51 protein-coding genes (1 of these 51 running past the window's edge) are annotated in these 57,296 nt (G+C 71.7%); 35 read left to right on the top strand and 16 right to left on the bottom strand.

The window, feature by feature from the left end; genetic code table 11:
• On the bottom strand, positions 1–831 hold the 5' portion of the coding sequence (locus tag IRY44_RS21445) for a hypothetical protein (protein ID WP_194802048.1). The gene continues 105 nt to the left of window position 1, outside the view; the window shows 831 of its 936 coding nt (coding positions 1–831); it begins with the start codon at positions 829–831; its stop codon lies off the left edge, out of view.
• Positions 831–1,811, bottom strand: coding sequence for a hypothetical protein (locus IRY44_RS21440; RefSeq protein ID WP_194802047.1), 981 nt, complete (start codon positions 1,809–1,811; stop codon positions 831–833). Before IRY44_RS21440 ends, IRY44_RS21445 begins: the two co-directional genes overlap by 1 nt.
• A gap of 358 nt (positions 1,812–2,169) precedes the next feature.
• On the opposite strand from IRY44_RS21440, the gene paaA reads away from it, so the two are divergent.
• From paaA to paaE, 5 genes are read left to right on the top strand one after another with little or no spacing between them, the layout of a single operon-like run.
• Positions 2,170–3,234: a 1,2-phenylacetyl-CoA epoxidase subunit PaaA gene (gene paaA, locus IRY44_RS21435; protein ID WP_194802046.1), complete on the top strand. Its 1,065-nt coding sequence runs from the start codon at positions 2,170–2,172 to the stop codon at positions 3,232–3,234.
• A complete protein-coding gene (gene paaB, locus IRY44_RS21430) occupies positions 3,231–3,518 on the top strand; it encodes a 1,2-phenylacetyl-CoA epoxidase subunit PaaB (RefSeq protein ID WP_135244135.1) in 288 nt (95 codons plus the stop codon). Before paaA ends, paaB begins: the two co-directional genes overlap by 4 nt.
• Complete coding sequence (paaC, locus tag IRY44_RS21425; protein ID WP_228532549.1) at positions 3,515–4,297, top strand: 1,2-phenylacetyl-CoA epoxidase subunit PaaC; 783 nt, start codon at positions 3,515–3,517, stop codon at positions 4,295–4,297. Before paaB ends, paaC begins: the two co-directional genes overlap by 4 nt.
• Positions 4,294–4,770: a 1,2-phenylacetyl-CoA epoxidase subunit PaaD gene (gene paaD / locus IRY44_RS21420; protein WP_194802044.1), complete on the top strand. Its 477-nt coding sequence runs from the start codon at positions 4,294–4,296 to the stop codon at positions 4,768–4,770. The genes paaC and paaD overlap by 4 nt, the downstream gene beginning before the upstream one ends.
• Entirely contained in the window at positions 4,767–5,879 is a 1,113-nt protein-coding gene (gene paaE / locus IRY44_RS21415) for a 1,2-phenylacetyl-CoA epoxidase subunit PaaE (protein WP_194802043.1), read from the top strand. The genes paaD and paaE overlap by 4 nt, the downstream gene beginning before the upstream one ends.
• Before the next feature lie 13 nt (positions 5,880–5,892).
• Here the strand turns inward: paaE and IRY44_RS21410 are convergent, their stop codons facing one another.
• On the bottom strand, positions 5,893–6,543 hold the full coding sequence (locus IRY44_RS21410) for a hypothetical protein (RefSeq protein WP_269698019.1): 651 nt from the start codon (positions 6,541–6,543) through the stop codon (positions 5,893–5,895).
• A 104-nt stretch (positions 6,544–6,647) separates the two neighbouring features.
• Here IRY44_RS21410 and IRY44_RS21405 point away from each other — a divergent pair, with 104 nt between their 5' ends.
• From IRY44_RS21405 to IRY44_RS21300, 22 genes are all read left to right on the top strand, one after another.
• Entirely contained in the window at positions 6,648–6,926 is a 279-nt protein-coding gene (locus tag IRY44_RS21405; protein WP_145755709.1) for a type II toxin-antitoxin system Phd/YefM family antitoxin, read from the top strand.
• Positions 6,923–7,333, top strand: coding sequence for a type II toxin-antitoxin system VapC family toxin (locus tag IRY44_RS21400; RefSeq protein ID WP_194802042.1), 411 nt, complete (start codon positions 6,923–6,925; stop codon positions 7,331–7,333). Before IRY44_RS21405 ends, IRY44_RS21400 begins: the two co-directional genes overlap by 4 nt.
• 73 nt (positions 7,334–7,406) lie before the next feature.
• Entirely contained in the window at positions 7,407–8,597 is a 1,191-nt protein-coding gene (gene mqnC, locus IRY44_RS21395) for a cyclic dehypoxanthinyl futalosine synthase (protein ID WP_194802041.1), read from the top strand.
• A 425-nt stretch (positions 8,598–9,022) separates the two neighbouring features.
• Positions 9,023–10,282 (top strand): cell wall anchor protein, encoded by a 1,260-nt coding sequence (locus tag IRY44_RS21390; protein WP_194802040.1) that lies wholly within the window; start codon positions 9,023–9,025, stop codon positions 10,280–10,282.
• A gap of 99 nt (positions 10,283–10,381) precedes the next feature.
• Positions 10,382–11,092, top strand: coding sequence for a demethylmenaquinone methyltransferase (locus tag IRY44_RS21385; protein WP_194802039.1), 711 nt, complete (start codon positions 10,382–10,384; stop codon positions 11,090–11,092).
• Between the two features lie 74 nt (positions 11,093–11,166).
• Positions 11,167–11,385: a hypothetical protein gene (locus tag IRY44_RS21380; RefSeq protein ID WP_030273586.1), complete on the top strand. Its 219-nt coding sequence runs from the start codon at positions 11,167–11,169 to the stop codon at positions 11,383–11,385.
• Between the two features lie 134 nt (positions 11,386–11,519).
• A complete protein-coding gene (locus IRY44_RS21375; protein ID WP_030273587.1) occupies positions 11,520–12,794 on the top strand; it encodes a geranylgeranyl reductase family protein in 1,275 nt (424 codons plus the stop codon).
• Between the two features lie 133 nt (positions 12,795–12,927).
• Positions 12,928–13,293 carry an NADH-quinone oxidoreductase subunit A gene (locus IRY44_RS21370; protein ID WP_013283601.1) on the top strand — a complete coding sequence of 122 codons (366 nt, stop codon included), beginning with the start codon at positions 12,928–12,930 and terminating at the stop codon, positions 13,291–13,293.
• A gap of 11 nt (positions 13,294–13,304) precedes the next feature.
• Positions 13,305–13,985, top strand: coding sequence for an NADH-quinone oxidoreductase subunit B family protein (locus IRY44_RS21365; protein ID WP_013283602.1), 681 nt, complete (start codon positions 13,305–13,307; stop codon positions 13,983–13,985).
• Complete coding sequence (locus IRY44_RS21360; RefSeq protein ID WP_194802038.1) at positions 13,982–14,713, top strand: NADH-quinone oxidoreductase subunit C; 732 nt, start codon at positions 13,982–13,984, stop codon at positions 14,711–14,713. The genes IRY44_RS21365 and IRY44_RS21360 overlap by 4 nt, the downstream gene beginning before the upstream one ends.
• On the top strand, positions 14,710–16,035 hold the full coding sequence (locus tag IRY44_RS21355) for an NADH-quinone oxidoreductase subunit D (protein WP_013283604.1): 1,326 nt from the start codon (positions 14,710–14,712) through the stop codon (positions 16,033–16,035). Before IRY44_RS21360 ends, IRY44_RS21355 begins: the two co-directional genes overlap by 4 nt.
• Entirely contained in the window at positions 16,032–17,126 is a 1,095-nt protein-coding gene (gene nuoE / locus IRY44_RS21350) for an NADH-quinone oxidoreductase subunit NuoE (protein WP_194802037.1), read from the top strand. The genes IRY44_RS21355 and nuoE overlap by 4 nt, the downstream gene beginning before the upstream one ends.
• Positions 17,123–18,439 carry an NADH-quinone oxidoreductase subunit NuoF gene (gene nuoF, locus IRY44_RS21345; protein ID WP_194802036.1) on the top strand — a complete coding sequence of 439 codons (1,317 nt, stop codon included), beginning with the start codon at positions 17,123–17,125 and terminating at the stop codon, positions 18,437–18,439. The genes nuoE and nuoF overlap by 4 nt, the downstream gene beginning before the upstream one ends.
• Entirely contained in the window at positions 18,439–20,880 is a 2,442-nt protein-coding gene (locus IRY44_RS21340) for an NADH-quinone oxidoreductase subunit G (RefSeq protein ID WP_194802035.1), read from the top strand. The genes nuoF and IRY44_RS21340 overlap by 1 nt, the downstream gene beginning before the upstream one ends.
• Positions 20,877–22,232, top strand: a complete 1,356-nt coding sequence (nuoH, locus tag IRY44_RS21335; RefSeq protein WP_194802034.1) for an NADH-quinone oxidoreductase subunit NuoH — start codon at positions 20,877–20,879, stop codon at positions 22,230–22,232. Before IRY44_RS21340 ends, nuoH begins: the two co-directional genes overlap by 4 nt.
• Before the next feature lies 1 nt (position 22,233).
• Complete coding sequence (gene nuoI, locus IRY44_RS21330) at positions 22,234–22,881, top strand: NADH-quinone oxidoreductase subunit NuoI (RefSeq protein WP_013283609.1); 648 nt, start codon at positions 22,234–22,236, stop codon at positions 22,879–22,881.
• A complete protein-coding gene (locus IRY44_RS21325) occupies positions 22,878–23,648 on the top strand; it encodes an NADH-quinone oxidoreductase subunit J (RefSeq protein WP_194802033.1) in 771 nt (256 codons plus the stop codon). The genes nuoI and IRY44_RS21325 overlap by 4 nt, the downstream gene beginning before the upstream one ends.
• Positions 23,649–23,703: 55 nt before the next feature.
• Positions 23,704–24,003 (top strand): NADH-quinone oxidoreductase subunit NuoK, encoded by a 300-nt coding sequence (gene nuoK / locus IRY44_RS21320; RefSeq protein ID WP_013283611.1) that lies wholly within the window; start codon positions 23,704–23,706, stop codon positions 24,001–24,003.
• A gap of 7 nt (positions 24,004–24,010) precedes the next feature.
• Positions 24,011–25,972: an NADH-quinone oxidoreductase subunit L gene (gene nuoL, locus IRY44_RS21315; protein WP_194802032.1), complete on the top strand. Its 1,962-nt coding sequence runs from the start codon at positions 24,011–24,013 to the stop codon at positions 25,970–25,972.
• Between the two features lie 64 nt (positions 25,973–26,036).
• Positions 26,037–27,569, top strand: a complete 1,533-nt coding sequence (locus tag IRY44_RS21310; RefSeq protein WP_013473559.1) for an NADH-quinone oxidoreductase subunit M — start codon at positions 26,037–26,039, stop codon at positions 27,567–27,569.
• Positions 27,566–29,119, top strand: a complete 1,554-nt coding sequence (gene nuoN, locus IRY44_RS21305) for an NADH-quinone oxidoreductase subunit NuoN (protein ID WP_194802031.1) — start codon at positions 27,566–27,568, stop codon at positions 29,117–29,119. The genes IRY44_RS21310 and nuoN overlap by 4 nt, the downstream gene beginning before the upstream one ends.
• Positions 29,120–29,208: 89 nt before the next feature.
• Positions 29,209–30,249 carry a polyprenyl synthetase family protein gene (locus IRY44_RS21300; protein ID WP_194802030.1) on the top strand — a complete coding sequence of 347 codons (1,041 nt, stop codon included), beginning with the start codon at positions 29,209–29,211 and terminating at the stop codon, positions 30,247–30,249.
• A 171-nt stretch (positions 30,250–30,420) separates the two neighbouring features.
• Here the strand turns inward: IRY44_RS21300 and IRY44_RS21295 are convergent, their stop codons facing one another.
• Positions 30,421–31,611, bottom strand: coding sequence for an MFS transporter (locus tag IRY44_RS21295; RefSeq protein ID WP_194802029.1), 1,191 nt, complete (start codon positions 31,609–31,611; stop codon positions 30,421–30,423).
• 153 nt (positions 31,612–31,764) lie between these two features.
• On the opposite strand from IRY44_RS21295, the gene IRY44_RS21290 reads away from it, so the two are divergent.
• Positions 31,765–32,547: a helix-turn-helix domain-containing protein gene (locus IRY44_RS21290; RefSeq protein ID WP_194802028.1), complete on the top strand. Its 783-nt coding sequence runs from the start codon at positions 31,765–31,767 to the stop codon at positions 32,545–32,547.
• Between the two features lie 118 nt (positions 32,548–32,665).
• On the opposite strand, the gene IRY44_RS21285 is transcribed toward IRY44_RS21290, so the two are convergent.
• On the bottom strand, positions 32,666–34,783 hold the full coding sequence (locus tag IRY44_RS21285; protein WP_194802027.1) for a PhoX family phosphatase: 2,118 nt from the start codon (positions 34,781–34,783) through the stop codon (positions 32,666–32,668).
• A 169-nt stretch (positions 34,784–34,952) separates the two neighbouring features.
• Between IRY44_RS21285 and IRY44_RS21280 the strand changes: the two genes are divergently transcribed.
• Together IRY44_RS21280 and IRY44_RS21275 are read left to right on the top strand one after the other, a co-directional pair.
• A complete protein-coding gene (locus IRY44_RS21280; protein ID WP_013283619.1) occupies positions 34,953–35,522 on the top strand; it encodes a sigma-70 family RNA polymerase sigma factor in 570 nt (189 codons plus the stop codon).
• A complete protein-coding gene (locus tag IRY44_RS21275) occupies positions 35,519–36,208 on the top strand; it encodes a zf-HC2 domain-containing protein (RefSeq protein ID WP_194802026.1) in 690 nt (229 codons plus the stop codon). The genes IRY44_RS21280 and IRY44_RS21275 overlap by 4 nt, the downstream gene beginning before the upstream one ends.
• 82 nt (positions 36,209–36,290) lie before the next feature.
• On the opposite strand, the gene rarD is transcribed toward IRY44_RS21275, so the two are convergent.
• From rarD to eccE, 4 genes are all read right to left on the bottom strand, one after another.
• Positions 36,291–37,217 (bottom strand): EamA family transporter RarD, encoded by a 927-nt coding sequence (rarD, locus tag IRY44_RS21270; RefSeq protein ID WP_194802025.1) that lies wholly within the window; start codon positions 37,215–37,217, stop codon positions 36,291–36,293.
• Complete coding sequence (locus IRY44_RS21265; protein WP_194802024.1) at positions 37,214–37,702, bottom strand: GNAT family N-acetyltransferase; 489 nt, start codon at positions 37,700–37,702, stop codon at positions 37,214–37,216. Before IRY44_RS21265 ends, rarD begins: the two co-directional genes overlap by 4 nt.
• A 104-nt stretch (positions 37,703–37,806) precedes the next feature.
• Complete coding sequence (locus IRY44_RS21260; RefSeq protein WP_013283623.1) at positions 37,807–38,193, bottom strand: phage holin family protein; 387 nt, start codon at positions 38,191–38,193, stop codon at positions 37,807–37,809.
• A 67-nt stretch (positions 38,194–38,260) separates the two neighbouring features.
• Positions 38,261–40,063, bottom strand: a complete 1,803-nt coding sequence (gene eccE, locus IRY44_RS21255; RefSeq protein WP_194802023.1) for a type VII secretion protein EccE — start codon at positions 40,061–40,063, stop codon at positions 38,261–38,263.
• Positions 40,064–40,307: 244 nt separating this feature from the next.
• On the opposite strand from eccE, the gene IRY44_RS21250 reads away from it, so the two are divergent.
• Both IRY44_RS21250 and IRY44_RS21245 read left to right on the top strand, forming a co-directional pair.
• On the top strand, positions 40,308–40,625 hold the full coding sequence (locus IRY44_RS21250) for a WXG100 family type VII secretion target (protein ID WP_018787788.1): 318 nt from the start codon (positions 40,308–40,310) through the stop codon (positions 40,623–40,625).
• Positions 40,626–40,645: 20 nt separating this feature from the next.
• The gene (locus IRY44_RS21245; RefSeq protein WP_135242906.1) at positions 40,646–40,939 is read left to right on the top strand and encodes a WXG100 family type VII secretion target; all 294 of its coding nucleotides are present in this window, start codon (positions 40,646–40,648) and stop codon (positions 40,937–40,939) included.
• A 61-nt stretch (positions 40,940–41,000) separates the two neighbouring features.
• On the opposite strand, the gene mycP is transcribed toward IRY44_RS21245, so the two are convergent.
• Positions 41,001–42,224 carry a type VII secretion-associated serine protease mycosin gene (gene mycP, locus IRY44_RS21240; protein ID WP_194802022.1) on the bottom strand — a complete coding sequence of 408 codons (1,224 nt, stop codon included), beginning with the start codon at positions 42,222–42,224 and terminating at the stop codon, positions 41,001–41,003.
• 152 nt (positions 42,225–42,376) lie between these two features.
• Between mycP and IRY44_RS21235 the strand changes: the two genes are divergently transcribed.
• Together IRY44_RS21235 and IRY44_RS21230 are read left to right on the top strand one after the other, a co-directional pair.
• Complete coding sequence (locus tag IRY44_RS21235) at positions 42,377–45,523, top strand: SseB family protein (protein WP_194802021.1); 3,147 nt, start codon at positions 42,377–42,379, stop codon at positions 45,521–45,523.
• Complete coding sequence (locus tag IRY44_RS21230) at positions 45,520–45,885, top strand: hypothetical protein (protein WP_013283629.1); 366 nt, start codon at positions 45,520–45,522, stop codon at positions 45,883–45,885. The genes IRY44_RS21235 and IRY44_RS21230 overlap by 4 nt, the downstream gene beginning before the upstream one ends.
• A gap of 1 nt (position 45,886) precedes the next feature.
• On the opposite strand, the gene IRY44_RS21225 is transcribed toward IRY44_RS21230, so the two are convergent.
• The 5 genes from IRY44_RS21225 to acs form a co-directional block, all read right to left on the bottom strand.
• Positions 45,887–46,819, bottom strand: a complete 933-nt coding sequence (locus tag IRY44_RS21225) for an alpha/beta fold hydrolase (protein ID WP_194802020.1) — start codon at positions 46,817–46,819, stop codon at positions 45,887–45,889.
• A 132-nt stretch (positions 46,820–46,951) separates the two neighbouring features.
• Positions 46,952–47,290 carry a hypothetical protein gene (locus tag IRY44_RS21220; RefSeq protein ID WP_194802019.1) on the bottom strand — a complete coding sequence of 113 codons (339 nt, stop codon included), beginning with the start codon at positions 47,288–47,290 and terminating at the stop codon, positions 46,952–46,954.
• A gap of 168 nt (positions 47,291–47,458) precedes the next feature.
• Positions 47,459–49,861, bottom strand: coding sequence for an immune inhibitor A domain-containing protein (locus tag IRY44_RS21215; protein WP_194802201.1), 2,403 nt, complete (start codon positions 49,859–49,861; stop codon positions 47,459–47,461).
• A 356-nt stretch (positions 49,862–50,217) separates the two neighbouring features.
• Entirely contained in the window at positions 50,218–53,001 is a 2,784-nt protein-coding gene (locus IRY44_RS21210; protein ID WP_228532548.1) for an immune inhibitor A domain-containing protein, read from the bottom strand.
• Between the two features lie 233 nt (positions 53,002–53,234).
• Positions 53,235–55,223, bottom strand: a complete 1,989-nt coding sequence (gene acs, locus IRY44_RS21205) for an acetate--CoA ligase (protein ID WP_194802017.1) — start codon at positions 55,221–55,223, stop codon at positions 53,235–53,237.
• A gap of 222 nt (positions 55,224–55,445) precedes the next feature.
• Here acs and IRY44_RS21200 point away from each other — a divergent pair, with 222 nt between their 5' ends.
• Positions 55,446–56,192, top strand: a complete 747-nt coding sequence (locus IRY44_RS21200; RefSeq protein WP_194802016.1) for an oxidoreductase — start codon at positions 55,446–55,448, stop codon at positions 56,190–56,192.
• A 13-nt stretch (positions 56,193–56,205) separates the two neighbouring features.
• On the opposite strand, the gene IRY44_RS21195 is transcribed toward IRY44_RS21200, so the two are convergent.
• The gene (locus IRY44_RS21195) at positions 56,206–57,012 is read right to left on the bottom strand and encodes an HAD family phosphatase (RefSeq protein WP_194802015.1); all 807 of its coding nucleotides are present in this window, start codon (positions 57,010–57,012) and stop codon (positions 56,206–56,208) included.
• Between the last annotated feature and the right edge of the window lie 284 nt (positions 57,013–57,296).

The following is a 57,296-nucleotide window of genomic DNA, read 5'->3' as shown; positions in this document are numbered from 1 at the left end:
CGTCCAGGTGTCGCCGATGGCCAGGCAGTTGACGTGGTACTCCTCTTCCTTGTCCCGGTCGATCCACCCGTTCTTGATGGCGATCTTCTTCTGCTGGGCCGCCGGGAACGCCTTGCGGATGCCGAAGTCGCCGGGAGCGCGGACCTGGCGCATCTCGTTGAGCAGCCACTTGGTCCACTTCGGCCCGGCCGCGCGGCCGTCGTCGATGCAGAGACCGAGCCGGGCGGTGTCCCGAGGGGACAGTTCGGTGCGGCTCCAGCCGCCGTCGGAGGCGACCTCGCTGTCGGTCAGCTTGCAGATCGAGATCAGCCGCTCGATCGAGTCCGAGCCGCCGACGTTCTCGTAGAACTCCTGGGCGCGGGTGTTGTCGCTGTCCCGGATGATCTTCGTGGCATCGGCGAGCTTTGCATCGCTCGGCGTCTTGCCGTCCTCGGCGCTCAGGCGCAGGTAGTCGGCCACCACCCAGGACTTGATCAGCGACGCGGTCGTGCTGGTCTCGCCCATGTTCGCCGAGCCGATGATCTTCCCGGTGCGCTTGTCCAGCACGGACCAGGCGTACCAGCCCTTGATCTTGAGGCTGTCCAGGTTCTTCGCCTGGAACGGCAGCGGGGCGATCGACGGTGAGGGGGCGACGCGTGGCGCGTTGCGGTCGACGGACTGCTGAGTGGACCGCTCGTTCGTCGGTTCGGGACGTGAGTTCGCGGTCGCCTCCAGCGGCGAGCCGGGGATCACGCGCAGGGAGAGGCCGAGCAGGCCGACGAGGACCGCAGCCAGGGCGCTGAAGGCGAGTGGACGCCGATAGCTGCCGGGCCGACGCCGGGCACCGGCCATCAGAGCTTCCCGACCGGCTGCTGCGGCACCTTGAGTGCGGCGCCGGGCTGCGGCGTCACGAGCTGGGTGGCGACGGCGGCGCACATCTTCGCACCGTACGGCAGGCCGGCGCGGCCCGGGTACCGCATCATCACGGAGAGACTCCACTTGTCGGTGAACGCCAGGCAGCTGACGTGCCAGTTGCCGTCGTAGGCGAGCTGGGTCCAGCCGTTCTTCATGTGCACCGGGCCCTGCGCCTTGATCGTCGCGGGCAGGCCGTCGATGATGCCCCACCGGCCGCCGCCGGAGCGTTCCCCCTGCTTGTTGACGCTGCCGGCCACCTTGGTCATCTCGGTGAGCAGCCACTTGGTCCACTTGGGCCCGGCGGCGCGGCCGTCGGCGATGCAGTCGCCGAGGCGGACCGCGTCACGCGGGGACATCTCGGTGAAGCTCCACCAGCCCTTGTACTGGGGTACGTCGCCGGGCTTGGTGTCGGTCAGACCGCAGATCCGGATCGCGCGCGCGATGACCGGGTCCGGTTTGCCGCCCGGCTGGGGCCTGTAGGAGCCGCCGGCCGCCCGGTAGACCCGGTTGGCGCCGTCGTCGTCGCTGTTCCGGATCGCCAGGATCGCCGCCTTCTCGAGGTCGGCGGCCGGCTTCTTGTCGCCGAGCTGACGAAGGTAGTCCGCGACGATCCAGGCCTTGAGCATCGACTCGGTGGAGCTGGTCTGGTTCATGTTCTTCGCGCCGGTGACGGTGCCGGTCTCGCGGTCCATCAGGGCCCAGGAGAAGAACTCGCCCTTGAAGTTCACCGACACCGGGGCGTCGGCGAGCGTCGGGGGCGCGGGCGCGGTCGGCGTCGGCGCCGGGACCTGCGCACCGCCGCCGAGGCCGCCCGCGTCGTCGCCGCCGGCGAGCTTCGCGTACGCGGCCGGCACCAGCATGACGCCACCGATGATGATCGCCACGATGGCGACCGCCATGGTCACGCGAGGTCGCATGAGTGGTGAGCTCCAGATGTCTGGCCGGGGGGACCGGCACTTCCGCATGGGTCCGGCCCGGTCGCCGGCAGGCCGGGGGACGATGGCCTGAACGGTGACGATCATGAAGCCGAACGGTTTGCCGGGGGGAAGTCTACTTCCGGACAGCCCTGATGCCAGGTCTCGACACCCGTGACTTTGCCGGTTGGGCGGGATATTGAGGCACTTTGCCGCCCTTGGGGGATTTCTTCCATTCAGAGTGATCGACATCACAGCTACCAGCGCCGATGGCGGCGCGCGCACGGCCGGTGACGCCAGGTGGTCCGGAAACCTGTTACACCCTCTGGTGTCATTCGTGCCGAGCTGTAACACTGGCTGCATGTATGGCAATGACTTCGCCCCGCCGGAGGACGCTCCGGGCGGCGGCCTGCTCGGCGAGGTGGAGGCGGCGGAGGCGGCGCTGCGCGAGGCGGCGGCACGCGCCCGGCGCGGTGGCGCGGCCCCGGACGAGGACGTCGAGGCGTACTTCGCCGACGTCATCGGCGCCGACCAGAAGATCGAGCCCCGCGACTGGATGCCCGAGGCGTACCGCCGGACGCTGATCCGGCAGATCGCCCAGCACGCGCACTCCGAGATCATCGGCATGCAGCCGGAGGGCAACTGGATCAGCCGGGCGCCGTCGCTCAAGCGCAAGGCGATCCTGCTCGCGAAGGTGCAGGACGAGGCCGGTCACGGCCTCTACCTCTACGCGGCCGCCGAGACGCTCGGCATCAGCCGCGACGAGCTGGTGGAGCTGCTGCTCGAGGGGCGGCAGAAGTACAGCTCGATCTTCAACTACCCGACGCTGACCTGGGCCGACGTGGGCGCGATCGGCTGGCTCGTGGACGGCGCGGCGATCGTCAACCAGGTGCCCCTGTGCCGCTGCTCCTACGGCCCGTACGCCCGGGCGATGATCCGGGTCTGCAAGGAGGAGTCGTTCCACCAGCGGCAGGGCTACGAGATCCTGCACACGCTGGCGCACGGCACCCCGGCGCAGAAGGCGATGGCGCAGGACGCGGTGGACCGCTGGTGGTACCCGTCACTTGCCATGTTCGGCCCGCCGGACGGCGACTCGACGCACAGCGCCCAGTCCATGGCCTGGAAGATCAAGCGCTTCTCCAACGACGAGCTGCGCCAGCGCTTCGTCGACATGTGCGTCGGCCAGGCCGAGGTGCTCGGCCTCACCCTCCCCGACCCGGACCTGCGCTGGAACGACGAGCGGCAGGCGTACGACTACACCCAGCCCGACTACGACGAGCTGATGCGGGTGATCAAGGGCGACGGCCCGTGCAACAGGGAGCGCATGGCGCACCGGCGCAAGGCGCACGCCGACGGCGCGTGGGTACGGGAGGCCGCCGCGGCGTACGCCGCGAAGCGGGCGGAGCGAAAGGCAGTAGCGGCATGAGCGGCCCATCCTCTCCCCTATGGGAGGTCTTCGTGCGGGCCCGTCGTGGCCTGTCGCACACCCACGTCGGCAGCCTGCACGCGCCCGACGCCGAGATGGCCCTGCGCAACGCCCGGGACCTCTACACCCGCCGCCAGGAGGGCGTCTCCATCTGGGTGGTGCCGGCGAGCGCGATCACCGCGTCCAGCCCGGACGAGAAGGACGCGTTCTTCGACCCGGCCGCCGACAAGGTCTACCGGCACCCCACCTTCTACGAGGTCCCCGAAGGGGCTGCGCACCTATGAGCGCGAGGAGTGAGCCGATTTTGCGAGCCCCGCAGTCGCGAACGGAAGGTGGCTCTGTGCCGTTGTTCGACTTCACGCTCGCCGTCGGCGACGACGCGCTGATCGCCGCGCAGCGCCTCGGTGAGTGGACCTCCCGCGCGCCCGAGATGGAGGAGGACATCGCGCTCGCCAACATCGCCCTGGACCAGCTCGGCGCGGCGCGGCTGCTGCTCACGTACGCGGGCGAGCTGGAGGGCGCGGGCCGCGACGAGGACGACCTGGCCTACCTGCGCGACGACCGCGAGTTCCGCAACTGCCTGCTGGTCGAGCTGCCCAACGGCGACTTCGGCGTGACCATGACGAAGCTGTTCTTCCTGGCCGCGTACCAGTCGCCGCTCTACACGGCGCTGGCCGGCTGTGCCGACGAACGGCTCGCGGCGGTCGGGGCGAAGGCGCGCAAGGAGTCGGCGTACCACCTGGACCACGCCGCGCTGTGGGTGAAGCGGCTCGGCGACGGCACCGAGGAGTCGCACCGGCGGATGCAGGACGCGGTCGACCAGGTGTGGCCGTACGTCCACGAGCTGTTCGCCCCGGACCCGGCGGCGCCGGTCGACCCGTCCACCCTTCGGGCCGACTTCGACGCCACCGTGTCCGCGGTGCTGGACGAGGCCACGCTGACCCGGCCGGAGACCGGCTGGGCACCCGGTGGCGGTCGGGACGGCCTGCACACCGAGCACCTGTCCTACCTGCTCGCCGAGATGCAGGTGCTGCACCGCGCCCACCCCGGAGCCCGCTGGTGAGCAGCGCGAGGGCGGCCGCGGCGGCGGTGGTGGACCCGGAGATCCGGGTCATCACCATCGACGAGCTGGGCATCCTGCGCGCTGTCGACGAGGAGCCCGGCACCGGCCGGGTCGTCGTCACCATCACCCCCACCTACACCGGCTGCCCCGCGATGGACGTGATCCGGGAGGACATCCGCCGGGCGCTGGCCGCCGCCGGGCATCCGGACGCCGAGGTCCGCACCGTCTACCACCCGGCGTGGAGCACCGACTGGATCTCCGACACCGGCCGGGCCAAGCTCGCCGCCGCCGGCATCGCCCCGCCCGCGCCGCGCGGCGACGACACGGTGGTGCCGCTGACCCTCGCCGTACGCTGTCCGCGCTGCGGGTCGCCGGAGACCACCCAGATCAGCCGCTTCGGCTCCACCGCGTGCAAGGCGCTGTGGCGCTGCCGGTCCTGTTCCGAACCCTTCGACCACCTGAAGGCGCTGTGACTGTCACCATCACCCGGCCGGTGCGCCGCCGGCCGGTCTTCCACCCGCTGCCCGTCGCCGCCGTGGACCGGCTCACCGACGACTCGGTGTCGATCACGTTCGCGGTGCCGGAGGAGCTGCGCGAGACGTTCGCGTTCTCCGCCGGGCAGCACCTCACCGTCCGCCGTCCGGCAGGCTCCGACGGCGAGGAGGTGCGGCGGTCGTACTCGATCTGCTCCACCCCCGACGAGCTGGCCCGGCACGGCCGGTTGCGGGTCGGGGTGCGTGAGGTCCCGGGTGGGGCGTTCTCCGCGTACGCCTGCGGCGCGCTGCGCGGCGGCGACACCGTCGAGGTGCTGCCGCCGCTGGGCCACTTCACCTCCGCGTTCACCCCGGACCGGGCCCGCCGGTACGGCGCGGTGGTCGCCGGTTCCGGCATCACCCCGGTCCTCGGGCTGGCCGCGACCGCGCTGGCCACCGAGCCGCGCAGCACGTTCACGCTCGTGTACGGCAACCGCACGGCGAACTCGGTGATGTTCGCCGAGGAGCTGGCCGACCTGAAGGACCGCTATCCGACCCGGCTGCACCTGGTGCACGTGCTGTCCCGCGAGATGGGCGAGTCGGCGCTGCTGTCCGGGCGGATCGACGCCGACCGGCTGACCCGGCTGCTCGACACCGTCGTACCCGGTGACGAGATCGAGGAGTGGTTCCTCTGCGGCCCGTACGGCATGGTGGTGGACGCCAAGGCGGTGCTGGCGGGTCGCGGCGTGCCGGACGCGGCGGTGCACACCGAGCTGTTCCACGTCGACGCCCCGCCGGAGCCGGTGCGGCGGGGGACCGACCGGCCCGGGACCGGCACCGAGGTGACGATCCTGCTGGACGGGCGCTCGTCCAGTTTCACGATGGGCCGGGACGAGCGGGTGCTCGACGCGGCGCTGCGGGTGCGTGGCGAGTTGCCGTACGCCTGCAAGGGCGGGGTGTGCTCGACCTGCCGGGCCAAGGTGACGTCCGGTGAGGTGACGATGGCGCGCAACTACGCGCTGGAGCCCGACGAGGTCGCCGCCGGTTACGTGCTGACCTGCCAGTCCAGCCCCGTCACCGACGAGCTCACAGTCGACTACGACGCGTAGGGGCGTCGCCGGGTCAGAGCATCACGGGCGGTGCCGTGGCGGCGCGGCCACGGGCCCGGCTGACATGGCCGCGCCATCCGCCGACCAGCGCGAACAGGGTCCATCCCGCCGCGCCGAGCACGAGCATGCCCCGCTTCCCGTCCGGGTCCACGTCCCGCGCGTCGGCCAGTTCCACCTCGCCCCGCGGGTCGACGAGCACCGTCAGCCGCTGGCCGACCCGGTAGCCGGGGGAGCTGCCCCGGTAGACCAGCGGCTCGTCGAGCCGGCCGGAGTCGCCCTGGAGGACGAACTCGTGCCGCTTGCCGACGGTCTCCACGTCGGTGATGGTCACCTGCTGGGCGACGCCGCGTTCCCGAAGGACCGACTCCGGCGCGAGCTGCACGGTGCCCACCAGCACGAACATGGCCGGCAGCACCGACAGGAGGGTCAGCCACCAGCCCCGGTGCAGCAGGCGCAGGCCGACCGCGAAGGCGAGGCAGCCGGCCAGGGCGACGGAGATCGGCACCGCGATCGGCAGTCCCACGGTGAGGTGGCCGACCACCGCGCTGACCGCGATCACGGCGAGGCCGAAGCCGACGAGCACGGCGGTCATGGTGAGGGACCAGAGGGCGGAGCGGGCGCCGGCCACGTGTACGGGGGTGGGCGGGGGCGATACGACTGACACGCCAGGAGCGTAGGCGGGCGGCGCCAGCGCTCCGCTTCCCGCAGTGGCGTTTCGGGTCGACCGCCATCCGTGACGCGTAGAACGTTACGTCCTACACTTGCCTCATGGAGCAGATCGCCGTCCGGGAGTTGAATCAGCACACCAGCCGGGTGCTGGCGCGGGTGCGCGCCGGTGAGACGGTCGAGGTGACCGATCGGGGTGAGCCGATCGCCCGCCTCGTGCCGGTGCTGGCCGGTGACGCGCTTCTCGGCCGGTTGGTGGCCGAGGGCCGGGCCATGGCCCCGACCACGACCGGCCCGGTCCCGATGCCGCCGGTGCTCGGGGATCCCGCGGTGGACGCGGCGGCCGCGCTGGTCGAGGCGCGCGACGAGGAGCGCTGGTGATCTACCTCGACTCGGCGGCGGTCATCAAGATGCTGCGGCGGGAGGCGGAGACGGCGGATCTGCTCGGCTGGCTGAACGAGCGCGCCGGCACCGCCTTGGTGTCGTCAGCCCTCGTCGAGGTGGAGGTGCCACGGGCGTTGCGTCGAGCCGCTCCACAGGCGCTGGTGGGTGTCCCCTCGCTGCTGGGACGTCTCTACCGGGTCGAGATCGATGCCACGGTCCGGGCGACGGCGGGCGCGTATCCGGAGCCGATGCTGCGCAGCCTGGACGCCGTTCACCTCGCCACCGCCGAGATCCTGGCCCGGCAGGCGGCGGCCGAGTTCGTCGCATTCGTCACGTACGACAAGCGGCTGCTGGAGGCGGCCAAGGCGATCGGGCTGCCAGTGGCCAGTCCGGGCATGCCTTGACCGGGTGGGTCTCTCGTCACCGGGTGAGGAGTGGCGTTTCCCGCCGTCGGGCCCGCGACGTACGCTCGGGGATGTGACGGCGAACCGGGAGATCGACGACATCCTGCAACGCGGCGCGGACGGCGGGCGGATCACGCCCGAGGAGGCGCTGCTGCTCTACACCGACGCGCCCTTCCACGCGCTGGGCGAGGCGGCCGACGCGGTACGGCGACGCCGCTACCCGGACAACATCGTCACGTACCTCATCGACCGCAACATCAACTACACGAACGTCTGCGTGACGGCGTGCAAGTTCTGCGCGTTCTACCGGGCCCCCAAGCACAAGGAGGGCTGGACCCACCCGACCGAGGAGATCCTGCGCCGTTGCGGCGAGGCGGTCGAGCTGGGTGCCACCCAAGTCATGCTCCAGGGCGGGCACCACCCGGACTACGGCGTCGAGTACTACGAGGAGCTGTTCTCCTCGGTCAAGAAGGCGTACCCGCAGCTCGCCATCCACTCGATCGGCCCGAGCGAGATCCTGCACATGGCGAAGGTCTCCGGCGTGAGCCTGGACGAGGCCATCGCCCGGATCAAGGCCGCCGGCCTGGACTCGATCGCCGGCGCCGGCGCCGAGATGCTGCCGGACCGGCCGCGTAAGGCGATCGCGCCGCTGAAGGAGTCCGGCGCGCGCTGGCTGGAGGTCATGGAGCTGGCGCACCGGCAGGGCCTGGAGTCGACGGCCACCATGATGATGGGCACCGGCGAGACCAACGCCGAGCGCATCGAGCACCTGCGAATGATTCGCGACGTGCAGGACCGCACCGGCGGTTTCCGGGCCTTCATCCCGTGGACGTACCAGCCGGAGAACAACCACCTGAAGGGCCGCACCCAGGCGACCACGCTGGAATACCTGCGCCTGGTCGCGGTGGCCCGCCTGTTCTTCGAGACGGTCCCGCACCTGCAGGCGTCCTGGCTGACCACCGGCAAGGACGTCGGGCAGCTCGCGTTGCACATGGGCGTGGACGACCTCGGCTCGATCATGCTGGAGGAGAACGTCATCTCCTCGGCCGGTGCCCGGCACCGGTCGAACCTGCACGAGCTGATCGGCATGATCCGGTCGGCCGACCGGATCCCGGCCCAGCGGGACACGCTCTACAACCGGCTCGCGGTGCACCACACGCCCGCGGACGACCCGAGCGACGACCGCGTCGTCTCGCACTTCTCGTCGATCGCCCTGCCGGGCGGCGGCGCCGGGAGGTCGCTGCCGCTGGTCGAGGTCAACTGACCCGGTTCCGCCGTTCGGCCGGTCGGCCTCCGTCGTGCGGCCGGAGCTCCGCCCGTTTCCGGTGAAGCTTCGGCCAGGGGTCTTCACCTGCGTGATCACCGACGGCTAGCCTGCCCGCGCGACACCACCGATCCGGGCCGCGAGCAGGCAGGTAACAGGTCGGCGGCGACCCGGTCGAGCACGGCCCGGTGAGCCGACGACGCCATTACGCTTGCGGCGTCCGTCGGACCGTCGTCCTCCATCGGCCCATGAGGGCCGTTCACATAACGCACCGCGGCAGGGGCGGGATGGGTCATCCATCCCGCCCCTGCCGTCTGCCGGGATCGATGGAATTCCCACCGCAGGACGGTGGTGTGACGATGCGTCGCTCCGGTACCGTCCGTTCGTTCGGCACGTGATCACGAGTCCCTACCCCCGGGGGAACAATGACCTTCCGCTACCGGTCCACGCTGGCCCGCGCCGGCGTCGTGGCCCTGCTCTCCACCGCCGGTCTCGGCGCCGCCGCCGGCCCGGCACAGGCCGCTGGCAAGGCCGACCTCCAGCTCATCCCGCTCAGCTACCAGCTCGCCAAGGGCGTCACCGAGGCGAAGGCCAAGCCGTTCAAGTTCCAGGTGAACAACACCCTGGGAACCGTCGACGCGAAGGACGTCCGGGTCACCGTCGAGACGAAGGGCCTCAAGACCGCCAAGGTCGGCGTGCTGGTCCCGGCCGGCTGCGACATCCGTGGCACCACCTTCTCCTGCCTGCTCGGCGACCTGCCCGCCGGCACCACTGAGGACTTCGGCCTCCCGCTGTTCTCCACCGGCGGCAAGGGCGCGGCCGGCACGCTCACGGTCTCGATCAGCGCGGCGAACGGCACCGGCGTGCTCGACTCGGTCGACCACGACATCACCGTCACCGACCCCGGCTACGACCTCACGACCTGGGTCCAGGACGTGTACGCCGGCGTGGCCGTCGACGGCGACGACGCCGACGAGGCGGGCCTGCGCCCGGTCCGGCCGGGCGAGACCGCGCCGCTGGACTGGGCCGTGTTCAACGACGGCAGCGAGCGCGCCACCGGCATCAAGTACGGCATCGCGCTGCCGGCCGGTGTCACCTTCGCGAAGCTGCCCGACGGCTGCGTCGAGCAGAACCTGGGCGGCTTCGCCAACGCGTACTGCGAGGACCTGGGCGCGGTGCTCAAGCCCGGCCAGTACTACACCGCCGACGTCCGGGTGACTGTCGGCGCGGACGTGACCGAGAAGCTGCTCCGCCCGGGCTTCGTCTGGGCCGCCGGGCTGGACTCGGCCGCCGGCACGCCGGAGGAGAAGCCGAAGGTCGCCACATCGGCGCAGCGCCGCGCGTTCTCCGAGGCCGACGACGGTGACAACACCGCCCAGTTCGACGTCTTCGTCGACCAGAGCCCGCAGTCGACCCCGAGTCCGACGCCGACCGCCGGCCCGACCTCGTCGCCGACCGCCCAGCCGACGCCGACCGGTGGCGCTACGGCGGTGCCGACCCCGACCGCCGGTGGTGGCACGGGTGGCGGCACCGGCGACGGTGGCCTGCCGGTGACCGGCATGCAGGTCGGCCTGATCGGCGGCATCGGCGCGGCGGTGCTCGCCGCCGGCGCGGTGCTGATGATGCTGTCCCGCCGCCGCAAGGTGGTCCTCGTCGCTCCGGGCGAGGAGCGCACCGGCGACTGACCGGGGACCGATACGCGACCAGGGCGGGGTGGGTGACCATCCCGCCCTGTCGCGTACCCGGGGGGGAGCCGGGGGCGGCGCGGCTGGCAGAGTGGAGGGGTGAGCCGTACCCCGCAGGGCCAGCGCGCCAGCCTGGACAAGCAGCCGCACGAGGTCGCCGCGATGTTCGACGGTGTCGCGGCCCGCTACGACCTGACGAACACCGTCCTGTCGTTCGGGCAGGACCGGTCGTGGCGGCGGGCCACCCGGGCGGCGCTCGGGTTGCGGCCGGGCGAGCGGGTGCTGGACGTGGGCGCCGGCACCGGTGTGTCGACCGAGGAACTGGCCCACTCCGGGGCGTACGCGGTCGGCGCGGACCTGTCGCTGGGCATGCTGTACGCGGGCAAGCGCACCCGACCGGCCGTTCCGCTGCTGGCCGGGGACGCGCTGCGGTTGCCGTTCGCCGACGCCAGCTTCGACGCGGTGACCATCTCCTTCGCGCTGCGCAACGTCAACGACACCGACGCGGCGCTGACCGAACTGGCCCGGGTGACCCGGCCGGGCGGGCGGCTGGTGGTGTGCGAGTTCAGCACTCCGGTGAACCCGGCGTTCCGCACTGTCTACCTGTCGTACCTGATGCGGTCGTTGCCGGCGGTGGCCCGCGCGGTGTCGAGCAATCCGGACGCCTACGTCTACCTGGCGGAGTCGATCCGGGCCTGGCCGGACCAGGCGGCGCTGGCCGCGCGGATCGGCGCGGCCGGCTGGGGCCGGGTGGCGTGGCGCAACCTGACCGGCGGCGTCGTGGCGCTGCACCGGGCCGTCCGAAACTGACCGTCCGACCAGCTGACGCTGGTCATTTCGTGAATATCCGGTTTTGGTCTACTTTGTTCCGTAGGCTCGCCCCCATGACGGGACCAGACCAGGCCGCCACCGACGACGACGCCGCCGAGCTGATCGCGCAGCTCCGCGAGCTGGCCGGCGCGGATCCCGCCGATGTCCGGCAGGTCGTCGCCGAGGTGCTGGCCGCGCTGGACCGGGCCGCCGGTGGGGCGTTGCGCGACCATCTGCCCGAGGCGATCCGCCTCGACGCCGGGCTCGGACCGGCCGCGCAGGCGCGCCCCTGACCGGTCTCGACGCTCTTACCGGCGCGTTTCCGCGAAGTTAGGCCCCCCTCAGCGCGTACTGGTGTAACGCCGGTCATAGACTCCAACCGGATCGGCTTGTGAAGCATTTCACGAGCATGCGGGAGGAGGCGCGGATGACCGCGGTGGAGAACGACGCCGACGTCATCGTCGTGGGCGCCGGTCCCGGAGGATCGGCCACGGCGTACCACCTGGCGCGGCACGGCGTACGCGTGCTGCTGCTGGAGAAGACGGAGTTTCCCCGGGAGAAGGTCTGCGGCGACGGGCTCACGCCCCGCGCCGTGCGGCAGCTGATCCGGATGGGCGTGGACACCTCGCCCGAGGCGGGCTGGCTGCACAACAAGGGCCTCCGGGTGATCGGCGGCGGCATACGCCTGGAACTGGACTGGCCCGACCTGGCCAGCTTCCCCAACTACGGCCTGGTGCGCACCCGGCTCGACTTCGACGACCTGCTCGCCCAGCGTGCGGTCGCCGCCGGGGCGAAGCTGCAGACCAGCGTCAACGTCCTCGGGCCGGTGCTCGGCGCAGACGACCGGGTGATCGGCGTGCAGGCCGAGGTCGGCCCGGACAAGGAACCCGCCACGTTCCACGCGCCGCTCGTGGTCGCCGCCGACGGCGTCTCCGGCCGCTTCCCGCTCGCCCTCGGGCTCGCCAAGCGGGAGGACCGCCCGATCGGCGTGGCCGTCCGCCGCTACTACCGCTCGCCCGCGAAGCACGACGACGACTACCTGGAGTCCTGGCTGGAACTGCGGGCCAAGGGCAGCGACGCGCTGCTGCCCGGCTACGGCTGGATCTTCGGCCTCGGCGACGGCCGGGTGAACGTCGGCCTGGGCGTGCTGAACTCCTCCTCGGCGTTCGGCAAGACGAACTACCGCAAGCTGCTCACCGACTGGCTCGCGAACACCCCCGAGGACTGGGGGATGACCGACGAGTCCAACGCGGAGGGTCCGATCCTCGGCGCCGCGCTGCCGATGGGCTTCAACCGCGTCCCGCACTACACCCGCGGCGTGCTGCTCGTCGGTGACTCCGGCGGCATGGTCAACCCGTTCAACGGCGAGGGCATCGCGTACGCGATGGAGTCGGGCGAGATGGCCGCAGAGGTCGTCGTGCAGGCGCTGGCCCGCCCGGCCGGCGCGGAGCGGGAGCGGGCGCTGATGGCGTACCCGCAGGAGCTGAAGGCCCGCTTCGGCGGCTACTACCGGCTCGGCGGCGTCTTCGTGAAGCTCATCGGCCGCCCCGAGATCATGCGGATGGCGACCAAGCACGGCATGCCGCACCCGATGCTCATGCGCTTCGTGCTCAAGCTGCTGGCCAACCTGACCGACCCGCGCGGCGGGGACGCGATGGACCGGGTCATCAACGCGATGACGAAGGTGGCTCCGGCCGTGTAGAAGACGACCGGCCCGGGGCGGAACGCCCACGGGCCGGACAGAGATCGACCCCGCCGACCGAGGTCGTGAGGGACGTGAATAGTGTGATTTTGGCCAACCACCGAGGTCAGGGAAGGACGAGCAGGGGACAACGATGACGCTCTCTCCTTACGCACCCATCATCGGGCTGTTCGCCCTCGCTGCGGCGTTCGCGCTGTTCTCCGTGGCCGCTGCCCGACTCGCCGGCCCGCGGCGTCTGAACAAGGCCAAGCTCGAGGCGTACGAGTGTGGCATCGAGCCGAGCCCGCAGCCGGTCGGCGGCGGCCGGTTCCCGATCAAGTTCTACCTGACGGCGATGCTCTTCATCGTCTTCGACATCGAGATCATCTTCCTCTACCCCTGGGCGGTCTCCTTCGACGCCCTGCCGATCTTCGGCTTCGTGGAGATGGTCCTGTTCATCGTCGCGGTCTTCGTCGCGTACGCCTATGTGTGGCGTCGCGGCGGCCTGGACTGGGACTGAGGAGGTAGCAGATGGGCATCGAGGAGAAGCTCCCCTCCGGCGTCCTGCTCACCAGCGTCGAGAAGCTGGTCAACTGGACGCGGAAGACCTCGGTCTGGGGCGCCACGTTCGGTCTGGCCTGCTGCGCCATCGAGATGATGGCGGCGGGCGGCCCGCACTACGACATGGGCCGCTGGGGCATGGAGGTCTTCCGCGCCTCGCCCCGCCAGGCGGACCTGATGATCGTGGCCGGCCGGGTGAGCCAGAAGATGGCACCGGTCCTGCGCCAGATCTACGACCAGATGGCCGAGCCCCGCTGGGTCATCTCGATGGGCGTCTGCGCCAGCAGCGGTGGCATGTTCAACAACTACGCCATCGTGCAGGGCGTCGACCACGTCGTCCCGGTCGACATGTACCTCCCCGGCTGCCCGCCCCGGCCGGAGATGCTCATCGACGCGGTGCTCAAGCTGCGCGAGAAGATCATGCACGAGCCGCTGGGCCCGAACGGCCGCAAGATGCTGGAGGCCCGCCAGGCGCGCGGCGACGTGCCGGTGGTGCCGTACGGCTCGATGCCCTCGTCGTACCGCAGCGACAAGGCTCGCCGTGCCGAGTGGACGAAGGCGGTCCGCGAGGGGCGTGAGGAGCAGCTGCGGATCGAGAACTGGATGAAGGCGCAGAACCACCTTCAGGCGTCGCATAGGGGCCCGAAATGAGTGACGACAAGAACAACGACGGCGGGGTGCCGGTACCCACCACCCCGGTCGGTGCCAGCTCCACCGCCCCGGCGGAGTACCCGCCGGCCAGCCCGGCCGGCCGGGGCATGTTCGGCAATCAGGGCACCGGTGACGTCTCCGGTTACGGCGGCCTGGTCCGCCCGCGTAAGCCCATCGAGGAGGCGGCCCGGCCGTACGGGAGCTACTTCGACGAGGTGCGGGACGCGCTGGAGGAGGCGTATCCGGACTTCGGCGACGCGATCGAGAAGGTCGTGGTCGACCGAGGCGAGCTGACCCTGCACGTCCGCCCGGAGCGGATCGCCGAGGTCTGCCAGGTGATGCGCGACGACCTCGCGCTGCGCTTCGAGCTGCTCTCGTCGGTGTCCGGTGTGGACTACCTGGGCGCGCAGGAGCGCCGCCTGCACGTGGTCTACCAGCTGACCTCGATGACCTACCGCCGCAGCGTCCGGCTGGAGGTGGCGGTCTCCGTCGAGGAGCCGCACGTCCCGAGCGTCACCGCCGTCTACCCGACCGCCGACTGGCAGGAGCGGGAGACGTACGACATGTTCGGCGTCGTCTTCGACGGCCACCCCGCCCTGACCCGGATCCTCATGCCGGACGACTGGGAGGGGCACCCGCAGCGCAAGGACTACCCGCTGGGCGGCGTCCCCGTCGAGTACAAGGGTGCGGAGATCCCGCCGCCGGACCGTAGGAGGTCGTACCAATGACCACGTCGAACTACGCGACCGAGCGCGAGACGACCGAGGGCAAGGTCTTCACCGTCACCGGCGGGGACTGGGACGAGGTCGTCTCCGGCACGGACCCGATCAACGACGAGCGGATCGTCGTCAACATGGGTCCGCAGCACCCGTCCACCCACGGCGTGCTCCGGCTGGTCCTGGAGCTGGAGGGCGAGACGGTCCGCGAGGCCCGCTCGGTCATCGGCTACCTGCACACCGGCATCGAGAAGAACCTGGAGTACCGCAACTGGGTCCAGGGTTCGACGTTCGTGACCCGGATGGACTACCTCTCGCCGCTGTTCAACGAGACGGCGTACGCGCTCGCGGTGGAGAAGCTGCTCGGCATCACCGACGACATCACCGAGCGGGCCACCACCATCCGCGTGCTGATGATGGAGCTCAACCGCGTCTCGTCGCACCTGGTCTGGCTGGCGACCACCGCCATGGAGCTGGGCGCGATCAACATGATGCTGTACGGCTTCCGCGAGCGGGAGTACGTCCTCGACATCTTCGAGACCATCACCGGCCTGCGGATGAACCACGCGTACGTGCGGCCGGGCGGTGTGGCGCAGGACGTGCCGGACGACGCGATCCGCAAGATCCGCGACTTCCTCCAGCTCATGCCGAAGCGGCTCAAGGAGTACGAGAACCTGCTCTCCGGCCAGCCGATCTGGCTGGAGCGTACGCAACACGTCGCGGTGCTCGACGTGACCGCCTGCATGGCGCTCGGCGTCACCGGCCCGGTGCTGCGGTCCGCGGGTCTCGCCTGGGACCTGCGCAAGACGATGCCGTACTGCGGGTACGAGACGTACGAGTTCGACGTGCCGACGCACACCGACGGTGACGTGTGGGGCCGCTACCTGGTGCGGGTGGCGGAGATCCGCGAGTCGCTGAAGCTGATCGAGCAGGCACTGGACCGCCTGAAGCCCGGCCCGGTGATGGTGTCCGACAAGAAGATCGCCTGGCCGGCGCAGCTGGCCATCGGCGTGGACGGCATGGGCAACTCGCTGGAGCACGTCGCCAAGATCATGGGTCAGTCGATGGAGTCGCTGATCCACCACTTCAAGCTCGTCACCGAGGGCTTCCGGGTTCCGCCGGGCCAGGTGTACGTCGGCATCGAGTCGCCCCGCGGCGAGCTGGGCGTGCACGCGGTGTCCGACGGCGGCACCCGGCCCTACCGGGTGCACTACCGGGAGCCGAGCTTCGTCAACCTCCAGGCCCTGCCGGCGATGGCCGAGGGCGGCCTGATCGCCGACGTGATCGCCGGCGGCGCCTCGCTGGACCCCGTGATGGGTGGTTGTGACCGATGAGCTTTACCGAAACGACTCGCGCCCGGGCCCGGGAGATCATCGCCCGGTACCCGGCGGACCGGTCCCGCTCGGCGCTGCTGCCGCTGCTGCACCTGGTCCAGTCCGAGGAGGGCTACGTCTCCCCGGCCGGTGTCGAGTTCTGCGCCGAGGTGCTCGGGCTCAACAAGGCCCAGGTCGGCGCCGTCGCCACCTTCTACACCATGTACAAGCGCAAGCCCACCGGTGACTACTTGGTCAGCGTCTGCACAAACACCATGTGCGACGTGCTCGGCGGGCAGAAGGTCTACGACACCCTGGCCGAGCACCTCGGCGTCGGGCACGAGGAGACCACCGCCGACGGGAAGATCACTCTGGAGCACGCCGAGTGCCTGGCGGCGTGCGACTACGGCCCGGTGATGACAGTCAACTACGACTTCTTCGACAACGTGGAGCCGCAGGGCGCGGTCGACGTGGTCGAGGAGCTGCGCGCCGGTGGCCGGCCGATGCCGACCCGTGGGGCGCGGCTGTGCACGCTCAAGGAGATGGCGGTCCAGCTCGCCGGTTTCGCCGACGAGCGCGACGGCGCGGTGGCCGACGGCGGGCCGGGCGAGCCGAGCCTGCGCGGTCTGCGCCTGGCCGAGCAGCACGGCGTCTCGGTACCGGGCTTCGACCCGAAGACCCCGATCCGCAGCAAGGCCGAGGCCGACCGGGCCGCCGCCGAGGCGAAGGCGAAGGCCGAGGCCGCCAAGCCGGCCCCCGCGCCCGAGCCGGCCGAGCCGAAGACGGCCTCCGGCAGCACCGCGCCGGACGTGAAGGCACCGGACGCCAAGTCGCCGCAGGTGCGTACCGCCGAGACCCGGCAGCCGGACGCGAGCACTCCGGTGCCGGACGCCCCCGGCACCAAGGTCCCGGTGGACGGACCGGCACCGGCGCCGCGCGACGCGCGGGCGGCGGAGGCGGCCGGCGTGGCGGCGAACCCGCCGGCCGGTGACGGCAAGCCCGCCGGCGACGCGGCCGGCGCGCAGGAGCGCAACCTCAAGGAAGCGGAGTCCGGTACGGGCGCGGACGGCGCCGACCCGGCGGACGCGAACGGATCGGGGGTCCGCAAGTGACCACTCCTCGGCCGGAGACGCTGGCCAAGCTCACGCCGGTGCTCACCAAGCGCTGGCTCTCGCCGGACGCGTGGCGGCTCGGCACCTACGAGAAGCTGGACGGCTACGCCGCCCTGCGCAAGGCGCTCAACGCGCACCCGGACGACCTGATCCAGCTGGTCAAGGACTCCGGACTGCGTGGCCGGGGCGGCGCAGGCTTCCCGACCGGTCTCAAGTGGGGCTTCATCCCGCAGGGCGACGGGAAGCCGCACTACCTGGTGGTGAACGCCGACGAGGGCGAGCCGGGCACCTGCAAGGACCTGCCGCTGATGACCCACGACCCGCACTCGCTGGTCGAGGGCGTCATCATCGCCTCGTACGCGATCCGGGCCAACCGGGCGTACATCTACATCCGCGGTGAGGCGGTGCACGCCGCCCGCCGGCTGCGCAGCGCCGTCGACGAGGCGTACGCCAAGGGTTACCTCGGCCGGAACATCCTCGGCTCGGGCTTCGACCTGGACCTGGTGGTGCACTCCGGCGCCGGGGCGTACATCTGCGGTGAGGAGACCGCGTTGCTGGACTCGCTGGAGGGCTTCCGCGGCCAGCCCCGGCTGCGTCCGCCGTTCCCGGCGACCCACGGCCTGTACGCCAGCCCGACCGTCGTCAACAACGTCGGCACCATCGCCAGCGTGCCGTACATCGTGCTCGGTGGCGCGGACTGGTGGAAGACGATGGGCACGGAGAAGTCGTCCGGCCCGATGATCTACTCGCTGTCCGGCCGGATCGCCGAACCGGGCCAGTACGAGTGCTCGATGGGGATCACGCTGCGCGAGCTGATTGAGCTGGCCGGCGGCATGAAGCCCGGGCACAACCTGAAGTTCTGGACCCCGGGTGGCTCGTCGACGCCGCTGCTGACCGCCGAGCACCTGGACGTGCCGCTGGACTTCGAGGGGGTGGCGGGGGCCGGCTCGATCCTGGGCACCACCGCCACGCAGATCTTCTCCGACCAGGACTGCCCGGTGTACGCGACCTACCGGTGGCTGGAGTTCTACCACCACGAGTCGTGCGGCAAGTGCACCCCCTGCCGGGAGGGCAACTACTGGATGGTCCGGGTCTACCGGCGCATCCTGTCCGGCCAGGGCACCCACGAGGACCTGGACACCCTGCTCGACACCTGTGACAACATCCTCGGCCGTTCGTTCTGCGGTCTGGGTGACGGCGCGACCAGCTCGGTGACCTCGTCGCTGAAGTACTTCAAGCAGGACTACCTCGACTACATCGAGGGACGTACCGCGCCGAAGCTCTCCGACAAGCAGCTGGTGGGAGCCCACTAATGACCGACGTAGCCAAGCAGACCGAGACCGTCACGCTGACCATCGACGGCGTCGAGGTCACCGCGCCCAAGGGCGCGCTGCTGATCCGCGTCGCCGAGCAGCTCGGCACCGAGATCCCGCGCTTCTGCGACCACCCGCTGCTGGCCCCGGCCGGTGCCTGCCGGCAGTGCCTGGTGGAGGTGGAGGGCCAGCGCAAGCCGGTCGCCTCCTGCACCCAGACCGTCGCCGACGGCATGGTGGTGCGGACGCAGCTCACCTCCCCGGTCGCCAAGAAGGCCCAGGAGGGGGTGATGGAGCTGCTGCTCCTCAACCACCCGCTGGACTGCCCGATGTGCGACAAGGGCGGCGAGTGCCCGCTGCAGAACCAGGCGATGTCCACCGGCCGGACGGACTCGCGGTTCCACGAGCACAAGCGGGAGTACCCGAAGCCGCTGCCGATCAGCACCCAGGTGCTGCTCGACCGTGAGCGCTGCGTGCTCTGCCAGCGGTGCACCCGGTTCTCCGAGGAGATCGCCGGGGACAAGTTCATCGACCTGATGGGACGCTCCTCGCACGAGGAGATCAACATCTACCGGGACGACGCGTACGGCGAGGAGGGCGACGAGGGGGACGTTCCCTTCAACTCGTACTTCTCCGGCAACACCGTGCAGATCTGCCCGGTGGGCGCGCTGACCGGCGCCCAGTACCGGTTCCGGGCCCGCCCGTTCGACCTGGTCTCCACGCCCAGCGTCTGCGAGCACTGCTCGGCCGGCTGCGCCCAGCGCACCGACTGGCGGCGCGGCAAGGTGCTGCGCCGGCTGGCCGGCGACGACCCGGCGGTGAACGAGGAGTGGAACTGCGACAAGGGCCGCTGGGGCTTCCAGTACACCCGCGCGTTCGACCGGATCAGCACCCCGATGGTGCGCGACGAGAAGACCGGTGAGCTGCGCGAGGCGTCCTGGAGCGAGGCGCTCACCCGGGCCGCCGAGGGGCTGCGCGCGGCCCGCGACGGCGCGACCGGCACGGCGGTGCTGACCGGCGGCCGGCTGACGGTCGAGGACGCCTACGCGTACGCGAAGTTCGCCCGCATCGCGCTGCACACGAACGACATCGACTTCCGGGCCCGCCCGGTCTCCCGCGAGGAGGCCGACTTCCTGGCCAGCAGCGTCGCCGGGGTCACCGACGTGACCTACACGGACGTGGAGAACGCGCCCGCCGTGGTGCTCGTCGGCCTGGAGCCGGAGGAGGAGTGCCCGATCCTCTTCCTGCGGCTGCGTAAGGCGTACCTGAAGAAGAAGCTCACTGTGTACGCGCTCGCGCCGTTCGCCACGCGCGGCCTGGAGAAGCTCGGGGCCAAGCTGGCTCGGGTGGTGCCCGGCGAGGAGGCCGGCGTGCTGGCCGAGCACGCCACGGTGGCCGAGGCGCTGGGTCAGCCCGGCGCGATCCTCATCGTCGGCGAGCGCCTGGCCGAGGTGCCGGGCGGCCTGTCGGCGGCGGCGGACGTCGCCCGGCGTACCGGTGCCCGGCTGGTCTGGGTGCCGCGGCGCGCGGGTGACCGCGGCGCTGTCGACGCGGGCTGCCTGCCCAACCTGCTCCCCGGCGGCCGGGTCGTCACCGAGCCGGCCGCGCGTGCGGAGCTGGGCGAGGCGTGGGACATCCCGGCCGGGGTGATCCCCAGCCAGGCCGGCCGCGACACCGACGGCATCCTCACCGCCGCGGCGAACGGCCAGATCGGCGCCCTGGTGGTGGCCGGCGTCGACCCGGCCGACCTGGCCGACCCGCGCCTGGCCGAGTCCGCACTGGACGCGGTGCCGTTCCTGGTCAGCCTGGAACTGCGGATGAGCGCGGTGTCCCGCCGCGCCGACGTGGTCCTGCCGGTCGCGCCGGTGGTCGAGAAGGCCGGCAGCTTCCTGGACTGGGAGGGCCGGCTGCGCACGTTCGAGAAGGTGCTGGACACCGGCGCGATGACCGACGCCCGCATCCTCGACGCGCTCGCCGCGCAGCTCGACGTGCGGCTGGGTACCGGTGACGTGCCGAGCATCCGGCGCGAGCTGGGCGCGCTGCCGCGCACCCGGGTCGAGCGTCCGTCGGCACCCTCGGTCGAGCCGGCCGCCGTTCGGCAGCCCGGACCGGGCGAGGCGGTGCTCGCCACCTGGCACCAGCTGATCGACCTGGGCAGCCTCACCGACGGCGACGAGCACCTCGCCGGCACCGCCCGCCCGCCGGTGGTCCGGCTCGGCAAGGGCACCGCCGAGGCGCTGGGTGTCGCCGACGGTGACCCGGTCACGGTGGGCACCGACCGCGGCGCGATCACGCTGCCGGCGGCGATCACCGAGATGCCCGACGGCGTCGTCTGGCTGCCGACCAACTCACCCGGCTCCACCGTGCGGCGCGGCCTCGGCGCGACGTCCGGCGACGTGGTGAGCGTCTCCGCAGTCGGGAACGAAAGGTGGGTGCAGTGAACCCCGTCATCCTCGCGGCGCAGGACCCGACGCTTGCCGACTTCGGCAAGGACCCGTGGTGGCTGGTCCTCGGCAAGATCCTGTTCGCGTTCGTCGTCGCCGTGGCGGCCACGCTGCTCGGCGTCTGGTTCGAGCGCCGGGTCGTCGGCCGCATGGCGGTGCGGCCCGGCCCCAACCAGGCCGGCCCGTTCGGTCTGCTCCAGACGCTCGCCGACGGCGTGAAGCTGGCCTTCAAGGAGGACATCCTCCCGCGCAAGGCCGACAAGGTCGTCTACTTCTTCGCCCCGGTGATCTCCGTGGTCTGCGCGGTCACCGCGCTGTCGGTGATCCCGTTCGGGCCGATGGTGAGCATCTTCGGGCACCGGACGCCGCTGCAGGTCACCGACGTGTCGGTGGCGGTGCTGGTGGTGCTGGCCTTCTCCTCGCTCGCCGTGTACGGCATCGTGCTCGGCGGCTGGGCCAGCGGCTCCACCTACCCGCTGCTCGGCGGTCTGCGCTCGGCGGCCCAGCTGGTCTCGTACGAGGTCACCATGGGCCTGAGCGTGGTCGCGGTGTTCATGACCGCGGGCACCATGTCGACGAGCGGGATCGTCGCCGCGCAGGGCGACGGCACCCGGCTGAGCATCGGCGGCTTCGACCTCGCCGCGCCCGGCTGGTACGCGATCCTGCTGCTGCCCAGCTTCATCATGTTCTTCATCGCCATCGTCGGTGAGACGAACCGGGCACCGTTCGACCTGCCCGAGGCGGAGTCGGAGCTGGTGGCCGGCTTCCAGACCGAGTACAGCTCGCTGAAGTTCGCGCTGTTCATGCTCAGCGAGTACGTCGCGATGGTGACCATGTCGGCGTTCACCGTGACGCTGTTCCTCGGCGGCTGGCACGCCCCGTGGCCGATCACCATCTGGTCGGGCGCCAACGACGGCTGGTGGCCGATGCTGTGGTTCTTCGGCAAGGTCATCCTGCTGGTGTTCGTCTTCGTCTGGCTCCGCGGCACGCTGCCCCGGCTCCGGTACGACCAGTTCATGCGGTTCGGCTGGAAGGTGCTGCTGCCGCTGAACCTGGTCTGGATCATGGTGCTCGCCGGGCTGCGCTCGATCGAGGACTGGCAGACCCGGGACCGGCTGCTCGTCACCGCCGTCGGCGCGGGCGTGCTGCTGCTGGCCACGCTCTTCTGGCCGTCGCGGAAGAAGGAGCCGAAGCCGTCGCTGCAGGAGCAGGCGGACACCCGGCCGTACGGCAGCTTCCCGCTGCCGCCGATGGATCTTCAGGTTCCGCCGAGCCCGCGTACCAAGCGCGTGCTCGCCGAGCGGGAGCCGGCCAACGTGGTCGCCGGCCCGGACTCCAGGGAGGTGTGACGTGGGCGCGATCACCGGAACGTTCAAGGGCTTCGGTGTCACCTTCTCGCACATGTTCAAGAAGGTCGTCACCACCGACTACCCGTTCAAGCCGCCGGTCTCGGCGCCGCGCTACCACGGGCGGCACATCCTCAACCGGCACCCGGACGGGCTGGAGAAGTGCATCGGCTGCGAGCTGTGCGCCTGGGCCTGCCCGGCCGACGCGATCTACGTGGAGGGCGGCGACAACACCGAGGAGCAGCGCTTCTCCCCGGGTGAGCGGTACGCCAGCACCTACCAGATCAACTACGCCCGGTGCATCTTCTGCGGGCTCTGCATCGAGGCCTGCCCGACCCGTTCGCTCACCATGAGCAACGAGTACGAGCTGGCCCGGGACAACCGGCAGGACCTGATCTTCACCAAGGAGCAGCTGCTCGCGCCGCTGCTCGAAGGCATGGAGCAGCCGCCGCACCCGATGCGGCTGGGCGACAGCGAGAAGGACTACTACGTCGGCGCGCTCACCAACCCGGGCACCTCGGCCGGCGCCGAGCGCTCGCCGATGGGCCCCGGCCGGTACCAGGTGGAGGAGCACCCGGGCGTGACCTTCCCCGGCGCCGAGCAGGCGGAGCAGCGGTCCGCCGCCGCGGCGGGCAAGGGAGGCAAGGCATGACCTCGGCAACGGTGCTCGCCGCAGCCGGCCAGGTGTCCGGGGGTGAGGAGGTCACCTTCTGGATCCTCGCCCCGCTGGCCCTGCTCGGCGCGGTCGGCATGGTGTGGGCCCGCAACGCGGTCCACTCCGCGCTCTGGCTGGTGCTGACCATGCTCTGCCTGGGCGTGTTCTACGTGCTCCAGGCCGGGCCGTTCATCGGCATGGTGCAGATCATCGTCTACACCGGCGCGATCATGATGCTGTTCCTGTTCGTGCTGATGCTCGTCGGCCGGGACGCGTCCGACTCGCTCATCGAGACGCTGCGCGGCCAGCGGGTCGCCGCCGTGGTCCTCGGGCTCGGCTTCGCCGGTCTGGTGGGCACCGGCCTCTACCGGGCGCTCGACGGAGTCCAGGCGGTCGGGCTCGACGAGGCCAACGGTGAGGGCAACGTGCAGGGCATCGCCCGGCTGCTGTTCACCAAGTACGTCTTCGCCTTCGAGCTGACCTCGGCGCTGCTGATCACCGCCGCCGTCGGCGCGATGGTGCTGGCACACGTGGAGCGGCGCAAGGCGGACCGGATGGACCAGATCGCCACCATGAAGGCGCGGTTCCGCCCCGGCAACTACCCCGGACCGAAGCCCGGCCCGGGTGTCTACGCCACGTCCTCCTCGGTGGCCACCCCGGCCCGTCTGCCCGACGGCCGGCTGACCGACCGCAGCATCCCGGAGATCATGCCGGTGCGTGAGCTGACGGCCGAGGAGACCGCACCGAAGGGGACTGATCGGTGAGCGCGAGGAGTGCAGCGAAGCGGAGCCCCGCAGTCGCGAACGAAAGGCTGGCACGGTGACCCCGGACTACTACCTCATCCTCGCGGCGGTGCTGTTCACCATCGGCGCCGTGGGCGTGCTGGTCCGGCGCAACGCGATCGTGCTGTTCATGTGCATCGAGCTGATGCTCAACGCGGCCAACCTGACCCTGGTCACGTTCAGCCGGATCAACGGCGACCTGAACGGCCAGATCATGGCGTTCTTCGTGATGGTGGTCGCGGCGGCCGAGGTCGTGGTCGGGCTCGCGATCATCATGGCGATCTTCCGGACCCGGCGCTCGGCCAGCGTCGACGACGCCAACCTGCTGAAGTACTGAGGGGCTCGTGGTGGAACAGATTCTGACGATCGCCCAGTCTGAGCCAGCCGAAGCCGTCACCTTCGCCACGGCGGACGGGATGCTGGGCAGTGTCTGGCTGCTGGTGGCGATCCCGCTGGTCAGCGCGGCGATCCTGCTGCTGCTCGGCAAGCGGGCCGACCGCTGGGGCCACTGGCTGGGCGTGGGCGCCATCGGCGCCGCGTTCGTGCTCGGGCTCACCTACTTCCTCCAGCTTCGCGGTCTGGAGAACAAGCAGGTCGAGCTGAGCCTCTGGGACTTCATGGCGGTCGGCAACCTGAAGGTGGACTTCGGTCTGCTCTTCGACCCGCTGGCCGCGGTCTTCGTCCTGCTGATCACCGGGGTGGGCTTCCTGATCCACCTCTACGCCGTGGAGTACATGGCGCACGACGCGGGCCGGCGGCTGTTCTTCGCGTACTTCAACCTGTTCGTCGCCGCCATGCTCCTGCTGGTGCTCGGCAACAACTACGTGATGCTCTACTTCGGCTGGGAGGGCGTCGGTCTGGCGTCGTACCTGCTGATCTCCTTCTGGTACGGCCGGCCCAGCGCGGCCACCGCCGGCAAGAAGGCGTTCCTGATGAACCGGGTCGGCGACGCCGGACTGGCCATCGGCATCTTCATCATGTTCGCCGTGCTCGGCACCACCCAGTACGACGAGGTGTTCAACGGGGTCGGCTCGATGACCTCGACCACCGTGCTGGTGCTCGGCCTGCTGCTCCTGCTCGGCGCGGCCGGCAAGTCCGGTCAGTTCCCGCTCCAGGCGTGGTTGCCGGACGCGATGGAGGGCCCGACCCCGGTGTCCGCGCTCATCCACGCGGCCACCATGGTCACCGCAGGCGTCTACCTGATCGCCCGCTCCAACGCGATCTTCTCGGCCAACGAGACGCTCCAGCTCGTGGTGGTCAGCGTCGGCGCGCTCACACTGCTGATGGGCTGCATCATCGGCGCGGCCAAGGACGACATCAAGCGCGTGCTGGCCTGGTCGACGGTGAGCCAGATCGGCTACATGTTCCTCGGCGTCGGTCTCGGCGGCGGCGCGTACGCGCTGGCCATCGTGCACCTGCTGGCACACGGCTTCTTCAAGGCCAACATGTTCCTCGGCGCCGGCTCGGTCATGCACGGCATGAGCGACCAGGTGGACATCCGCCGCTTCGGCGGGCTGTCCAAGTACATGAAGGTCACCTGGCTGACGTTCATGATGGGCTGGCTCGCCATCATCGGCATGTTCCCGTTCTCCGGCTACTTCTCCAAGGAGCCGATCATCGTGGCCGCGTTCGAGCGGGAGGGCTGGACGGCCTGGCTGTTCGGCATGGCCGCGCTGCTCGGCGCCGGGCTCACCGCGTTCTACATGACGCGGCTGTTCGTGCTGACGTTCCACGGCCCGAAGCGCTGGACCGAGGACATCGAGCACCCGCACGAGTCGCCGAAGCTGATGACCATCCCGCTGATCCTGCTGGCGGTCGGCTCGGTCGGCGCGGGCTTCCTGCTCGCCACCTCCGTGCCGGACTGGCTCACCGCCACAAACGGGCTCGCCGCCGAGAGCGGGGAGCACGCGCCGGTGCTGGCGCACTGGCTGCTCACCGCGCTGTCGCTGCTGCTCACCGTGCTGGGCGCCGGGCTGGCCTGGTTCCTGTTCCGCTCCGGTACGGCCACCGAGCCGCAGCCGGCCGGCGTGGTGGTCACCGCCGCCCGCCGGAACCTCTACACGGACGCCTTCAACGAGGCGGTCTTCGAGAAGCCGGGCATCTTCCTCACCCGGGCGCTGGTGTTCCTCGACAACCGGGGCGTGGACGGGCTGGTCAACGGCCTGGCCGCCGCCGTGGGCGGGGGCTCGGGCCGGCTCCGGCGGCTCCAGACCGGCTTCGTGCGGTCGTACGCGACCTCGATCCTGACCGGCGCGCTGCTCGTGGTCGCGGCGTTCCTGGCGGTGCAGGCGGGGTGGCTGGCGTGATCGACCTCAACGCGGCCGCCCCCGCCGGCGGGCCACGCAGTCACGACGGAGGTAAGGCCGAATAATGTCCAACTTCCCGTTCCTCTCGGTGCTGACCGTGGCGCCGCTGGTCGGCGCCCTGGTGGTGGCACTGCTGCCCCGCAGCCGCCCGGACCTGGCCAAGCTGGTCGCGTTCGGCTGGTCGCTGCTGGTGCTGGTGCTGTCGGTGGTGATGTGGTTCGCCTTCTCCGCCGGTGGTGACCGGTTCCAGTTCCGCGAGTCGTACCCGTGGATCCCGAACTGGGGCGTGAACTTCACCTTCGAGGTGGACGGCATCGCGCTGGTCATGCTGATGCTGATCGCGATCCTGGTGCCGCTGGTGATCCTGGCGTCCTGGCACGACGCCGAGGCGTCCAAGCGCTCGGTGCCCGCGTACTTCGCGCTGCTCCTCGTCCTCGAGTGCACGATGATCGGCGTCTTCGCCGCCGCCGACGTCTTCCTGTTCTACGTGTTCTTCGAGGTCATGCTGGTGCCGATGTACTTCCTGATCGGCAGCTACGGCGGCCACCAGCGGCAGTACGCGGCGGTGAAGTTCTTCCTCTACTCGCTGGTCGGCGGTCTGTTCATGCTGGCCGCGGTGATCGGCCTCTGGGTGGTCGGCGGGAAGACCTTCGACTGGCAGGCGCTGAGCCAGGCCGAGTTCGCCACCGACACGGCCCGCTGGCTGTTCCTCGGCTTCTTCGTGGCCTTCGCGATCAAGGCGCCGTTCTTCCCGTTCCACACCTGGCTGCCGGACGCCGGTGGCGCGGCCCCGGCCGGCGCCGCCGCGCTGCTCGTCGGCGTGCTGGACAAGGTCGGCACGTTCGGCATCCTCCGCTACTGCCTTCCGCTGTTCCCGGAGGCGTCGCGCTGGTTCGCGCCGTGGGCGCTGGCGCTCGGCGTCATCGGCATCATCTACGCCGCGCTGCTGGCGGTCGGCCAGAACGACCTGAAGCGGCTGGTGTCGTACACCTCGATCGCGCACTTCGGGTTCATCGGCGTCGGCATCTTCGCGTTCACCACCCAGGCCGGCACCGGTGCGGTGCTCTACATGCTCAACCACGGCCTGGCCACTGGCCTGCTGTTCCTCGTGGTCGGCATGCTGATCGCCCGGCGCGGCTCGGCGCTGATCAGCGACTTCGGCGGCGCGGGCAAGCTGGTGCCGGTACTCGCCGGTGTGCTCTTCTTCGCCGGTCTGGCCTCGCTGGCGCTACCCGGTACCGCGCCGTTCGTCTCCGAGTTCCTGGTGCTGATCGGCACGTTCACCGTCAACAAGCCGGTCGCGGTGATCGCCACGCTCGGCATCATCCTGGCGGCGGCGTACGTGCTGTGGATGGTGCAGCGCACCACGCAGGGCACGCTGAACCCGGCGCTGACCGAGGTCGAGGGCATGCGCCGTGACCTCACCCTGCGCGAGAAGGTGGTCGTCGCGCCGCTGATCGCGCTGATCGTGCTGCTCGGCTTCTATCCGAAGCCGGTCACCGACGTCATCAACCCCGCCGTCCAGGCGACCATGCAGGACGTCGGCAAGTCCGACCCCGCCCCTGAGGTCGGCAGCGTCCAGGAGGCCGCAAAATGACCGAGCTCAAGCTGCCGTCGATCGACTACGCGGCGCTCGCTCCGATCCTGATCATGCTGGGCGCGGCGCTGCTCGGGGTCCTGGTCGAGGCGTTCGTGCCGCGCCGCCTGCGTAACGCGGTGCAACTCGGGCTCGCCCTGGTGGCGATGCTCGCCGCGATCGTCATGGTGATCCTGAACGCCGACGACCGGCTGATCACCATCGGCGGCGCCATCGCGATCGACGGCCCGACGCTGTTCCTGCAGGGCGCCATCCTGGTGCTCGCGGTGATGGCGCTGCTGCTCGTCGGCGAGCGCACGGTGGAGCGGGGCGGCGCGTTCGTGGCGCACGCCGCAGTCACCGCCGAGTCGGCCGAGGACCGGCGACAGGCCGAGGGCGTCGGCGGTGCCACCGAGGTCTACCCGCTGATGTCGTTCGCGATCGGCGGCATGCTGATCTTCGTGGCGGCGAACGACCTGCTGACCATGTTCGTCGCGCTGGAGGTCTTCTCGCTGCCGCTCTACCTGCTCTGCGCGCTGGCCCGCCGCCGGCGTCTGCTGAGCCAGGAGGCGGCGCTGAAGTACTTCATGCTCGGCGCGTACGCCTCGGCGTTCTTCCTGTTCGGTGTCGCCCTGATCTACGGCTTCACCTCCGGGATCCCGGGCCGCGCGGCCGGCGTCGACTTCGCCACCGTGCACGCCGCGGTCACCGACTCCCCGTCCAGCCCGGTGCTGTTGTTCGCCGGCATGGCGCTGCTCGCCATCGGCCTGCTGTTCAAGGCCGCCGCCGCGCCGTTCCACGTCTGGACGCCGGATGTCTACCAGGGCGCGCCGACCCCGGTCACCGGCTTCATGGCGGCCTGCACCAAGGTCGCCGCGTTCGGTGCGCTGCTGCGCGTCTTCCACGTGGCGTTCGCCGGGGCCTCCTGGGACTTCACCCCGGTGCTCGGCGCGATCGCGGTGCTGACCATGCTGGTCGGCGCGGTACTGGCGGTCACCCAGACCGACATCAAGCGCCTGCTGGCGTACTCGTCGATCGCGAACGCCGGTTACCTGCTCGTCGGTGTGCTGGCACCGAGCCGTGAAGGGCTCTCCGGCACCATGTTCTACCTGGCCGCGTACGGCTTCTCGGTGCTCGCCGCGTTCGCCGTGGTGACGCTGGTGCGCGACGCCGACGGGGAGGCCACCCACCTGTCCCGCTGGGCCGGGCTGGGCCGCCGCTCGCCGTTCTTCGCGGCGATCTTCACGTTCATCCTGCTGGCCTTCGCCGGTATCCCGCTGACCAGCGGCTTCACCAGCAAGTTCGCGGTCTTCGGCCCGGCCCTGGAGGCGAACCAGGCGTGGCTGGTGATCGCGGGCGTGCTGACCAGCATGGTGCTGGCCTTCCCGTACCTGCGGGTCGTGGTGATGATGTGGCTCTCCGAGCCGGGCGAGTCCACCCCGACGGTGACCGTGCCGGGGGCGCTCACCTCGGCCGCGCTGGTCATCGGCGTGCTCGCCACGCTGGTCCTCGGCGTGGTGCCCGGTCCGCTGCTCGACCTGACCACCGGCGCCGCCGAATTCGTCAGATGACAGAGGTGTTCCCACCGGGGGCCGGTACGCCGTGGCGTACCGGCCCGCGGCCCGTATCCCCGTCGACGAGCAGGTCGAACGGGTGTGGCATGGTTGAGGACGTGGCGAACCCGGCTGGCGAGCGTTCAGGTCAGTTCGGCGCGCTCGGCCTGCACCTCGCCGACCCGCGCGTCGAAGCCTCCGTGCTGGGTGTGCTCGACCGGGTCGAGACGAGCCTGCGGGCGAGCGTGGCGAGCGCCGATCCGCTGGTGACCGAGGCGTCCCGGCACCTGGTCGAGGCCGGCGGCAAGCGGTTCCGTCCGCTGCTGGTGGCGCTTGGTGCGCAGTTCGGCGCCCCGGAGGCCGACCAGGTCGTCCCCGCCGCCGTGGTGATGGAGCTCACCCACCTGGCGACGCTCTACCACGACGACGTGATGGACGAGGCCGCCGTTCGGCGTGGCGCCCCGAGCGCCAACTCCCGCTGGACCAACTCGGTCGCCATCCTGGTCGGCGACTACCTCTTCGCCCGGGCCGCGGACATCGCCGCCGACCTGGGCCCCGAGGCGGTACGCCTGCAGGCGCGCACGTTCGCCCGGCTGGTGCACGGCCAGATCGCCGAGACGGTCGGCCCGCGCGACACCGACCCGGTCGCGCACTACCTACACGTGATCGCCGAGAAGACCGGCTCGCTGATCGCCACCTCGGCGCGCTTCGGCGGCATGTTCGGCGGCGCGGCGCCCGCGCACGTCGAGGCCCTGGCCGCGTACGGCGAGATCATCGGCGTCGCGTTCCAGCTCTCCGACGACCTGCTGGACATCGCCAGCGAGTCGGTCCAGTCCGGCAAGACGCCCGGCACCGACCTGCGCGAGGGCGTACCCACCCTGCCGGTGCTCTACGCGATGGCCTCCGACGACGCGGACGCGGCGAGCGTACGGCTGCGCGAGATCCTGGCCACCGGCCCGCTGGTGGACGACGCGCTGCACGCCGAGGCGCTGGGCCTGCTGCGGGAGTCGCCGGCGCTCAAGCGTGCCCGGGAGACGGTGCGCAGCTACGCCGAGGACGCACGCGCCCGGCTGGCTCCGCTGCCCGAGGGTCCGGCGCGTCGCGCGCTGGAGTCCCTCTGCGACTACATCGCCGACCGCACCAGCTGACCGATCCACCCCTCCCCGCACCCGCCCACCGCCCCGTCGCGCCCCGTGCGCTCCGTCGCGCTCCGTGCGCTCCGTCGATCATGAAGTTGACGGGCTCGGGGACGCGGCGTGTCGCGCCGCCAACTTCATGATCGACGCGACTGGGCCGGGCCGGGCCGGGCGGGGTGGGGGTCAGGCGGGAGTGGGGGTGGGGCGCAGGAGGCGGGCGCCGAGCAGCATCAGGACGGCGGCCAGGAGCATCGCCGTGGCCGCCGTCAGCCACATCGCCGGGTAGCCCGCCGCGCCTGCCAGCGCGCCCAGGCCGAGCGGACCGAGGCAGCCGCCCGCGTACACGCCGGTCTGGGTGATCGAGGTGGCGGCGGCCGGGGCCTGCGGGTGGAGCCGGACCACGGCGAAGTTCATCAGCCCCGGCCAGGCCCAGCCGAGACCGAAGCCGAGCACCACGCCCGCTACCAGCGGCGCCGAGCCGGCCACCGCGAGCAGGATCAGGCCGACCGAGCCGGTCAGCAGCATCCCGGCGATCAGCCCGACGTGCCCGCTGGTTCGCCGGTCGGCCAGCCAGCCGACGCCGACCCGGGCGAGCACGCACACCACGCTGCCCAGCGTCAGTGTCAGGCCGGCCAGGCCGGGCGAGAGGCCCCGCGCCGCCGCCGAGTCGACCAGGAACGTGCCGAGGGCGTTCGCCGCGGCGGCCGCCAGCGTCGCGGCCAGCCCGATCACCACGAGCGGGCCGGTGCCGCCCGGACGGCGACCGGAGGCGGTGCGGGCCCGCCGATCCCCTCCGGCGCGGGGTACGGCCGGCAGCACGGCGAGCGCGGCCACCGCGGCGGCCACGAAGGCCCAGCGCCAGCCGGCGGTGAGCGCGACAGTGGGCACCGCCAGACCGGCCAGCAGCGTGGCGGCCGGTACGGCGGCCTGCTTCACGCCGAACGACAGGCCCTGCCGGTGGGCGGGTACGTGCTCGGCCAGCGCGGCGTTGCTGGCGAGCTGCCCGAGGGCGTTTGCGGCGGCGCTGAGGGCCAGCAGGGCCACCAGGACCGGGTACGACCGGGCCAGCCCCGCCACCGCCAGCAGTGAGGCGGCGGAGAGCAGGATGGCGGCCCGGGCGACCGGAGCCGAACCGAAGCGCTCGACCAGGGCGCCGGAGGGCACCGAGGCGAGCGCGCTCACCCCGAAGTAGATCGAGACGGCCAGGCCCAGCCCGGCCGGGCTGAAGCGGAGTTCGTCAGCGAGCTGGACGGCGAGACCACCGACCAGGAAGACGGGCAGGACGCACACGATCGTGGTGAGGGTGGCGCCGGCGCCGACCGTGACGGCGTGCCGGGACGCCGGAGGGGCGGCTCGCGAAACTGTTTCAGTCATCGCGAGCACACCTTACGCCCGGACGTTTTGGCTGCTCATCGTGTCCGTCGACACACTGTCTGTGTCCGGTCTTCTGGCATCCTCCATCCGAACAGGCATTTCGCACTCGGCCGGTTTTTCATATGGTGTAAGTCCCCGGCGGCGGAGGTGGTTGTGCGCGACCCCTTGGCGGAACCTTCGGACCTGATCCGCAGCGTGTCCCGCGCGCTTCGAGTGCTCGAGTCGGTCGGCCGTGCGCCGAGAGGGCTCACCGTGAAGCAGATCGCCCGGCGCTGCGAGCTGACCGTCGCCACCACGTACCACCTGGTGCGCACGCTCGCGTACGAGGGCTACGTGATCCGGCGCGAGGACGGGACGTACATCGTGGGGTTGGAGGTGGCCGACCGCTACCGCGAGCTGGTCACCGCGTTCCGGGGGCCGCCGGCGGTCGGTGAGGCGCTGCGCCGCGCGGCGTCGGACACCGGCTGGAGCCACTACCTCGGCCGTTTCGTCGGCGGGCAGGTGGCGGTGACCGCGTCCGCCGAGGGGCCGCGCTCGCCCTACATGGAAGACCTGGTGCCGGGCTTCGACGAGGGCGCGCACGCCACCGCGCTGGGCAAGAGCCTGCTCGCCACGCTCACCACCGAACAGCGCTTCCGCTACCTGCGCGAGTACGGCATGCGCCCGTTCACCACGGCCACCCTCACCACGGTCGAGGCGTTCGAGGCGGACCTGGCCGCCGGTGACCGGCGCGGCATGCAGCTGGAGCTGGGGCAGTTCCGGCAGGGCGTGGCGTGCGCCGCGGTGCTCGTCAACCCGGACAAGGACATCGAGCGCCGGGTGGTGCTGGCGTGCGCGCTGCCCGCGGGCGAGATGATGACCTCGGCCCGGGTGGTCCGCGCCAAGCTGCTCACCGCCGCGCGCGCCATCGCCGACGGCATCGCCACCGAGAACTGACCCGCCGCGCGGGCCGATCGCCTGCGGATCGCCTCAGAGCACTGACGAGGGGCCGCCGACCTGGTGGGTCGGCGGCCCCTCGCGGGGCGGTCCAGCGCCGGACCGCCCCCGGGGTGGGTCAGCTACCGACCGGGCCGCCGTCGAGGCGCCAGGTGACCACTACGCCGGGCTTGGCGAAGTCGCCGTCCGGCCAGGTGGAGGCGGGGTTCTCCACCGACGCGCCGGTGACCTCGCCCGGGTGCTGCACCGCCACGAACACCGAACGGTTGTCGCCGGTGATGAACGGGCCGCAGGTCTCCGCGCCGAGCGGCACGGTGAGGAACTGCTTCAGGTGGCCCCGCTCCGGGCCCTCGACGGCGGTGGCGAACAGGCCGTCGTTGCTGCCCAACGCGTTGCCGTCGGTCGAGATCCACAGGTTGCCGGTGGCGTCGAAGGCGACGTTGTCCGGGCAGGAGATCGGCGAGACCTTGGTCTTGTCGTACCCGGCGAAGTAGGTGGAGGCGTCGGCCGGGTCGCCGCAGACGATCGGCAGGGACCAGGCGAAGGTCTCCGCGGTGTTGTCGCCGCGGTCCTCGACCAGCTCCAGGATCTGCCCGTGCCGGTTGCTGTTGCGCGGGTTCGCCTCGTCGGCGGGCGCCTTGCCGGCCTTGCCCCGGTCGCTGTTGTTCGTCAGCGCCACGTAGACCTTGCCGGTGAGCAGGCTCGGCTCGACGTCCTCGGGGCGGTCCATCTTGGTGGCGCCGACCTTGTCCCCGGCCAGCCGGGTGAAGGTGAGCACGTCCGCGGCGGTCATGCCGTCGACGTACGAGCGGTTGCCGCTGACCAGCTTGATCCAGCGGCCCCGGCCGCCGAACCCGCCGTCGGCCGGGAGCTTGCCGGAACCGTCGATCTCGGCGGCCGGGCTGCCGCCCTCGATCTTCGCCACGTAGAGCGTGCCCGACTCCAGCAGCGTCAGGTTGTGCCGCCGGGCCACCGAGGACTTCCCCGGCATGAACTTCTTGTCCGAGACGAACTTGTAGAGGTAGTCGAAACGCTCGTCGTCGCCCATGTACGCGACCACCCGGCCGTTGCGCGCCACGATGACGTTCGCGCCCTCGTGCTTGAACCGGCCCAGCGCGGTGTGCTTGCGCGGCTTGGCCTGCGGGTCGAACGGGTCGATCTCGACGACCCAGCCGAACCGGTTCGCCTCGTTGGGGTGCTCAGCCAGGTCGAAGCGCTCGTCCGCCCGCTCCCACTTGCGGCTGCCGCTCGGGTAACGCACGTCGGTCGGGATGCCGTACCGGGCCAGCTTCGGCTTCTGCTCGTCCGGCACGCCGTCGCCGCCGACGAAGTACTGGTTGAAGTTCTCCTCGCCGGAGAGCACGGTGCCCCACGGGGTGACGCCACCGGCGCAGTTGTTGAGCGTGCCGATCACGGTCCGGCCCTTCGGGTCGGCGGCGGTACGCAGCCACGCCGAGCCGGCCGCCGGACCGGTCAGCTCGAACTTGGTGGCGAGCGCGGTGACCCGGCGGTTGTACTCGCGCCGGCCGCGCCGTACCGGCCGCCACTGCCCGGTGTTCTCCACCCGCTCCAGCTCGACCACGGACATGCCGTGCGCGGCCATCGCCACCCGTACCTGCTCCACCGTGAGCGCGTCCTGGCTGGTGAAGCCGGGGAACATCAGATCCTCGTTCGTGTACTCGTGGTTCACCACGAGCAGCGCGCGCCGACGGTCGATCGGCAGTACCCCGACGAAGTCGTTGTTGTAGCCGAACTGCTTGGACTGGGCGGCGGCGGTCTGCCGATCCAGGCTGAAGGCGGGCGCACCGGGCACGACCTCGTCGCCCCAGCGGATCACCACGGAGTGGTCGTACCCGTTGGGGACGACGAGGGTGTCGAGCTTGTTCGGCGGGATCGGCTTGAAGGTCAGCTTGCCGTTGCCCGCCCCGGCGGGAGGCACCGGGCCGCCGGCGGGCACGGGCGGGGCGGTGGGTGCCGCGGCGGCCGGTGCCGCGCCGGCGAGTGCGCCCGTGGCGGCGCTGGCGAAGCCGAGCACCAGCGCGCCGACCGCGCCGGCCCGGACCACGCCGCGCCGGGAGATCTCGGTGCCGACCACATCCCCGAAGTACGGGTTGTCGGTCGGGTTCGGCACCGGGTGGTCGCACGCGTTGCCGCACCGGTACAGACAGGTCATCGCGTCGCGGCTGCCGTGGCGGGTGCCGCCCAGCAGCGGAAGCAGGCGAGGCCGGTCGCTCATGAGGTGGAGCCTCCTGATCTCAACGTCGGAAGGCGCGCGGGTGATCGGCTCGCGCGCTCACCCGCCGGACGCTGCCAGGGCGCGGTGAGCGGGGATCGGCCCGGACCTGAACCGGACGTGAACAGCTCCGCGTTGACCTGCGGATGAACCGTTCGGCGTCACGGCACGTATGGAAGGGCGAACGCATCGCCGGTTTCCCCGCCGCCGGAAGCGAGGTACCGCCATCAGCGACCACGACGCCCAACTGCTGCGCGCGCTGCACGACGAGCATGCCGACGCGCTGTACGCGCACGCCCTGCGGCTCGTCAACGGCGATCGGCCCCGGGCCGAGGACCTGGTGCAGGAGACGCTTCTGCGCGCCTGGCGGCACCCCGAGTCGCTGGACCCGCGGCGCGGCTCGGTACGCGCCTGGCTGTTCACCACCGCGCGGAACCTCGCGATCGACGCCTGGCGGCGGCGCTCGGCCCGGGTCGGCGAGGTCTACACGGACGAACTGCCCGAGACCGCGGAGACGGTCGACGAGACGGAGCGTGCGGTGGAGGCGTGGACCGTCGCCGAGGCGCTCAACCGGCTCAGCCCGACTCATCGGGAAGTGCTTGTCGAGTGCTTCTACCAGGGGCGTTCGGTGGCGGAGGCGGCGGCGCGGCTGGGCGTTCCACCGGGGACGGTGAAGTCGCGTACCCACTACGCGCTGCGCTCACTACGGTTGGCGCTGGCCGAGATGGGGGTGACCGGGTGACAGGCTGCGAGTTCGCGCACGACGACGGGGCGTACGTGCTCGGTGCCCTCGCTCCGGCGGACCGGGTCGCCTACGAGCGGCACCTGGCCGGGTGCGCGCAGTGCCGGGAGGCGGTGGCGGAGATCGCCGTGCTGCCCGGCCTGCTGGGCCGGCTCGACCCGGCCGGGCTGGAGCAGTTCCTGGAGGTCGGGCCGGAGACGTCACGGGTGCCGGCGCTGCTCGACGCCGCGCGCGAGCGCAAGCGCCGCGAGCGGTCCCGCTCCCGCCGACGGTACGCGCTGACGGCGCTCGCCGCCGCCGCGCTCGCGGTGCTGGCGGGCGTCGGCGTGGGGCTCGTGCAGTCGCCGGCCGAACCGTCCAAGCCGCCGGTGGCGCTGGCCTCGATGCGGCCGGTGGCCGGGACGGTGCCGGTGCACGCCGAGGTGGGGCTGACCGAGACGCCGTGGGGCACCGAGGTCACCATGCACTGCGGGTACGACAGGCGGGCCGGGCACCGGGAGGCGTACACGTTCCGGCTGGTGGCGCACGGCCCGGACGGCGCGACGGAGCAGATCGGCTCGTGGCTCGCCGCCCCCGGTGACGACCTGCGCTTCTCCGGCGTCACCCGCTTCACCAAGGGCGAGCTGGTCCGCCTGGAGCTGCTCCGAGGAACGAACTCCCCCGTCCTGGCCTACGACCTCCGCTGACCCTTTCCCTTCCCGTTGATCTTGCACTTGTGGCCCTCGTTCCGGGCGGTTCGCCCCTTTCGCCGGGGCGGAAAGTGCAAGATCAGCGAGACGGGGTGGGGGTGGGGACGGCTGGGGTGCGGGCGGCCCGGCGGGTGCGGTGGGAGTGGCGCAGGGCGTCGGCGGTGAAGACGACCAGGGCGAGCCAGACCAGGGCGAAACCGGCCAGCCGGGCCGGCGGCATCGGCTCGTGGAAGATCAGCACGCCGCAGCCGAGCTGGAGGATCGGCGCGAGGTACTGCAGCATGCCGACAGTGGACAGCGGCAGCCGGTTCGCCGCCCCGGCGAACAGCAGCAGCGGGATCGCGGTGGCGGCCCCCGCCAGCACCAGCAGCGCGGTGTGCCCGGCCGACACGTGCCCGAACGTCGAGTCGCCGCGCGCCGACAGCCACCCCAGGTACGCCAGCGCGGGCAGTGCCAGCACCGCCGACTCGACGAACAGCCCTTCCGTGGCGGGCAGCGCGAGCCGCTTCTTGACCAGTCCGTACCCGGCGAAGCTGAACGCCAGGGTGAGCGCCAGCCAGGGCAGGCGGCCGTAGTCGACGGTGAGCACCGCCACCGCGAGCGCGCCCACGCCCAGTGCCGCCCACTGCGCCCGGCGCAGCCGTTCCCGGAGCACCAGTACGCCGAACAGCACGGACACCAGCGGGTTGATGAAGTAGCCGAGCGCCGTCTCCACCACCCGGTCGGAGTTGACGCCGTAGATGTACGTACCCCAGTTGACGGCGATCAGCGCGGCGGCGAGCCCGATGCCGGCGAGCGCCCGCGGCCGCCGGGCCAGCTTGCGCAGGAAGCCGGCGTGCCGCGTGGCGGCCAGCAGCAACGCCACGAACGCCACCGACCAGAGGATCCGGTGCGCGAGGATCTCCACCGGCCCGGCCGGGCGCAGCAGCTTCAGGTAGATCGGGAAGAAACCCCAGATCAGGTACGCGCCGACGCCGTACAGGTAGCCGAGCCGGAGCTGGTTCACCGCTCCACCGTAAGTGGTGGATCCTTGTCTTGGTCCTTATCGGTGACCGGCGTCACCCGCTGATCCAGCTCCATCCACCGATCCGCCGCGACCGGCCGGAAGCCGATCTTCGCGTAGACCCCGTGCGCGTCGAGCGTGGCGAGCAGGATCCGGCGTACGCCCAGCTCGTGCAGGTGGTCGCGAACCGCCCCGGCCAGCCAGGTGCCCAGCCCGCCACCCCGCTCGGCCGGGTCCACGTACACGTCGCAGAGCCAGGCGAACGTGGCCCCGTCGGTGACCACCCGGGCGACGGCGACCTGCCGGCCGTCACCCGGCCGGTAGACGCCGAAGGCGATCGAGCCGGCGAACGCGCGCGCGACAGTCTCCCGCTCGCGCCCCAGTGCCCAGTACGCGTCGGTGGAGAGCCAGACGTGCACCCGGTCCAGGTCGATCCGGGCCGGGTCGGTGCTGATCTCGTAGCCGTCCGCGCGGGTCACTGTGAACACGCGGCCGAGGCTAGTACCGCCGCCCCGCCCTCTCGCCAGCCAATTCCCTCCTGCTGGCCTGGTGAGCCCGGCCGGCCGCCGGGGCGACCGGCCGGGGCCCGGCGTCAGTCGCGGTCGAGGACGGCGCCGAGGATCCAGGTGACGATGCCGACGAACAGCGCGCCCAGCACCGCCTCCGGCCAGAACCCGTCCACGTGGAAGGGCAGCCCGGCCTCACCGGCGATCCAGCTGGTGAGCAGGAAGAGCAGGCCGTTCACCACGAGCGCGATCAGGCCGAGGGTCAGCAGGTAGAAGCCGCACCCCACGGTCTTGATGATCGGCTGGAGCACCGCGTTCACCACGCCGAAGATGACCGCGACGAGCACCAGCGTGATCACCGTCTCGGTGGCCGAGTCGGAGTCGAGCGAGATGCCCGGGATGAGCAGGGTGGCGAGCCAGAACGCCACCGCCGTCGAACCCACGCGAATCAGAAGACCCTTCAGGAAATCCATGGCCGGGATCGTGCCACGGCCGTACCACCAGGGGAAGGCTCGACCTGGTACGCGGCGGCGCGGCTCGTCAGTGCCGGGCCGGGCGACCGACCAGTTGCGACTCGACGGGCGTGGGCGAGAGCAGCGCCCAGCGCAGGGCCCGCCGGTTGACCACCGCCACCATGTCGTCCCGGATCCGGGTCAGCCACTCCGCGGAGCCGCCCAGGCCCAGCGCCGCGCCCGCCAGCGCGGCTTCGTCCGGGTCGAGCGGCTGTAGGATCGCCAGGTCCGCGCGGGCCAGCGCCTGCGTGTCGGCCGGGGTCAGCTCGTCGCGGACCAGCAGGACCGACTGCCAGGCGGCGGCCGGGCCGGCCGCCGGCGGCACCGGGCCGGCGTCCACCACCACCAGCAGCGGGTGCAGCGGCGAACCGGGCGCGCCGCCGACCGGACGACCCGGCGGAAGCAGCGGTACGCCGCCACCGAGCGTCCCGACACCCCGTACGAACGGCTCCCAGAACCGGGGACGGCCGGTCTGCACCACCACGCGCGCGCCGAGCGCCAGTGCCCGCAGCACGAGCAGTTGCGCCGCTGCGACGCCGCCGACGAGCAGCACCCGGGTCGTGGCCGGACGGAACAGGCGGACGGTGAGCGCGGCACCGTGCCGGTTCGCGCCCACCATCAGGCCGGCGGTGGCAGGCGGCAGGTCCAGCGCGGGCGGAGGCGAACCGGCCGGAGGCGCGGCCCCGCCGGTCACCGCCAGCGGCAACGTAGCCGCCAGCCCGGCCAGGTGCTCACCGTCGAGCCGGCGCAGCTCGCCGCCGACGTCACCGGCGACCCGGCGCAGCGTGCGCTCCGCGGTCGACAGCTCGGCCGCGCTGCCGGCCGCCACCCGTACCGCCAGCTCGGCCGGGACCGGCGTCGCGCCGACGCGCGGACCGGCCGTGAGCGCGACTGTGGTGGCGGTGGCGGGTAGCGCGAGCAGCCGTCCCACCAGCCCGCGGGCCGCCTCGCCGCGCGGATCCGGCCACCGGCGCAGACGCCAGGTGGCCTGCGCCAAGCCACCGACGGCGAGCAGCGGCCAGGTCTCCCGCACCGGGGCGCCGGGCTCGTGGTGGGCCAGTTCGGCGATCACCCGCAGCGCCGCGTCGCCGCCGAGCGGCCGTGCGGTGAGCGGGCCCAGCCGGCGGACGAGCCGCCGCAGGGTGCCGGACAGCGCCCGCAGCAGATCCTTGTCCGGCCAGCCATCGGCGCGCAGCACCTGGACGGCCAGCACCACCCGGGTCCGCCCAGCCACCCGGCCGTCGGTGAGCTGACGGTACGACGTACCCGCCGGGCCCTCCGCGACGGCGGGCGCGGGTGCGGGCGACGCCGAGAACACCAGCTGCAACCGGATCGCGGGGGCGTCCGGGCCGGCCGGGGGAAGTAGGTCGAACGGCGTGGGCAGCTCGGGCGCGTGGTCGCCGAGCAGGTCGTCCGGGTCGCCCAGCTCCAGCAGCGCGGTCAGGCCGGCGGCGTCGTGCACCACTGCCGCGCCGCCGGGCGCCTCCGTCGCGCCGACCACCGCGCCCGGCCGGAGCAACTCCAGCAGCGCCGCCGGCCCGGCCGCCGCCGGCAGGGCGCGGCGCCGGGTCAGGTACGCGGCGGCGGTGACGAGCCACTCGTGCAGCCAGCGGCCACGCACCCGCACCCAGGCGCCCGGCAGCAGCAGGGCCGCGACCAGCAGCGAGACGGCCGTCGGCACGACACCTCGACCGGCGGCCGCTACCAGCACCGCCACCGCGACCTGGGTCGCCACGATCTGACCGGCGCGCAGTCGCGCTGCCGGGCGGCTCGTCCATTGTGGTGTCCGAACCGGGACGGACGCGGGCCGCTCCGGCGCACTGACGGTCACCGCACCTCCTCGCCGGGCCTCCGCGTGACGTTGCCGTGGCTCATCGTAGTGGCCGAGTTGTCCACAGGGGAGCCCGAAGGGGTAGCAGAACCGAAGTCGGACGGCTACCGTCAGCGACGAAATCGTCGAGTTGCGTGTCCGCCGCCGCCGGGCTTCCCCCTCCACCGGCCCCGGGCCCCGCCGACGAGTCCACGGTGGTCACACGGTGGCCAGCCACGACCGAGGAGACGAGGTGACGTCCGGGATGTCCCAGACCCAGGCAGAAGCCGCGGTGATGCAGCAGACCGCCGCGAAGTTCGAGCAGGTCGACCAGTCGCTCCAGACCATGCTCAGCGGCCTGATGGCCGAGCTGGAGGTGCTGCAGCAGGCCTGGCGGGGCGCCGGTGGGCGCTCGTTCGCGCAGGTCAAGCAGCAGTGGGCGCAGGATCAGGCCGCCCTTCAGCGGGCGCTGCGCGAGACCGCCACCGCGATCCGTAGCGCCGGCCGCCACTACGACGTCTCCGACACCGAGGCCGCCGGCCGGGTGGCGGGCACCAACCGCGGCATCCAGCTGCCTCTCTGACAACCGGAAGGATCGAATTCATGGAGCACGGTGTGCTGGTCGTCAACTTCGCCGCCCTGCAACAGGCCGGCGCCGACATCCAACGGGCCCTGTCCACCCTGGAGAGCCAGCTCGGTCAGCTCGAACGCGACGCCGCCCCGCTGGTGGCGAGCTGGAACGGCGAGGCCCGCGAGGCGTACGAGGTGCGGCAGTCCCGGTGGCGGGCCGCCTCGCAGGACCTCCAGGCGATGCTGCGTGACATCAAGCTCGCCGTGGAGGACTCCGCGGCCGACTACCTCGACACCGAGAAGCGCAACGCCAACCTGTTCCAGTGAACCGACGCCGCGCGGCCCGGGCAGGTGACCCGGGCCGCGCGGCTTCACACGTGACCTGTTGTCATCTCGGCGTGACAGTGCCGGCCGGGTCGGCGGCCCGCCAGCGTCGCCGCGCGCCGCGCGGCAGCACCAGAGTGAGCGCCGCCACGAGCACCACCGCCCCGCCCGCCACGGCGGCGGCCAGCAGCGCCCGGTCCCGGGCCGAGTCCCGGCGGGACTGACGGGCCAGCGCGGCCGGATCCGGGCGGTCCTCGGGAAGCGTGGCACCCGGCCGGGTGCGGGAATCCGTCGCGCCGGCCGACTCGGTCACCGCCCGGTACGGGTTCAGCACCCCCGCGCCGTAGCCCGCGTCCCGCCCCGGCGCGGGGTCGGCGGCGGCCACGATCCGCCCGGCCACCTCGTCCGCGCTCAGCCGTGGCCGGTACTGGCGCAGCAACGCCGCCGTACCCGCCACGAACGGGGTGGCGTAGCTGGTCCCCTCCGCCCGTTGATGCCCCGACCGGGGCGCCGCCATCAGCACCTCGCTACCCGGGGCGACCACGTCCACGTACGAGCCGGTCTGGGAGAACGCGGAACGTGTCCCGTCCCGCCCGATCGAGCCGACGCCGAGCACCCCGTCGTACGCCGCCGGATAGGGCCGGGGATCACCGTTGTCGTGCAGGTTCCCGGCGGCGGCCACCACCACCACGTCCCGCCGCACCGCGTAGGCGACGGCGGCGCGTACCGCCGGGTCGTCCGCGTACAGGACGACCGAGAGGTTCAGCACGTCGGCGTCGTGGTCCACGGCCCAGCGGATGGCGCGGGCGAACCCGGCCGCGTCGACAGTACGCCCCGACTCCCGTCCCTCGACCACCTGCTGCTCGCTGACCCGTACCGGCAGGATGCGCGCGTCCGGCGCGAGGCCGCGGAACGCGACGCCGGGCTGCGGGGCGGCGGCGATGATGCTTGCCACCCCGGTACCGTGCCCGGCGCAGTCCCGGGTGCCGTCCCCGCCGCCGTCGAGGAAGTCGGCGCCGTCGAGTACGCGACCGGCGAGCTGCGGATGGGACCGGTCCACACCCGAGTCGACGACCGCGACGACGACTCCGGCGCCCGTCGCGAGCGGGGTGAGCCGGTCCGGGGCGTACCGCTGCTGCGGCCACGGCTGGTCCGCGACCGGGCGGGCCGGCGCGGGCGGCGAGGCGCAGCCGGCCGGCGCGCGAGCCGCCGACGCGGTGGCCGGAACTCCGGTGACGAGGAGCGTCGCCAGGGCGGCCACGACGGGGTACGCGACTGGCCGAGACATCGACGACCTCCGTAGCGTGTCGGCTCCGGAACGGGATGTTAGCGCCTCTCTCACTCCGGGGCCGCCCGTCGATGGGCAGAAGTCCTGATCTTGCCGCCACCTTGTAGGTTGTATGCGATGCCTGTGGCCTGTTCGCGGAAGGAGAGGTGGCCGTGACCGGATGGGAGCCGGCCACCGAGGCCGAGGTGGCGATGCGGGATGCGCTGCGCGCGCAGGACCAGCAGCAGTACTTCCGCGTGCTGACCCGTGTCGATCTCCTGCTTCCGATCGCGAGCGGGCCGTCCGCCGGGTGGGGCACCTGGACCGCCGGGGGTCGCACCCACGTCCTGGCCTTCACCTCCGTCGCCGCGCTGCGCGCGAGCCTGGGGGAGAACGCGGGTGCCACCCGCCGCGTCCCCTACCCGGATCTGGCGGCCGGCTGGCCCAACCCCGAATGGTGGCTGGCGGTCAATCCCGGCCTGCCGATCGAGGGCTACCTGCCCGCCTGGTACGTGGCTCAGCTCTCCCGGGGCGACGTCCGCCTGCCCGGCCGCACCATGGGCGCCCGCGCCCGGCTGGAACGGGTGGAGAACGCCACCCGGGGGGCCCGGAACACGGTGCCCGAGGCCGCGCCCCGGCCGCCTGCCGTTCCCGTCCCCCCGGCCGCCGTCACGCCCGCGACCGTGCCCCATGCCGCCGTCCCGCCGGCCGCTGTTCCGCCACCGGCCGTGCCGCCACCCGCGATGCCGCCCCCGGCCGTGCCGCCGGTCGCCGGTGCGCCCGGCCGGGACGAGCGGCTGATGGAGGCCGGTGAGCCGCCCACGGTACCGATGCGGGCCGCCTCGGTCCTGGGGCGACGGCTGCCCACGGTGCCGCCCCGCCGCCGAGGGCCGGACGGCGACGTCCCGAGCCGGACCGCTCCCGGTGCCGAGCCGGACACGGACGCCCTCGACGGCTGGCTCACCGACCTGCGCCGCCGCCCGGACGAGCCGGACCCGTTCGCCGCCGCCCCGGAGGCAGCCGCCGACGAGCCGCCGACGGCCGCCGCCGCTCCGCCGCCGGCCCGCTCCTTCTTCGAGCCCTCGTCCGGTGGCCGTTCGGCCCGTCGCCCGTCACCGCTGGATCCGTCGCGCCGGGCCGGTGAGCGTGCCGCCCCGCCGACCCGGTTCGCCGGCGGACAGCCGTTTCCGCGCCGGCGGCCGCTGAACGAGCCGGTACGCGAGGGCCCGACCGAGGCCTTCCCGACACGGACGGACGAGCCGTCGACCGTGCCCCGATCGGAGGAGGCCACCCAGGCGTTCCGGCCGACCCGCCCGTCCGAGGACGCGACCGAGGCGCTGCCCCGGCGGCACGCCGGCCCGGCCCCGGCCGCGCGGACCGCCCCGGCCACTGCGGCGCAGGCCGGACCGGCTACCGCCGCGCACGTCGGACCGGCCACTGCCGACGGGTGGGGGGCCGCGCCGGGCAGCACGGATGGTGACACCGCGCGGTGGGAGACGCTCGACGAGCCGATGGAGGAACTGCCGCCGTCGATCGCCGAACCGGTGTCCGCGCCGCCCGTGTCGCGCCGCGATTTCACCCCCATCGTCATCGAGGGCACCGTCATCGAGGCCCGCGACCTGACCGAGCCGGAGCCGGTCCGGTCCGCGCAGCCGACCGGCCCGATGCGTGCGGAACCGGCCGAGGGCGGGCCCTGGGCCGGCACCGCCGACCCGACGATGCCGCTCTCCGTGGACCGTCCGGTCGCCGACGACACGGTGAACCTCGCCGAGCCGGCGCCGACCCACCTCGGTGGACCGGACCGGAGTTCGGAGCCCGACGAGTCGACGGTGTCGCTCGCGTCCGCGTCCGAGCCCACCACGTCGCTGTTCGAGCCGTCGTCCTCGGCCGGCGAGGTCACGGCGCCGCTGTTCACGTCGTCATCGGCCGAGCCGACCGTCTCGCTGTTCGACCCGGCGCCCGCCGAGCCGACCGCGCCGCTGACCGGTCCGGCTGAGGGCGAGCCGACTGCGCCGCTGTCCACGTCGCCGGCTGAGGCTGAGCCGACGGTGTCGCTCACGTCGGCGCCCGAGCCGACCACGTCGCTGTTCGAGGCGTCGTCCTCGGCAGACGAGGCCACGACGTCGCTGTTCGCGTCATCGCCGGCTGAGCCGACGGTCTCGCTGTTCGACCCCGCACCGACCACGCCGCTGTCCGATCCCGCTCCGGCGGAGCAGCCGACCGTCTCCCTCTTCGAGCCGGCGGCCAGCGACGACGAACCTGTCACCACGTCGCTGTTCGCGTCCAGCGACGCCACCGTCGCGCTGTCCCCGCCGACGGCGGAGCCCGCGGCACCCGCCACGCCAGACGATCCGCCGGCCGCCGAGTTCGTACCGGCGAACGACGTCGAGGAGGACCTGCTGGCCGCCGCGGGCAGCGGCAGCACCGACGGTTTCCTCACCACCCTGCTGCTGGCCCGGGTGCTGCTGCCGGTCGCGCCCGACTCGGCCACCGGCAGCCGGCCGGGCGACGCCGGCTTCGTCTGGCATGCCGACCACGTCGACGGCGAGCGGTGCGTCTCGGTCTACACCTCGCCGGAACGCCTGGCCGAGCACACCGAGGGCCAGATCGAGACGGTACGGGTCAAGTTCGTGCAGCTCATCCGCAGGTGGCCGGACGCGGCCTGGTCGTTCCGGGTGAACCCGGGCAGCCCGGTCGGCGCGACGTACCCGGGGGAGCAGGTTCTGGCGCTCGCCAACTGGGCGGCCGAGGTGGGTCTCGGCGACGACCCGGAGCCGGCCGCCGCGCCGCAGCCGGCGGAACGACAGCGCCCGGAGGCGCCCACCATCGCCGCGAACCGGCCGGTGACCATGCAGAAGGCGATCGCGGCGAGCCAGCTCGCGTACTACCTGGAGCGTGGCTACGACCGGGTCTCCGGATTCGTGCACCGGGCCGGGGAGCTGGCGCATCTGCGTACCCCGGCGGAGCTGTACGGCGCGCTCGGGCTCGGCCACCCGGGCTCGCCGTTCTCCCCCGACGACGAGGAGATCTACCTGCTGCGCTGGCCCGCCTACCGGCCGAGCCTCTACCGGATCCCGTACGGCGGCCCGAACGAGGCGGCGATGCGGGCGATGGAGGGCTGGGTGATCGAGCGGCCCCCGTTCCGCGGCAACGGCTTCGCGCCGGGGGAGAGCAGCGACGTGATCGCCGAGTTCAAGGTGGACAGCGCCCGGCTCCCGCACGGCGCCGAGCTGTGGCGGGTCGGCGCCGACGGCGACAGCAGGCTGGTCGCGGTCCTTGACACCGACGAGCTGCTGTGGCGGAAGGCGGGCGAGGCGTGAGCCGCGACGGCTACGTGGCCCGCTGGCGGGGCCGGGAGTACCAGGCCAGCCCCGACGGCGACGACATCCGCCTCTACCAGCCCGGCCCGGACGAGGGATTCACCGAGGTACGCCCCGGCCGGTACGTCCGGGTGGTGCCGGCCGCCGAGGTCGACGATCTGGCGTACGTGCGGACCACCTGCACCTGGCAGGGGCAGCCGTTCATCGTGCTGGCCGAGCACGAGGGGTGGCTGCGGCTGGAGTACACCGGTGGGCGCTGGCCGGTGGCCGAGGCGATGGGGCTGGAGGCGTTCGACTTCGGCGTCTACCAGGGCTGGGCGCCGGCGGCCGAGGTGGCCGACCTGGGCGAGCAGCGGGTCTGAGTCAGGACTTCGCCCAGCGCAGAATCTCGCCGAGCACCAGGTCGCGCGCCTCCACGTGCGGGAAGTGGCCCACGTCGTCGAGCAGCCGCCACTCGTACGGTGCGGTGACGTAGCGGCCGGAGCCCTGGGCGGTACGGGGAAGTGAGGCCCGGTCGAGGGCGCCGTGCAGTTGCAGGGTCGGCGTGACCAGCGGCTTCTGCATCAGCTTCACGAAGCGGTAGCCGTGCAGCCGCAGCACCGAGCGGAATGCCCAGCGGTAGCCCTCCATCGCGCAGAACGCGGCCTGCGGTATCTGCATCGCCACCCGGCAGCAGTGCGCGTAGTCGGCGAAGTCGGGGCCGGACACCCAGCGCGGCCCGCCCCACCGGCGCAGGATCTCCTCCACCTCGGCGGCGTCGTCGCGGGTCAGCACGTGCTCGTAGCGGGGGAGCTGGAACTTCAGCGTCGCGGTGGCCGAGGTGAACTGGCCGCGCGGGTCGGCGAAGATGGCCGCCCGCAGCCGCAGCGGGTGCGGCGCGCCGAGCACCACGAGCCGCCGGACCAGGGTCGGGTGGAAGGAGGCGGCGGTCCAGCCGATCAGCCCGCCCGCGCCGGTGCCGACAACGGTCGCCGACCGCTCACCGAGCGCCCGGATCAGGCCGGCGACGTCGGCGGCGAGCGTGTAGCCGTCGTACCCCCTGGGTGGTTTGTCGCTCGCGCCGTAACCGCGCAGGTCGACCGCGACCGCCCGGAAGCCCGCGTCGGCGACCGCCGGCAGCATCTCGTGCCAGGCGTACCAGTATTCGGGGAAGCCGTGCAGGAAGAGCACCATCGGACCGGTGCCCGCCTCGACGACGTGGAACCGGCTGCCGTTGGCGCCGACGAACCGGTGCGTCCACGGCCCTTCGGGCAGGACGCAGGAGTCGTCGACGGGTCCGCCGCGCTGGTCGGTCATGGGGCACAGCCTAGGGCCGCCGGTCACCCACCGGACCCGCAGGTGACGAGGATCAGGGATTTCTCCGGGCGGTCACCTGGAACCGCGCACCCGGGCCGACTCCCGGCGTCGTGCGCGGCCTGCCACCGGCTGTCACTCCTCGATGATCCGCATGGGGATGCCCGGTCCGCAGTCGACGGAGCGGTCCCGTGCGGTGAGCCGCAGCGTGACCAGGTCGCCCTTGCGCAGCTCACCGGCGTTCGGGCCGTACACCGCGTACTCCGTGCCGTTCTCGTCGATCAGGCCGTAGCACGGCCCGGAGCCGCCCCGGGTGATCCAGCCGGCGACGACGCCCGTCGGCCGGTTGTCGGTCGGCGTCTTCGGCGGCCCGGTGGGCCGCCGAAGCGTCGGCAGGTCGGTCGCGGACAGCGGGGTGGGGTGATCGGCGGGCGAGGCGGGGCCGCTCGCGGCCGGCTGGTGGTCGTCGGACACGGATCCTCCGTCTCGGCCGCGCCGGCGATCAGCCCGTCGCGGGGCGGCCGGCAGCGTGGTGCGGGTGTCGAACGGATGGGACGCGGGCGGGGTACGCCGGGTTCCCGGAAAGGGCGATGCCCGGGCGGGTGAACCGCCCGGGCATCGTGTGGTGCGTCGATCAGTGGATCAGGAGAAGCGGACCTTCAGCGAGGTGCCGTTCTGCTCCAGAACCTTGATCTTGGTGCCGGTGGCCGGGAGCTTGACACCGTGGTTCGGCAGCTCCGGGTACCAGTACTGCTTGGTGTCGTCGAACAGCGGCTGCGCCGCCTGGCCGCGGATGTACTGCGGCTGGCTGTTGAGGTGCAGCGTGAACGAGTCGGCCTTCTTCAGGCTGAACGGCGCGTCGTAGACCTGGACGCGGGCCCGCCAGGGCGCCCCGGTCAGGTTGTAGATCGGCCGCGGGTGCGCGTCGATGATCATGTTCCGACCCTCACCCGGGTGCGCGAACGTGTCGTTGTCCGCGAACCGGAGGTTCCAGTAGGAGATCAGCAGACCCTCCTGGTACGCGTAGTGGTCCACGTAGTCCGGGCGGGTGTTCGCGTAGCCGAAGAAGTACGGGCCGGTCTTGAGGTACTTGTCGTACGAGACGTACGACCGGTTGCCGGCGATGTAGTAGTTGTCGAACTTACGGGTGTAGGTCTCCTCGACGATGCTGAAGCCGCTGAGGGTCCAGCCGTTGGCACCGGCCTCGGCGCCGTCGGTGAGGAGGGTCTGACCGTCGGCGGTCACGGTGATCGCGTCACCGTAGAAGCCGCCCTCGGAGACACCGCCGTCCGTCTGGTAGCGCAGCCGGAACTGCACGACGTTGCCGGCGACCGCGTCCATCGGGATGTTGACGTCGACCCACTGGTCGTTGCTGGAGCCGTCCAGGGCGTAGCGCCCGGGGGAGATCTCCTTCAGCGGGGTGCCGTTGGCCGTACCGGGCAGCGAGGTCCAGGTCTGGCCACCGTCGGTGGACGCCTCGAAGAACAGGTAGTCGTAGTCCGCCTCGATGCTGTAGCGACCCTTCATCGACAGCGCGGCGCTGGTCTTCCCGGTGAGGTCGACAGTGCGCGTCATCGTGGTGTTCAGGTCGTCGTCGTTGCCCGAGAAGAACTGCTTCGTACCCTCGAACGGCTTGCCGTTCTGGAACGTGTACTCCCGCTGCGGCAGCACCACCACGGCGCCCTGGGCCTTATTGGAGTTGTACTCCTGCGGGCCCAGCTCCAGGGTGCGCTTCTGGCCGGCCACGACGACCTCGTAGTCGAGCCAGCCGAGCTGGAGCTTGTTCCAGGCGCCGAGGTCGCCACCGCGCTCGCCGATGCCGCCGTCGTTCTTGGCGCCGAGCCGGCTCTGGGCCATCAGGGTCCAGTGCTCGTTGTTGTTGTCCCCACCGCTTACCACGTTGTAGTCGTCCGGCAGACCGAGGTCGTGGCCGTACTCGTGGTAGAAGACGCTCCGGCCACCGTTCTCCGGCTGGATGGTGTAGTCACCGATCCAGACGCCGGTGTTGCCGATCTGGGTGCCGCCGGCCGGGAAGTTCTCCGGGCCGGTGTTGCCCTGGTCGCTGGCGAAGGCGTACCACCGGTGGCTCCAGATGGCGTCCTCACCCTGGTACGGGTCACCGTCGGCCTGGTCGCCGCCGGCGTGGACGATCTGGAAGTGGTCGATGTAGCCGTCCGGCTCGTTGAAGTTGCCGTCGCCGTCGAAGTCGTACCGGTCCCACTCGTCCATCGCCTTGACGTCCGCGGCGATCTCCGCGTCGGAGCGGCCCTGCGCCTTCTGGTCGGCGACCCACTGGTTGGCGGCGTCGCGGACCAGCGCCCAGGTGTTGGTGCAGACGTTCGAGGCGCACGGGTAGCCGTCGGAACGGCCGTAGCGAGCCTCGTTGTACCGCACCTTCACCCAGTTGGTGACCTCGCCGTCGACGCTGTACCGACCCGAGGACTGGGCCTCGTAGTACTGCTTCAGCGACTCGTCACCCGGGTTGGTGCCGAAGTACAGCTGCCGGTAGTGGTCGGCGCTGTAGTCGGCCTGCCAGACCGTGGAGTTGTCCACCGCCCGGTTGGGCTGCGGAATCTGGTTGCGGAGCGGGCCGTCGAACCGGGTCGGGCCCGGGGTGTCCGGGTCGGTGTCCTGGTCCGGGTAGCTCGGGTGCCGCTCGTCGCCGAACTCCGCGAGGATGACGAAGATCTTGTCGGTCCGTTCGCGGGAGAGTTCGACGTACTGGTCCTTGGTCGGACCCTTGCCGGCCTTGGTGCTCTTGGCGGACCTGCCCGCCGAGGGGCCTTCGGCAGCGCGCTCGCCGACCTTGACGACCGTGCTGCCGTTGATCTTCTGGGCCTTCGCCCTGCCGGACAGGACCTCGCTCAGGCCCTCCTGGCGCAGCGCGCGCCGCTTCTCCTCGAGCGGGTTGGGCAGGTCGTGCTCAGCCTGCGCAGGCTCGGCCACCGACGGAGCGGCGGCCGGCAGCTTCGGCGTCGGCGCGGCGCTGGCGGCCGTGCCTGCCACCAGCCCCGTCGCGGTCAGCGAAAGCCCGAGCAGACCCACTGCGACTTTGCGCACGTGGTACCTCCGGTGTGAGGGAACCGGCCCAACTGGGGGTACGGGCCGGTGGAACGTCCCACTAGTGGGACCAAGGGTGAACATAGACACTGCTGCGACTGGTGGGAAGATGTGTGCGTCGATTTGTAGCAACTTTTTGTTGGGGATGCTTTTCACCGTCACACGTCGCACCGTCTGCGAGGCGTTGACCAGCAGTGATGCGTGGATCATGTAGTGCAGTGACAGTCATGGATCAATTGGTTACGCGGAAGGGCCGGGAGCGCTCACGCTCCCGGCCCTTCCCTCATCGGCACCGTTCAGATCATTTTTCGGTCATTCCGGTTCCGCTTTGACCGTACCGCTCAGCTACGCGGCGGGACCACGTACACCTGGGCGTACGAGTTGTCCTTGGCGGCCCGCTTGATGATGATCGAGACGCCGTACTGCACGCCCGCGTCACCCGGGTTGCCGGTGCCGAGCACGATCGCCCCACCACCCAGCGTCGAACCGTAGTAGTCCGTCGCGGGAGTGCCGTCCGGGTTCACCACCCGGGTCGTGTACTGCTGGTTGCCCCGCGACGGGATGACCACCGAGGCGTCGTTGTCCCGCGAGTACGCGGCGCCGTCACGGATCTCGATGCCCGGGTACCAGCCCTTGGCGTCGGTGAAGCCGCGCACCGGAGCCTGCGGGCCGAACTTCGTGCAGTACTCGCTGTACGGCTCGTCCGCCGCCTCCAGGCACTCCTTGAACGGGTACGTCGGCTTCAGGCCGAACGCGGCGTTGGAGGACTGCGGCCGGCTGGGCAGGTTCTTCAGCACCGACGGGTCCTTCTCGGCCGCGACGCCCTTGCGGCGCAGCGGGTCGTTGTGCGAGTCGACGATCAGCAGACCGCCCTTGGCGCCGTAGCTGGGCAGCGCGGTCATCTGCGCGGTGACGTGGTTGACGTCGCCGAGCTGGGTGTCCCGGTACCAGACCAGCATGCCCGGCGCGTTGTACGCGATCCGGTCGACCTTCCAGGCCTCGTGCGAGTAGACGGTGTCGTAGGTGTACTTCAGGCCCTTGTCGAAGCCGTCGAAGTTACGCCACTCGGCCAGGTAGTAGTGCGACTTCACCTGGGTGCCCGAGTCGATGTACCAACCCGCGCCGCTGGTGTCGGTGAAGGTGCCGCCGGTCTGGGTCCAGCCCGCCGCGCCGCTCTCCACGTCGTCGCTCCAGGTGGTGGCGCCGCCGCCGGTCACCGAGAAGTCGTCGGCGAACCAGCCGCGCTCCACGAACGCCTCGTCGGTGGCGTACCGCAGCCGCACCTGCACGGTCTGCCCGGCGTACGACGACAGGTCGACGTAGTCGTGCCGCCAGCCGCCCGTGCTGCCGGTCAGGCCGTACTTCTTGTTGCCGAAGTCGACCATGCGGCCGTTCGGGTCGGCGTAGCCGTCGTTGGTGGAGACCAGCGCGCCGCCCTCGGCGTACACCTTCTGCTCGTTCCAGGTGGTGCCGCCGTCGGTGGAGACCTCGACGAAGCCGAAGTCCCAGTCCGCCTCGATGACGTAGTTGTTCCACATCCAGAACTTCGCGTCGGCGGCGTTCGGGACGGTCACCGTACGGCTGAGCTTGACGTCGGCCCAGTTCTGGTCGGCGCCGGAGTACCACATGTTCCCGCCGCTGTGCGGCGTCGCCAGTGAGATCACCTTGTCCGGCAGGTCGATCTTGATGCCGTCCTCGGTGCCGACCGGCGTACGCGACGTCTGCCCGAGGTTGACCAGCTTGGACCGGTCACCCGGTCCGAACGTCTTCGGCTCGGCCCAGCCCAGCACCCACTTGTCCCAGAGACCCATGTGCGTGGGCAGCGCCTGGAAGATCTCACCGGAGTGCGAGCCGGACGCCATCAGGTCCCAGAAGTCCACGTCGGAGTCGGCGTTGCCGGACGTGTCGTAGAGGTCCGGCAGGCCGAGGTCGTGCCCGAACTCGTGGGCGAAGACGCCGACGCCGGCGTCCTCCGGCTGCACGATGTAGTTCGACACCTTCAGGTTGGTGCCCGGGATCGTGTAGCCACCGGCCACGGTCGAGGAGTGCGCCCAGACCGAGTAGATGCCGACGTCGCCGCCACCACGGGACTTGCCCTGGTTGGCGTGCACCAGCACGAGGTGGTCGATCACGCCGTCCGGTTCGTGGTAGTTGCCGTCGCCGTCGCGGTCGCTCTGGTCCTCGATGTCGTAGTCGGCCCAGGGGAAGTCCGGGTCGGCCGCGGCCAGCGCGTCGATCGCGTCGGTGGCGAGCCGGCCGGCACCCTGCGGGTTGTCCGGGTGGCCGTTCATCGACTGCTCACGCCCGGCGACCCAGTTGCCGTTCTCGTCCTGGAAGCAGCGCGAGGCGGCGTACCAGCCCTCCGAGTGCGGCACCGTGATCCACGGGCTGGCCTGCCCGTCCACGGTGTACGCGCCCTTGGACATCTCCAGGTACATGTTGTGCATGGTCCGCCCGGCGAGGCTGATGCCCGGCTTGCCGTCCGGCCCCTTCAGGTCCTTGCGGACCCGCTCGGTGATGCCCTTCTTGCTGTAGAGCATCTTGTCGTAGTGGGCCGGGGAGAAGTCCGGCACCCACATCGAGTTGTTGTCCTTGTGCGGCAGCGTGGCCGGGTTCGGGATGGTGTTGTGCCGCGGCCCGTTCTGCACGGTGCCGGGAACGCAGGTGCGGTCCTCGAACACCGTCTTCGGGACCATCACGTTCGTGAAGTCGTCGTTTGCGTTGTCGTTGAACTCGACGAGCAGCGTCAGCAGCTTGGCGGTCTGCGTACTCTTGGCCTTCTTGATCTTGCGAGGGCTCTGGCCGGTCCGGATGGACTTGGCCTCCAGCTTGGCCAGCTCGCGCGCCGCGATCGGGTTGCCCCCGGCGTACTTGCGGTCGTAGGCGCGGGCCTCGTCCGCCGGCGAGGAGAAGATGCCGTCGCGGCCCTTGACCTCCTTGCCGCCGGTGTCCGGCTGGACCTCGGGCTCGGCGTAGTTGATGTAGTGCTCGTCCGCCCCGATCGTGACCGGTGCGGACCGGGCCGGCTGAGCCGCCGCGCTGCCCGTCACGGTCAGCGACGTGGCCGCGAGCGCGATGGCGGGCAGTGCGACGAGTAAGCGTCGCCGTGCCCTGTGCTGCGACATGGGGAGCATGCCACTCCGTTCGTAGGGAATGGTGAGGGACCGGCCGTCTCAGTGACGCTCGTCGAAATCCGCCGGTTGGCTGAACGTAACCGACGACGAGCGACATCGACAGAGTTGATCAGGCCCTCTGGCCGATCAGGTCAGTCCCGGCTCCCCCGATCGACCGGCGCGGATCCCGGATGCGACGAGGGGGCGGACCGCCCGGCGGCCCGCCCCCTCGTCATCGCTCGACGTCAGTCCTCGTCGGACTTCCCGCCGCTCATCCCCGACGAGATCAACTCCATCACCGAGGAGTCCTGGAGCGTGGTCACGTCGCCGAGCGACCGGTTCTCCGCCACGTCCCGCAGCAGCCGGCGCATGATCTTCCCGGAGCGGGTCTTCGGCAGCTCCGGCACCAGCATGATCTGCCGCGGCTTGGCGATCGGGCCGAGCGTCTTCGCCACGTGGTTACGCAGCTCGGCGATGAGCTGCTCGCCCGCGTCACCGGAGATCTCCGCGCTGCCGCGCGGAATGGCGAACGCGACGATCGCCTGGCCGGTGGTCGGGTCGGTCGCGCCCACCACCGCCGCCTCCGCCACCGACGGGTGGCTGACCAGCGCCGACTCCACCTCGGTGGTGGAGATGTTGTGGCCGGAGACCAGCATCACGTCGTCCACCCGGCCGAGCAGCCAGATGTGCCCGTCGTCGTCCTTCTTCGCGCCGTCACCGGCGAAGTAGACCCACTCGTCGCCGGTGTTCGCGCCCGCGCCGAACCGGGACCAGTACGTCTCCAGGAACCGGTTGTCGTCGCCCCAGATGGTCCGCAGCATCGACGGCCACGGCTCCTTCAGCACCAGGTATCCGCCGCCGCCGTTGGGCACCGACTGACCCTGGTCGTCGACCACGTCGGCGACGATGCCGGGCAGCGGGCTCATCGCCGAGCCGGGCTTCGCCTCGGTCACGCCGGGCAGCGGTGAGATCATGATGGCGCCGGTCTCGGTCTGCCACCAGGTGTCCACCACCGGCAGCTCGCCACGGCCGACGTGCTGGCGGTACCAGATCCACGCCTCCGGGTTGATCGGCTCACCGACGCTGCCGAGCAGGCGCAGCGACGACAGGTCGTACCCGGCCGGGATGTCCTCGCCCCACTTCATCATGGTGCGGATCAGCGTCGGCGCGGTGTACAGGATGGTCACCTTGTACTTGTCGACGACCTCCCAGAACCGGCCCTTGTGCGGGGTGTCCGGGGTGCCCTCGTACATGACCTGGGTGGCGCCGTTGGAGAGCGGGCCGTACACGATGTAGGAGTGCCCGGTCACCCAGCCGATGTCGGCGGTGCACCAGTAGACGTCCGTCTCCGGCTTCAGGTCGAACACCGCGTGCGTGGTGTACGACGCCTGGGTCAGGTAGCCGCCGGTGGTGTGCAGGATGCCCTTCGGCCGGGCGGTCGTGCCGCTGGTGTAGAGGATGAACAGCGGGTGCTCGGCGTCGAACGCCTGCGCCTCGTGCTCCGGCGACGCCGTCTCCACCGTCTCGTGCCACCAGTGGTCCTTCGCCGACCAGGCGACCTCCTCACCGGTACGCCGGACCACCAGCACGTGCTCCACCGACGGGCAGTTCGCCACCGCCTCGTCCACGGTCGGCTTGAGCGCCGACGGCTTGCCCCGGCGGAAACCGCCGTCCGCGGTGATCACCACCTTGGCGCTGGCGTCCTGGATCCGGTTGGTGAGCGCGTCGGCGGAGAAGCCGCCGAAGACCACGCTGTGCGTGGCGCCGATCCGGGCGCAGGCGAGCATCGCCACCGCCGCCTCCGGGATCATCGGCAGGTAGATCGCCACCCGGTCACCGGCGGTCACGCCCAGCTCGGTCAGCGCGTTCGCCGCCTGACAGGTGAGCTTGTGCAGGTCGGCGTAGGTGACGGTACGGGTGTCGCCCGGCTCGCCCTCCCAGTGGATCGCCACCTTGTCGCCGAGGCCCGCCTCGACGTGCCGGTCCAGGCAGTTGTACGCCACGTTGAGCCTGCCCCCGGTGAACCACTTCGCGAACGGGGCGTTCGACCAGTCGAGCACCTGCTCCCACGGCTGGGCCCAGGCGAGCCGGCCGGCCTGGCGCTCCCAGAAGGCGAGCCGGTCACCGGCCGCCTCCTCGTACGCCTCGACGGTCACGTTGGCGTTCGCGGCGAGTTCAGCCGGCGGCGGGAACTGGCGCGTCTCGTTCAGCAAGTTGGCCAATGCCTCGCTCATGCGGTGACTCCTTCGTCGCGTGACCTGCGTCTCCTGATGCGGGGAAGGTTAGTCCCGGCGTACCCCGGCCGCGAGCGCCCGGCCCCTCACCGCGCGCCCAGTGGCCCTCCCCTCGCGCCGAGGTGTAAGGAAGGGCACCTCATTAACGCCTCCGGTGGAGGAAGGGCCCCTTGTTGACAACCCCGGGCCTGGGGGGAGCCGGGCGGTCGCTAGCGTGACGGGGTGACCACCGATCCGCTCGCCCCGCTGCTCGCGCTCGCCGACGTCGCCACCGCCGTCGAGCAGGCCCGCGAGCGGGTCGATCTGGCCCACCGGCACCGCGCGCTGCGCCGCCAGGGCGGCCAGGTCGCCGCCGAGGTCAGCCTCCGCTCCGCCGTGGCCAGCGCCGCGCTGGAGGGCCGCGTCCACGACCGCGAGGAGGTACGCGCCGGCACCGTCACCGACCCGGTGCTCCAGGGTGCGCTGCGGGTCGCCGGGGCGCTGCCCGGCCTCAGCGACCTCTGGCCGAAGGCCCCCCGGCAGGTGATGGCCCGGCTGCACGTACTCGCCGCCCGCGACGTGGTGACCGAGGAGGAACTGGGCCGGCCGGTCGCCGACCCGGTGGTCGCGGCCCGCCTCGACGGCCTGGCCGCCCTGGTGGCCGGTGGCACCAAGGTGCCACCGCTGGTGCTGGCCGCCGTCGTACACGGCGAGTTGCTGAACCTGCGCCCGTTCCCGGGCCCGTCCGGGGTGGTGGCCCGCGCCGCCGCCCGGCTGGTGCTGATTTCCACCGGTTTCGACCCCCGCGGGCTGGTCGCGGTGGACGTCGGTCACCGTGAGCGCGAACCGGAGTACGTGGGCGCGGCCGGCGCGTTCGCCACCGGCACACCCGACGGCCTGCGCTCCTGGCTGCGGCACTACATGACGGCGGTGGAGGTCGGCGCCGAGCAGATCACGCTGATCGGAGACGAGATCCTCGCCGCGTCCTGACGGGCGCGAGGCGTCAGGCGGTGGGTGCGGCGGCGCGGGTGCGGCGGTGCCGGCCGTACCAGGCGATGCCGATGGCCACGCCGACGCCCACGCCGAGTGCCGCCGCCGCGACCGGCACCGCCGGCCGCTCGCGCAGCCGGCGGCCCAGCGGGATCGGGTGCCGGAACTCCAGCACCGGCCACGCGTTCTCCAGCGCCAGCTTGCGCAGCGCCCGGTCCGGGTTGACCACCGTCGGATGCCCCACGCACTCCAGCAGAGGCCGATCGGAGTACGAGTCGGAGTACGCGTACGAGTCGGCCAGGTCGTAGTCGCGCTCCAGGGCCAGTTCGCTGACCGCCTCGACCTTGCTCGGGCCGGCGGCGTAGAACTCGACCTCTCCGCTGTAGCGGCCGTCCACCACGCCCATCCGGGTGGCGATCACGTCGGTGATCCCGAGCAGCTCACCGATCGGCCGGACCATCTCGTCGCCGGACGCGGAGACCAGCACCACGTCCCGCCCGGCGGCCTGGTGCTCCTCGATGAGGGCGGCCGCCTCGGCGTACACATAGGGGTTGATCAGTTCGTGGAGTGTCTCCGCGACGATCTGGCGGACCTGTTCCACCGGCCAGCCCTTGCAGAGCGTGGCGAGGTAGTCCCGGGTGCGGGCCATGGTCTGCTCGTCGGTGCCGCCCAGCCGGAACATCAACTGCGCGTACGCCGACTTGACCACGTCACGCCGAGTGATCAGCCCGTCCCGGTAGAACGGCCGACCGAACGCCAGGGCGCTCGACTTGGCGATGACGGTCTTGTCGAGATCGAAGAAAGCGGCGCTACGGCCCACGGCGCGAAAGTCTAGCCCGACCGGAGGCATCGAGGCGTCCGCCCGGGTCGCGAAAGCCGACGAGCACCCGGCGGAGTGACGGTGGTCACAGGTAGCTATCGATGAATTTAGCTTTGCGTGGAGTGAACAACACTCGACGTATAAGGGTCGACTGCGGCATGCTTGTCCTCGCGACGGGAGTTCGCATACCCGGCGTCGATGGGCCTCGGCGGTTGCACCCCCCGTAACCGCTGAGTCGGTTCGGCTCGACCCCCCCGGAGCCGAACCACAAGACGACCCCCGTC

The sequence above is a fragment of the Micromonospora sp. ANENR4 genome (assembly GCF_015354395.1).
GTDB classification, from domain to species: Bacteria; Actinomycetota; Actinomycetes; order Mycobacteriales; family Micromonosporaceae; genus Micromonospora; species Micromonospora aurantiaca.
This window is presented reverse-complemented; position numbering and strand designations above follow the sequence as displayed.

What these genes read in the sequence shown, in the direction of transcription:
- IRY44_RS21440 (WP_194802047.1), bottom strand. Translation starts at nt 1,811, where the DNA reads ATGCGACCTCGCGTGACCATGGCGGTCGCCATCGTGGCGATCATCATC.
- paaA (WP_194802046.1), top strand. Translation starts at nt 2,170, where the DNA reads ATGTATGGCAATGACTTCGCCCCGCCGGAGGACGCTCCGGGCGGCGGC.
- paaB (WP_135244135.1), top strand. Translation starts at nt 3,231, where the DNA reads ATGAGCGGCCCATCCTCTCCCCTATGGGAGGTCTTCGTGCGGGCCCGT.
- paaC (WP_228532549.1), top strand. Translation starts at nt 3,515, where the DNA reads ATGAGCGCGAGGAGTGAGCCGATTTTGCGAGCCCCGCAGTCGCGAACG.
- IRY44_RS21405 (WP_145755709.1), top strand. Translation starts at nt 6,648, where the DNA reads ATGGAGCAGATCGCCGTCCGGGAGTTGAATCAGCACACCAGCCGGGTG.
- IRY44_RS21390 (WP_194802040.1), top strand. Translation starts at nt 9,023, where the DNA reads ATGACCTTCCGCTACCGGTCCACGCTGGCCCGCGCCGGCGTCGTGGCC.
- IRY44_RS21380 (WP_030273586.1), top strand. Translation starts at nt 11,167, where the DNA reads ATGACGGGACCAGACCAGGCCGCCACCGACGACGACGCCGCCGAGCTG.
- IRY44_RS21375 (WP_030273587.1), top strand. Translation starts at nt 11,520, where the DNA reads ATGACCGCGGTGGAGAACGACGCCGACGTCATCGTCGTGGGCGCCGGT.
- IRY44_RS21370 (WP_013283601.1), top strand. Translation starts at nt 12,928, where the DNA reads ATGACGCTCTCTCCTTACGCACCCATCATCGGGCTGTTCGCCCTCGCT.
- IRY44_RS21365 (WP_013283602.1), top strand. Translation starts at nt 13,305, where the DNA reads ATGGGCATCGAGGAGAAGCTCCCCTCCGGCGTCCTGCTCACCAGCGTC.
- IRY44_RS21360 (WP_194802038.1), top strand. Translation starts at nt 13,982, where the DNA reads ATGAGTGACGACAAGAACAACGACGGCGGGGTGCCGGTACCCACCACC.
- IRY44_RS21355 (WP_013283604.1), top strand. Translation starts at nt 14,710, where the DNA reads ATGACCACGTCGAACTACGCGACCGAGCGCGAGACGACCGAGGGCAAG.
- nuoE (WP_194802037.1), top strand. Translation starts at nt 16,032, where the DNA reads ATGAGCTTTACCGAAACGACTCGCGCCCGGGCCCGGGAGATCATCGCC.
- IRY44_RS21340 (WP_194802035.1), top strand. Translation starts at nt 18,439, where the DNA reads ATGACCGACGTAGCCAAGCAGACCGAGACCGTCACGCTGACCATCGAC.
- IRY44_RS21325 (WP_194802033.1), top strand. Translation starts at nt 22,878, where the DNA reads ATGACCTCGGCAACGGTGCTCGCCGCAGCCGGCCAGGTGTCCGGGGGT.
- IRY44_RS21310 (WP_013473559.1), top strand. Translation starts at nt 26,037, where the DNA reads ATGTCCAACTTCCCGTTCCTCTCGGTGCTGACCGTGGCGCCGCTGGTC.
- nuoN (WP_194802031.1), top strand. Translation starts at nt 27,566, where the DNA reads ATGACCGAGCTCAAGCTGCCGTCGATCGACTACGCGGCGCTCGCTCCG.
- IRY44_RS21300 (WP_194802030.1), top strand. Translation starts at nt 29,209, where the DNA reads ATGGTTGAGGACGTGGCGAACCCGGCTGGCGAGCGTTCAGGTCAGTTC.
- IRY44_RS21295 (WP_194802029.1), bottom strand. Translation starts at nt 31,611, where the DNA reads ATGACTGAAACAGTTTCGCGAGCCGCCCCTCCGGCGTCCCGGCACGCC.
- IRY44_RS21285 (WP_194802027.1), bottom strand. Translation starts at nt 34,783, where the DNA reads ATGAGCGACCGGCCTCGCCTGCTTCCGCTGCTGGGCGGCACCCGCCAC.
- IRY44_RS21280 (WP_013283619.1), top strand. Translation starts at nt 34,953, where the DNA reads ATGGAAGGGCGAACGCATCGCCGGTTTCCCCGCCGCCGGAAGCGAGGT.
- IRY44_RS21260 (WP_013283623.1), bottom strand. Translation starts at nt 38,193, where the DNA reads ATGGATTTCCTGAAGGGTCTTCTGATTCGCGTGGGTTCGACGGCGGTG.
- IRY44_RS21250 (WP_018787788.1), top strand. Translation starts at nt 40,308, where the DNA reads ATGTCCCAGACCCAGGCAGAAGCCGCGGTGATGCAGCAGACCGCCGCG.
- IRY44_RS21245 (WP_135242906.1), top strand. Translation starts at nt 40,646, where the DNA reads ATGGAGCACGGTGTGCTGGTCGTCAACTTCGCCGCCCTGCAACAGGCC.
- mycP (WP_194802022.1), bottom strand. Translation starts at nt 42,224, where the DNA reads ATGTCTCGGCCAGTCGCGTACCCCGTCGTGGCCGCCCTGGCGACGCTC.
- IRY44_RS21225 (WP_194802020.1), bottom strand. Translation starts at nt 46,819, where the DNA reads ATGACCGACCAGCGCGGCGGACCCGTCGACGACTCCTGCGTCCTGCCC.
- IRY44_RS21210 (WP_228532548.1), bottom strand. Translation starts at nt 53,001, where the DNA reads ATGTCGCAGCACAGGGCACGGCGACGCTTACTCGTCGCACTGCCCGCC.
- acs (WP_194802017.1), bottom strand. Translation starts at nt 55,223, where the DNA reads ATGAGCGAGGCATTGGCCAACTTGCTGAACGAGACGCGCCAGTTCCCG.